This is a genomic window from Stenotrophomonas sp. STEN021, assembly GCF_056760175.1.
On the sequence record NZ_JBRREH010000025.1, the window covers coordinates 1 to 51,412 of the forward strand.

General features: G+C 60.6%; 46 protein-coding genes and 5 tRNA genes. 26 read left to right on the forward strand and 25 right to left on the reverse strand.

From position 1 onward, the window contains the following. The 4 genes from ACVOL0_RS07430 to ACVOL0_RS07445 form a co-directional block, all read left to right on the forward strand. Nucleotides 1–273, forward strand: a 273-nt coding sequence (locus ACVOL0_RS07430; protein ID WP_481548529.1) for a fimbrial biogenesis chaperone, incomplete at its 5' end; no start/stop codon positions are given. Beyond that, on the forward strand, nucleotides 257–2,848 hold the full coding sequence (locus ACVOL0_RS07435; protein ID WP_481548530.1) for a fimbria/pilus outer membrane usher protein: 2,592 nt from the start codon (nucleotides 257–259) through the stop codon (nucleotides 2,846–2,848). The genes ACVOL0_RS07430 and ACVOL0_RS07435, both read left to right, overlap by 17 nt. Beyond that, nucleotides 2,845–4,188 carry a fimbrial protein gene (locus ACVOL0_RS07440; protein ID WP_481548531.1) on the forward strand — a complete coding sequence of 448 codons (1,344 nt, stop codon included), beginning with the start codon at nucleotides 2,845–2,847 and terminating at the stop codon, nucleotides 4,186–4,188. Before ACVOL0_RS07435 ends, ACVOL0_RS07440 begins: the two co-directional genes overlap by 4 nt. After that, nucleotides 4,188–4,907 carry a fimbrial biogenesis chaperone gene (locus ACVOL0_RS07445; protein ID WP_481548532.1) on the forward strand — a complete coding sequence of 240 codons (720 nt, stop codon included), beginning with the start codon at nucleotides 4,188–4,190 and terminating at the stop codon, nucleotides 4,905–4,907. The genes ACVOL0_RS07440 and ACVOL0_RS07445 overlap by 1 nt, the downstream gene beginning before the upstream one ends. 530 nt (nucleotides 4,908–5,437) lie before the next feature. Here ACVOL0_RS07445 and ACVOL0_RS07450 read toward each other — a convergent pair. Further along, entirely contained in the window at nucleotides 5,438–5,605 is a 168-nt protein-coding gene (locus ACVOL0_RS07450; RefSeq protein WP_481548533.1) for a DUF3653 domain-containing protein, read from the reverse strand. A 538-nt stretch (nucleotides 5,606–6,143) separates the two neighbouring features. Between ACVOL0_RS07450 and ACVOL0_RS07455 the strand changes: the two genes are divergently transcribed. The 5 genes from ACVOL0_RS07455 (at nucleotide 6,144) to ACVOL0_RS07475 (ending at nucleotide 10,843) form a co-directional block, all read left to right on the forward strand. Next, on the forward strand, nucleotides 6,144–6,548 hold the full coding sequence (locus ACVOL0_RS07455; protein WP_481548534.1) for a hypothetical protein: 405 nt from the start codon (nucleotides 6,144–6,146) through the stop codon (nucleotides 6,546–6,548). Between the two features lie 187 nt (nucleotides 6,549–6,735). Next, nucleotides 6,736–7,560, forward strand: a complete 825-nt coding sequence (locus tag ACVOL0_RS07460) for an AraC family transcriptional regulator (RefSeq protein WP_481548535.1) — start codon at nucleotides 6,736–6,738, stop codon at nucleotides 7,558–7,560. A 17-nt stretch (nucleotides 7,561–7,577) separates the two neighbouring features. Then, nucleotides 7,578–8,660, forward strand: a complete 1,083-nt coding sequence (locus tag ACVOL0_RS07465) for an alpha/beta hydrolase family protein (RefSeq protein ID WP_481548536.1) — start codon at nucleotides 7,578–7,580, stop codon at nucleotides 8,658–8,660. Nucleotides 8,661–8,671: 11 nt separating this feature from the next. Then, on the forward strand, nucleotides 8,672–8,809 hold the full coding sequence (locus ACVOL0_RS07470; RefSeq protein WP_481548537.1) for a hypothetical protein: 138 nt from the start codon (nucleotides 8,672–8,674) through the stop codon (nucleotides 8,807–8,809). Nucleotides 8,810–9,148: 339 nt separating this feature from the next. Then, nucleotides 9,149–10,843: a hypothetical protein gene (locus tag ACVOL0_RS07475; RefSeq protein ID WP_481548538.1), complete on the forward strand. Its 1,695-nt coding sequence runs from the start codon at nucleotides 9,149–9,151 to the stop codon at nucleotides 10,841–10,843. Between the two features lie 100 nt (nucleotides 10,844–10,943). Here the strand turns inward: ACVOL0_RS07475 and ACVOL0_RS07480 are convergent, their stop codons facing one another. Both ACVOL0_RS07480 and ACVOL0_RS07485 read right to left on the reverse strand, forming a co-directional pair. Then, nucleotides 10,944–12,575, reverse strand: a complete 1,632-nt coding sequence (locus ACVOL0_RS07480; protein WP_481548539.1) for a serine hydrolase domain-containing protein — start codon at nucleotides 12,573–12,575, stop codon at nucleotides 10,944–10,946. Nucleotides 12,576–12,740: 165 nt separating this feature from the next. Continuing rightward, nucleotides 12,741–13,658 (reverse strand): LysR family transcriptional regulator, encoded by a 918-nt coding sequence (locus ACVOL0_RS07485; protein WP_481548540.1) that lies wholly within the window; start codon nucleotides 13,656–13,658, stop codon nucleotides 12,741–12,743. Between the two features lie 140 nt (nucleotides 13,659–13,798). Here ACVOL0_RS07485 and ACVOL0_RS07490 point away from each other — a divergent pair, with 140 nt between their 5' ends. Continuing rightward, on the forward strand, nucleotides 13,799–15,025 hold the full coding sequence (locus tag ACVOL0_RS07490; RefSeq protein WP_481548541.1) for an FAD-dependent monooxygenase: 1,227 nt from the start codon (nucleotides 13,799–13,801) through the stop codon (nucleotides 15,023–15,025). Between the two features lie 464 nt (nucleotides 15,026–15,489). Here ACVOL0_RS07490 and ACVOL0_RS07495 read toward each other — a convergent pair whose 3' ends face one another. Together ACVOL0_RS07495 and ACVOL0_RS07500 are read right to left on the reverse strand one after the other, a co-directional pair. Further along, nucleotides 15,490–16,374 (reverse strand): methylenetetrahydrofolate reductase, encoded by an 885-nt coding sequence (locus tag ACVOL0_RS07495; RefSeq protein ID WP_481548542.1) that lies wholly within the window; start codon nucleotides 16,372–16,374, stop codon nucleotides 15,490–15,492. A gap of 158 nt (nucleotides 16,375–16,532) precedes the next feature. Beyond that, nucleotides 16,533–17,456 (reverse strand): LysR family transcriptional regulator, encoded by a 924-nt coding sequence (locus tag ACVOL0_RS07500; RefSeq protein ID WP_481548543.1) that lies wholly within the window; start codon nucleotides 17,454–17,456, stop codon nucleotides 16,533–16,535. 125 nt (nucleotides 17,457–17,581) lie between these two features. Here ACVOL0_RS07500 and msuE point away from each other — a divergent pair, with 125 nt between their 5' ends. From msuE to ACVOL0_RS07515, 3 genes are read left to right on the forward strand one after another with little or no spacing between them, the layout of a single operon-like run. Continuing rightward, nucleotides 17,582–18,196 carry an FMN reductase gene (msuE, locus tag ACVOL0_RS07505; RefSeq protein ID WP_481548544.1) on the forward strand — a complete coding sequence of 205 codons (615 nt, stop codon included), beginning with the start codon at nucleotides 17,582–17,584 and terminating at the stop codon, nucleotides 18,194–18,196. A gap of 44 nt (nucleotides 18,197–18,240) precedes the next feature. Then, entirely contained in the window at nucleotides 18,241–19,224 is a 984-nt protein-coding gene (locus tag ACVOL0_RS07510) for a DUF1852 domain-containing protein (RefSeq protein WP_481548545.1), read from the forward strand. Between the two features lie 25 nt (nucleotides 19,225–19,249). Then, nucleotides 19,250–20,278 carry a methionine synthase gene (locus tag ACVOL0_RS07515; protein ID WP_481548546.1) on the forward strand — a complete coding sequence of 343 codons (1,029 nt, stop codon included), beginning with the start codon at nucleotides 19,250–19,252 and terminating at the stop codon, nucleotides 20,276–20,278. A gap of 124 nt (nucleotides 20,279–20,402) precedes the next feature. Here ACVOL0_RS07515 and ACVOL0_RS07520 read toward each other — a convergent pair whose 3' ends face one another. Next, nucleotides 20,403–20,963 (reverse strand): dihydrofolate reductase family protein, encoded by a 561-nt coding sequence (locus ACVOL0_RS07520; RefSeq protein WP_481548547.1) that lies wholly within the window; start codon nucleotides 20,961–20,963, stop codon nucleotides 20,403–20,405. Between the two features lie 471 nt (nucleotides 20,964–21,434). Between ACVOL0_RS07520 and ACVOL0_RS07525 the strand changes: the two genes are divergently transcribed. Then, complete coding sequence (locus tag ACVOL0_RS07525) at nucleotides 21,435–23,006, forward strand: SDR family NAD(P)-dependent oxidoreductase (RefSeq protein WP_481548548.1); 1,572 nt, start codon at nucleotides 21,435–21,437, stop codon at nucleotides 23,004–23,006. Between the two features lie 144 nt (nucleotides 23,007–23,150). On the opposite strand, the gene ACVOL0_RS07530 is transcribed toward ACVOL0_RS07525, so the two are convergent. Beyond that, nucleotides 23,151–23,891 carry a lysoplasmalogenase gene (locus ACVOL0_RS07530; protein ID WP_481548549.1) on the reverse strand — a complete coding sequence of 247 codons (741 nt, stop codon included), beginning with the start codon at nucleotides 23,889–23,891 and terminating at the stop codon, nucleotides 23,151–23,153. 290 nt (nucleotides 23,892–24,181) lie between these two features. Between ACVOL0_RS07530 and ACVOL0_RS07535 the strand changes: the two genes are divergently transcribed. From ACVOL0_RS07535 to ACVOL0_RS07545, 3 genes are all read left to right on the forward strand, one after another. After that, on the forward strand, nucleotides 24,182–25,351 hold the full coding sequence (locus tag ACVOL0_RS07535) for a M23 family metallopeptidase (protein ID WP_481548550.1): 1,170 nt from the start codon (nucleotides 24,182–24,184) through the stop codon (nucleotides 25,349–25,351). Between the two features lie 46 nt (nucleotides 25,352–25,397). Then, entirely contained in the window at nucleotides 25,398–26,006 is a 609-nt protein-coding gene (locus ACVOL0_RS07540) for a DNA-3-methyladenine glycosylase (RefSeq protein ID WP_481548551.1), read from the forward strand. Between the two features lie 433 nt (nucleotides 26,007–26,439). Next, on the forward strand, nucleotides 26,440–28,866 hold the full coding sequence (locus ACVOL0_RS07545; protein ID WP_481548552.1) for an aminotransferase class V-fold PLP-dependent enzyme: 2,427 nt from the start codon (nucleotides 26,440–26,442) through the stop codon (nucleotides 28,864–28,866). A gap of 90 nt (nucleotides 28,867–28,956) precedes the next feature. Here ACVOL0_RS07545 and ACVOL0_RS07550 read toward each other — a convergent pair whose 3' ends face one another. From ACVOL0_RS07550 to ACVOL0_RS07570, 5 genes are all read right to left on the reverse strand, one after another. Continuing rightward, nucleotides 28,957–30,012 carry an NAD(P)-dependent alcohol dehydrogenase gene (locus ACVOL0_RS07550; protein ID WP_481548553.1) on the reverse strand — a complete coding sequence of 352 codons (1,056 nt, stop codon included), beginning with the start codon at nucleotides 30,010–30,012 and terminating at the stop codon, nucleotides 28,957–28,959. 223 nt (nucleotides 30,013–30,235) lie between these two features. Beyond that, nucleotides 30,236–31,636 carry a zinc-binding dehydrogenase gene (locus ACVOL0_RS07555; RefSeq protein ID WP_481548554.1) on the reverse strand — a complete coding sequence of 467 codons (1,401 nt, stop codon included), beginning with the start codon at nucleotides 31,634–31,636 and terminating at the stop codon, nucleotides 30,236–30,238. 136 nt (nucleotides 31,637–31,772) lie between these two features. Beyond that, nucleotides 31,773–32,672: an AraC family transcriptional regulator gene (locus ACVOL0_RS07560; protein WP_481548555.1), complete on the reverse strand. Its 900-nt coding sequence runs from the start codon at nucleotides 32,670–32,672 to the stop codon at nucleotides 31,773–31,775. A 189-nt stretch (nucleotides 32,673–32,861) separates the two neighbouring features. Then, on the reverse strand, nucleotides 32,862–33,158 hold the full coding sequence (locus tag ACVOL0_RS07565; protein WP_481548556.1) for a hypothetical protein: 297 nt from the start codon (nucleotides 33,156–33,158) through the stop codon (nucleotides 32,862–32,864). A 361-nt stretch (nucleotides 33,159–33,519) separates the two neighbouring features. Next, on the reverse strand, nucleotides 33,520–33,714 hold the full coding sequence (locus ACVOL0_RS07570) for a hypothetical protein (protein WP_481548572.1): 195 nt from the start codon (nucleotides 33,712–33,714) through the stop codon (nucleotides 33,520–33,522). On the opposite strand from ACVOL0_RS07570, the gene ACVOL0_RS07575 reads away from it, so the two are divergent. Next, nucleotides 33,673–34,350: a response regulator gene (locus ACVOL0_RS07575; RefSeq protein ID WP_481548557.1), complete on the forward strand. Its 678-nt coding sequence runs from the start codon at nucleotides 33,673–33,675 to the stop codon at nucleotides 34,348–34,350. The two genes, ACVOL0_RS07570 and ACVOL0_RS07575, sit on opposite strands and share 42 nt — an antisense overlap. Nucleotides 34,351–34,609: 259 nt before the next feature. Continuing rightward, a complete protein-coding gene (locus ACVOL0_RS07580) occupies nucleotides 34,610–34,786 on the forward strand; it encodes a hypothetical protein (protein WP_481548558.1) in 177 nt (58 codons plus the stop codon). Between the two features lie 49 nt (nucleotides 34,787–34,835). On the opposite strand, the gene ACVOL0_RS07585 is transcribed toward ACVOL0_RS07580, so the two are convergent. The 3 genes from ACVOL0_RS07585 to ACVOL0_RS07595 all read right to left on the reverse strand — a co-directional run bounded on the left by ACVOL0_RS07585 (nucleotide 34,836) and on the right by ACVOL0_RS07595 (nucleotide 37,416). Next, complete coding sequence (locus tag ACVOL0_RS07585) at nucleotides 34,836–35,531, reverse strand: response regulator (RefSeq protein WP_481548559.1); 696 nt, start codon at nucleotides 35,529–35,531, stop codon at nucleotides 34,836–34,838. A gap of 255 nt (nucleotides 35,532–35,786) precedes the next feature. Further along, entirely contained in the window at nucleotides 35,787–35,948 is a 162-nt protein-coding gene (locus ACVOL0_RS07590; RefSeq protein WP_481548560.1) for a hypothetical protein, read from the reverse strand. A gap of 148 nt (nucleotides 35,949–36,096) precedes the next feature. Then, nucleotides 36,097–37,416, reverse strand: coding sequence for an EAL domain-containing response regulator (locus tag ACVOL0_RS07595; RefSeq protein WP_481548561.1), 1,320 nt, complete (start codon nucleotides 37,414–37,416; stop codon nucleotides 36,097–36,099). Nucleotides 37,417–37,518: 102 nt separating this feature from the next. On the opposite strand from ACVOL0_RS07595, the gene ACVOL0_RS07600 reads away from it, so the two are divergent. From ACVOL0_RS07600 to ACVOL0_RS07625, 6 genes are all read left to right on the forward strand, one after another. Next, entirely contained in the window at nucleotides 37,519–40,539 is a 3,021-nt protein-coding gene (locus ACVOL0_RS07600) for an ATP-binding protein (RefSeq protein WP_481548562.1), read from the forward strand. Between the two features lie 895 nt (nucleotides 40,540–41,434). Further along, a tRNA-Ala gene (locus ACVOL0_RS07605) sits at nucleotides 41,435–41,510 on the forward strand. A 51-nt stretch (nucleotides 41,511–41,561) separates the two neighbouring features. Next, nucleotides 41,562–41,637, forward strand: a tRNA-Glu gene (locus tag ACVOL0_RS07610). Nucleotides 41,638–41,771: 134 nt separating this feature from the next. Then, a tRNA-Ala gene (locus ACVOL0_RS07615) sits at nucleotides 41,772–41,847 on the forward strand. Nucleotides 41,848–41,898: 51 nt separating this feature from the next. Next, nucleotides 41,899–41,974: transfer RNA gene (locus ACVOL0_RS07620), tRNA-Glu, on the forward strand. Between the two features lie 178 nt (nucleotides 41,975–42,152). Continuing rightward, nucleotides 42,153–42,422 (forward strand): hypothetical protein, encoded by a 270-nt coding sequence (locus tag ACVOL0_RS07625; protein ID WP_481548563.1) that lies wholly within the window; start codon nucleotides 42,153–42,155, stop codon nucleotides 42,420–42,422. Nucleotides 42,423–42,722: 300 nt separating this feature from the next. Here the strand turns inward: ACVOL0_RS07625 and ACVOL0_RS07630 are convergent. Next, nucleotides 42,723–42,809 (reverse strand) — tRNA-Leu (locus ACVOL0_RS07630). Between the two features lie 122 nt (nucleotides 42,810–42,931). On the opposite strand from ACVOL0_RS07630, the gene ACVOL0_RS07635 reads away from it, so the two are divergent. After that, the gene (locus ACVOL0_RS07635) at nucleotides 42,932–43,300 is read left to right on the forward strand and encodes a response regulator (protein ID WP_481548564.1); all 369 of its coding nucleotides are present in this window, start codon (nucleotides 42,932–42,934) and stop codon (nucleotides 43,298–43,300) included. A gap of 149 nt (nucleotides 43,301–43,449) precedes the next feature. Here ACVOL0_RS07635 and ACVOL0_RS07640 read toward each other — a convergent pair whose 3' ends face one another. The 9 genes from ACVOL0_RS07640 to ACVOL0_RS07680 all read right to left on the reverse strand — a co-directional run bounded on the left by ACVOL0_RS07640 (nucleotide 43,450) and on the right by ACVOL0_RS07680 (nucleotide 51,279). Next, on the reverse strand, nucleotides 43,450–45,825 hold the full coding sequence (locus tag ACVOL0_RS07640) for a Tex family protein (protein WP_481548570.1): 2,376 nt from the start codon (nucleotides 45,823–45,825) through the stop codon (nucleotides 43,450–43,452). A 114-nt stretch (nucleotides 45,826–45,939) separates the two neighbouring features. Further along, entirely contained in the window at nucleotides 45,940–46,155 is a 216-nt protein-coding gene (locus ACVOL0_RS07645; protein WP_282266272.1) for a hypothetical protein, read from the reverse strand. A gap of 125 nt (nucleotides 46,156–46,280) precedes the next feature. Next, nucleotides 46,281–46,715, reverse strand: a complete 435-nt coding sequence (locus tag ACVOL0_RS07650) for a hypothetical protein (protein ID WP_481548571.1) — start codon at nucleotides 46,713–46,715, stop codon at nucleotides 46,281–46,283. 55 nt (nucleotides 46,716–46,770) lie between these two features. After that, the gene (locus ACVOL0_RS07655; RefSeq protein WP_481548565.1) at nucleotides 46,771–47,145 is read right to left on the reverse strand and encodes a YfeK family protein; all 375 of its coding nucleotides are present in this window, start codon (nucleotides 47,143–47,145) and stop codon (nucleotides 46,771–46,773) included. Next, nucleotides 47,142–48,209 (reverse strand): class III poly(R)-hydroxyalkanoic acid synthase subunit PhaC, encoded by a 1,068-nt coding sequence (locus tag ACVOL0_RS07660; RefSeq protein WP_481548566.1) that lies wholly within the window; start codon nucleotides 48,207–48,209, stop codon nucleotides 47,142–47,144. The genes ACVOL0_RS07655 and ACVOL0_RS07660 overlap by 4 nt, the downstream gene beginning before the upstream one ends. Continuing rightward, a complete protein-coding gene (gene phaE, locus ACVOL0_RS07665; protein WP_481548567.1) occupies nucleotides 48,206–49,363 on the reverse strand; it encodes a class III poly(R)-hydroxyalkanoic acid synthase subunit PhaE in 1,158 nt (385 codons plus the stop codon). Before phaE ends, ACVOL0_RS07660 begins: the two co-directional genes overlap by 4 nt. Before the next feature lie 54 nt (nucleotides 49,364–49,417). Further along, nucleotides 49,418–50,032, reverse strand: a complete 615-nt coding sequence (locus tag ACVOL0_RS07670; protein WP_296246528.1) for a CDP-alcohol phosphatidyltransferase family protein — start codon at nucleotides 50,030–50,032, stop codon at nucleotides 49,418–49,420. A 197-nt stretch (nucleotides 50,033–50,229) separates the two neighbouring features. Continuing rightward, a complete protein-coding gene (locus tag ACVOL0_RS07675; RefSeq protein ID WP_481548568.1) occupies nucleotides 50,230–50,718 on the reverse strand; it encodes an NUDIX hydrolase in 489 nt (162 codons plus the stop codon). A 54-nt stretch (nucleotides 50,719–50,772) separates the two neighbouring features. After that, the gene (locus ACVOL0_RS07680) at nucleotides 50,773–51,279 is read right to left on the reverse strand and encodes a DUF1249 domain-containing protein (RefSeq protein ID WP_481548569.1); all 507 of its coding nucleotides are present in this window, start codon (nucleotides 51,277–51,279) and stop codon (nucleotides 50,773–50,775) included. Nucleotides 51,280–51,412 lie beyond the last annotated feature (133 nt).

Sequence of the window (51,412 nt, forward strand, 5' to 3'; positions counted from 1 at the left end):
ATTCGTCTCTGGGAAATGCCGCGCCAGCGCAGTTCGCCGAGGCATTTCGGACAGCCCCAAATACGCCGATTTTTCTACCTTAGATCGGCTCAAGATTTGGGAGGCCGTCACTCGCAGTGGAAGCTCAATCCGGTAATGGTGCCCCCCATGGGTTCGGCCCAATGGCTGCCGCAGACGGCCTCCGCGCTGCCCGAAGGAGCTGCAGAAGTAAGCGCACACATGATCAACGACTATGGTGCCAGGGTTGCCATCCGCCATGCCGCGACCCGCTAGGGGCGCTCGCACCGCCCCCAGCGCGATAGCGCTTGGCAGCGCGTTGCTGGCGGTTGGCAACGTGGCCAGCGCCGATGATTCGCTGTACGAATTCGATGACCGTTTGCTGATGGGGTCAGCCCTGTCAACCGGCAACCTGCGCCGTTTCAATCGCGGCGACCAGGCCGATCCAGGGCTGTATCTGGTGGATGTCTACGTGAACGATGCCTACGTAGAACGCGCCCACCTGCAGTTCCATGCCGTGGCCGACAGCATACAGCCGTGCCTGGACGAAACCTTCCTGCGCGAAAAGCTGGGGGCGCGGCCAACCGAAAGCGTGGGTACTGAAGCGACGGTGTACCAGACTAGCGCAGCCCATTGCGTGGATCTTGCCCGGCGCCTGCCGGGCAGCACCGCGACGCTGGACGTCGGCCGCCTGCGCCTAGATCTTTCGGTACCGCAAGCGTTGTTGATCCGCACGCCCCGCGATCATGTCAGCCGCGATATGTGGGACACCGGCAAGACCATGGCGTTTGCCAACTATGACCTCAATGCCAGCCGCACGTCCGCGAACGGAATGGCATCCAGCTATGCCGCCATGGTGGTGAATGCGGGCGCCAACGTGGGCATGTGGCGGCTACGCCATCAGTCGAACCTGAGCTACGCAAGCCGCCCGGGCTGGCAACGCAGCGACTGGAACAGCATTCGTACCTATGCACAGCGCTCCTTACCCGGTATTGCCAGCGACATGACCCTTGGCAGCAGCTACACCAATGGCAATCTATTCGGAAACCTCAGCTACCGTGGTATCCGCATCGCCACCGACGAACGGATGGTTCCGGATTCGCAGCGCCGCTATGCACCCGTTGTACGCGGCAGCGCGCACAGCAGATCGCGGGTGGTGATCCGCCAGCATGGGCGCAAGCTCCACGAGGAGGTGATATCACCGGGCCCGTTTCTGATCGATGACATCAGTGGCGCGGCGTATGGGGGCGACCTGGACGTGGAGGTTATCGCCGACGATGGCGGCACCAGTCGTTTCAGCGTGCCGTTTTCGGCGGTGCCGCAATCCATACGCCCCGGGCATTCCAAGTACAGCGCCACACTGGGGCAGGCGGGCAGCAACGGCCAGAAGCGTTTGCCGTTTGCTGAATTCACTTACCAGCGTGGCCTCAACAACCGGCTGACGATCAATGCAGGCGCCCGCCTGGCCGAAGATTATGTAGGCGTGCTGGCAGGCGGCGTGGTGGCCACGCGGTACGGCGCGTTCGGGGGAACCTCGGTGTTCTCGCGCCTGCAGGAACAGGGGGCAGGCACCACAACCGGTTACCGCCTGGAACTGAACTACAGCAAGACGTTCCAGGCTACCGACACCACTGTGACAGTGGCCGGTTACCGCTATTCGTCCAGCGGCTTTCGTGATTTTTCCGATGCACCTGGACGGCCGTGGGACCAGGAAATGCTGGACGATGCGTTCAAGCCGCTGGTCCGCCAACGCAATCAGTTCAACGTTGTCATGAACCAGCGACTGGGCCGGTCCGGTGCGTTGTACCTGACCGGTTCGGCAGCGGACTACTTCCATGGTGCCAGGCGCGATGTGCAGTTCCAGTTCGGCTATTCCAATGCATGGCGGAAGCTGAGCTATAGCGTGTCCTTGTCGCAACAGCGCAACTGCGCGGTGCAGTACTGGAACACGGACATGGCATCCGAATGCGAGCAGGGCCGCTCGCTGGGACTTACCGTGTCGATGCCGCTGGGTGCGGCGCCCACGGCGCCTGTGCTCAGCACAATGGCAGCGCGGGATCGGGGAATTGGTGGCTCCAGCTTCCAGTCCGTGCTCAGCGGTACGCTGGGGGAACAACGCAGTACCAAGTACGCAGTGTCCGCTGGCCATGGCGGCAGCAGCAGTGGCGGCCAATGGAGTGGCAACCTGCAGACCCAGAGCGCTGTTGGCAGCCTGAGCGCAGGTGCCTCGGGCGGCGGCGGTGCGCGCCAGATCACCGCTGGCATGCGCGGCGCAGTGGTGTTGCACGGCAATGGTGTGACTGCGGGCCCGTATGTGGGCGACACCTTCGCCCTGGTGAAAGCCGACGGCGCGCATGGATCACGTGTCCGGGGCGGGCAGGGCGCGCGCATCAACCGCAACGGCTACGCGCTGGTGCCCTCGCTGTCGCCCTATCGGCTCAATCGCATCGGTCTGGACCCGCAGGAGATGGCCGCCGATGCAGAACTGCTCGAGACCGAACGCACGTTGGTGCCGTCAGCGGGAGCCGCATTGTGGGTGGCGTTCGAGACCATGAAAGGTACACCATTGATGCTGCGCGCCCGCCGCAGCAACGGCAGCGTGGTGCCGCTGGGGGCAAGTGTCAACAACGAAGCCGGCGCGACGATCGGCATGGTGGGGCAGGCAGGCTTGATCTACGCACGTTCCCCAAGAACGGCCGGGCAACTGTCCATACGCTGGGCTGACGCGGCAGATGGCAGCTGCACGGTGTCCTATGACATGGGAATGCAGCCTTACAACGACGTCGCGACGCCCACCATTGTCGAGGCCATCTGCCAGGACCTTCCCGCTTTCCAGGCGGAAACACCATGACATGTCATCTTCGCCTGCTATCGCTCGTTCTTCTGGCCGTTGCCCCCGCTGCGTGGGCAACCTGCTACAAGGTGGTCAGCGTTGGCACTGCCACTACCACCTCTCAGACAGCGATCCGGCCAGGGGAGGGCAGTGCTTCGTCCTGGGCCGGCGCTTGTGATACCTGCAATGGCTCGTTGGGACTGCCCAGCGTGATCAACGTCAGCGATCCGGCGTTCCAGCCCTATCCAACCCTGCTCGCCAGTGCAGTTGCGCCTGCCACGGTATATGGCGTCACCGGGGGCTACGACCCGGAGAGAGTGTTCTTCCGCTGTGCACCGGAAGACCCGGTGTACGAGATGTTCTCCACCAACGCGGACAACCTGTACAGCGGTTGGTACAACGGCGGCGATGCCGTCGGCAATTCGATCGGTCTGCAGGCCGCCTACCGGACAGCATGGCGGAACGTGCTGCCTCGCCTGACCCACATGGAGACCGGTCAGTATTTCACTGATGTATGGGCCGAACGCCTGCTGGAAGGACTGGACGTGGACTCCCGCGGCTACCGGCTGGTCAAAGCCAAGAATCTGAGCGCGGTGCGATCAGAGTTGTTCAGCGCGCCCCTGGAATCGACCTACTACTACGCGGCTACGCCGTCGCGGCTCTACAGCTACACGCAGCCTGCGGCCTACATCGCAATCAAGGGCCCAGGGCTGGTGTACCCCGAAGTAGGGAAATCGCACAACGCCAACTACGCGGGTTGGCACTACAACTGGCCCGGTGCGATCGGACTGTACAACAGGGTGACACTCAAGCGTTATCCCACCTGCGCCGTACTCAACGTGACACCTCAGGTCACATTCCCACGGCTTTCCATCAGCGAGCTCAATGCCGGTGGCAGCCATGAGGTCCCGTTCCAGGTGAGTTTCAAGTGCCAGAGTGGGTTCAGTAACAGCACCGCCAGCAATGGCACTGCGCTCGGTATCAAGGTGTCACCTGGTGCGGCCGCAGCGGCCAATGCATTGGGCCTGGCAAACGCGAGCGGGGGACTGTCCTACCTGGTATCTGATCGCTACAACGAGGCCGGCATGGCCAAGGGGGTAGGGATACGCCTGTTACGCGACGGACAAGTGATGAACCTGCTGGTGGATGAAAACTCTGCTGGCGGCGTCAACGCCCAAGCCCAGGGCTGGTACCCAGCGGTTGGGACTGCTACCCAGACCGGCGGCAGCATCGACGGCGTCACCGACTACCATGAAACCTTCACCGCGCGCATCGAAAAACTGTCTGAAGGCATCCGGCCGGAGGTGACGGCTGGCCGAGTGCAGGCAACCGCACAGATCATCATCAGGGTGCAGTGATGTCGTTCCTACGCCTGCTTGCCGTTTTACTGCTGCTTGCCTGTGGGCCCGCGCTTGCCGGGGTGACGGCCGAGCGGACGCGGGTGATCGTTCACCAGGGGCAGCGTGAGGTATCGCTGGTACTTGCCAATCAGAACGATTACCCAGTGATGGTGCAGGCCTGGGTAGATGATGGCTCACCCGATGCCGGGCCCGACGAAGCGGATGCACCGATCATCCCGCTACCGGCGATGTTCCAACTCGCTGCCGGACAACGTCAAAGCCTGCGTCTGCTCTATGTGGGACCCGCGCCCGGCAATGATCGGGAGTCACTCTATTGGTTGAACCTGCTTGAGATTCCACCTGACCGGCTGGCTGGCGAGGTAGCCGGCTCGACACGCCTCACGGTGACCATGCGAACGCAGATGAAAGTGTTCTATCGCCCGGCAGCCCTCAAATCCGGCATTGAAAAGGCAGCTGCACAACTCGCATTCCGACTGGAGCAGGGGCAGTTGTCTGCAACAAATACTTCGCCGTTCCACATCACGCTTGCAGGACTTGTCGTTTGTGGCGGAGTGGCGATGAAAGTGGAGGGTGATGGCTTGATCGCGCCACTGGCAACCACACAGATTGCGGCTTCAGTTCCCGCATGCATGCGTGATGAAACCCTGCTTCAGTTCAACTGGATCGACGACGAAGGCAATATCCAAATCGGGCGCGGCAGGCTCGTTGTGAGATAGCTATCTGACGGTATGGGCACTGTCGTAACTAAGCCGCTGGCACCAAGGTGATGAGCCAGGAGTTGGCATGCCTGAGTTGATTATGTGATGAGTCACTTAATTTACGTGGCGAGTTGGGAATATTCGGTGTTGAAGAGCGTTGTCATTGCGTGCCCCAGCGCGGCAACTCGAAGTCGAACGTTCCACTCGATGAGCCGCATGCTGGTAGCAACCGTTAGCACGGTCATGACACTTGCGCCCGACCAGAACGGAGAGTGGTTGATGGCTTGAATGTGTCAGGTGTCGTGCTGGTGGTCGTGTGGTGGTGGCTTTTCTCAACCAAGCGCGCCGATCGCCACGCTCGCGCTGCCGGTGATGGCGCGGGGGCAGATCGACCTAAGGGTGCCGCGCGCTCGCTGAGCGTTCTACGGCTAATACGTGTGCCATAACGGGTTGCTTGCCAAAATTTCGTGATGTATCACTAAATTAGGGACGGCAAGGAATGGATGTGCCGTTGGCGATGACGGATTCCCATCCGTTGGCTGTGCGCATTAGCAGCACGCCGCCTTCAGCAGCCGTCGGCATTCCTGCGCAAGTTGCGTAGTTAGCCTGATCCAAGCCAGATCCTTTGGCAAAAGCCTGCGGCCCTCGGGTGTCGCCAGCGCGTAGTTCTCAAACGAAAAACCGGCCCACGGGCCTGTCAACTTCCTGTTCTTCATTTTCGCTCCTGGTCAGACACGCAGCGGGGACGCTGTTGTGTGCAGGATTCGGCAAGGCCTATGCTACCCACGCTTTAACATAATATACATTATGCGAAATTACAAATCGCCGGATCAGCTGGATCTGGCTTTGGATCTCATCTCACCTACCATCCAGGCCGCCTAAGGACCCTGGAGAAATCGAGGCATGAGTGACAGCCTCGGCACGTCATTGGGAACCACGTCGAGCTCCACAGCCCTTGGGCTGGTTGGCGACTGGCTGGCCGTGACCTGGTGGCACCGTCCGGCGAACGAATCCCGGAGCGTCGGCTGCGTGGCCTGCTCTGGCGCGCCGACCTCTCTGATTTACGTGACGCGACACGTAAAGAGAACGTTGTCCGGAAAGCCCGTCAGCCGTCGATGGTCAAGGTCGTTGTCCTAGGCTTGGGCGAATGGCGGGAGCGCCACTTCGCAACCCGCGCAGGATAAGAGCGCATCCGTAAGGGCCTAGCTCCTACACCCCGGCTACAATCGCTACGGGCGCAACAAGGGGTAAATCATGGAACGAAAAGAGCCGACGTTCAGCAAGCCCGACATGGATGAAATTCGATTTCGTGAGCCAGCTAGGCAGCGGAAAAGTGATTCCGACAACGGCCTAGTTTGGAAAATCGCAATTGGGGTTTTCGTAGGCATGTCGATCTGCCTTGTCGCCACGTGCTCGTTAATTGGTATAGGTGCTGCCGCTGTCGCAGAACGAGAAGACCAAGCCCGCAAGATTGCGATAGATGAGTTCCTGCGCACAGCGAATGATCCGGACCCGTTTGGGTTCGAAGCTCGCGCAGCGGAAGCACGCCGGATAGAAATGGAACGACGAGCACTACGGCCCGGACAACGCTGCATGCAAGGAAAGCGATTGGAGCGCATCGAAGGCGGCTGGAAAGACGTCCCGAACGAACCCTGCTGATTCACAGCGTGCTTGTCGGCGGCGTGAAGCTTCCAATTGTCTTCCCGGGATTCTGCGGGAACACATCCGCACGCCGACCTCGATTCGCACTGCGCATCAACATCACGCACCAACAGCAAGATCCCGCAAACGCCTTACCCCGCGCTGCGCTACGCTCCCACCCAGTCACTGGTACGGAACAGGCGTCATGGGAGCGGCACGCAGGGCCTTGTGGTACATCGAAAGCCACTTTGCCGAGAACCCCTCGCTGGCCCAGATCGCCGCGGCGGTCGAACTCTCGCCCTTCCACCTCTCACGCCTGTTCCAGGTCAGTACCGGGATCTCGATGGCGCGCTACCTTCGTGTGCGTCGACTGACCGAGGCGGCACGAGCCCTGGCTGCTGGCAGCGAGCCCATCCTGGATGTCGCCCTTGCCGCAGGCTACGCCTCGCATGCTGCCTTTACCAACGCCTTCACCGAGCAGTTCAAGCTGCCCCCGGAACAGGTTCGCCGGAACGGTCTGCACGGCATCGCGCTGTTGGAGGCCATCAAGCTCGACGCCCCAGCCCTGCCCTGCGAGGTGGAACCGGTACTTCGCTGTCAGGGCCCGCTGCGTGTGGCGGGCATCCGCGCCCGCCGCACCGCCGCTACCGTGGCATCCATTCCTTCGCAATGGCAGCAGTTGGCGCTGACCCGGGAGCTGGGCAAGGACATCGCCTTCGGGGTCTGCTGCAACCGCGATGGCGAGGGTGCCTTCGACTACATCGCCGGTATGGAGATCGGTGCGAGCGCTGCCGTGCCTTCGGCGTGGCATGCCGTTTCCATTCCGGCCGGGGACTATCTGGTGGCGTGGCATGCGGGCCACATCTCGACCATCCGCTCCACCTGGTACTGGCTGTTGAACGACTACCTGCCCCGGTCAGGCCTGAGCCTCGCCGACGCACCCGACTTCGAACGCTATGACGCCCGCTTCGACGACCGCACCGGAAACGGCGGCGTTGAGATCTGGCTGCCGCTATCCGACCCGAGTTGATCCAAGGAGACCCATTCGTGCGAGTAGTGCCCCACACATTCCTCCTGCTGACCTGTCTGTTCGCGCCGCTGGCATGGGCGGCTGCCCCCTCGCCCGCTGTTGGTGAAACCCATGGCGTGGCGCACACGCCCAGCGCAGCAGTCCGCGATGCCGGGCACAGCGATCGCGTGCGGTACACCGTGTGGTATCCGGCGCAGCCTGGTGTACAACAGCAGTCGCTGACGATAGGGCCACCGGATGCGCCGCTGTTCGTGGCAGGATCTTCTGCCGTCGATGCCGCCGTTGCGCCGGGCCGCTGGCCCGTACTGCTGCTGTCACACGGCAACGGCGGCAGTGCCCGCATGATGGGCTGGTTCGGCACCGCCCTGGCGCACTCAGGATATGTAGTGGTCGCGGTGGATCATCCCGGCAATAACGGTGTGGACACGATGACCGAAGCCGGAAGCATTCTGGTGTGGAACCGAGCCGATGACCTCGCTGCGGCATTGGCTGCGGTGCAGGCAGACCCCGTGCTGGCTCCCCATGTGGATACGAGTCGGCTGGGGCTGGTGGGATATTCGGCCGGCGGCTTCACCGCACTGGTGGCTGCCGGCGCGCAGCCCGACATGTCCAGGTTGGCTGCCTTCTGCAAGGCATCGCCGAAGGATGGAGTATGCATGCCACAGGCAGAGAATCCGGAAATGACCCTTGAGCGGCGGATGGCATCGACCGCTACGCCGGAGCTGGCACCTTGGGTTGCCAGGTCGGCTGAGGATCGACGCATTCCCAACGTTCGCGCCGTGTTCCTGATGGCACCGGCGATCGTGCAGGCGTTCGAACCGCATGAACTCGCACAGTTGGAGGCTCCGTTGTCGGTGGTTGTGGGCGAGGCCGATGCGATTGCCTCGCCCGCCAGCAACAGCAAGGTCATCGCCGCAGCGAATGACAAAACGCGACTTCAGGTACTCCCCTTGGTAGGTCATTACGACTTCCTTGCGGATTGCACGGAACTGGGCCGTGAGCGGGTAGGAACGCTGTGCGAGGTGAAGGCCGACAAGCAGGCTACGCATCAGGCAGCGATCCAACAGGCCAGGTCGCTGTTTGATTCCGCGCTTCGGTAGCGGCACAGCTGATGTCCAATATCTCGCTGCAGCTTATTGGCCAGGCGCCGGGAGCAGCGTCTGCGATTCAGGCCAAGAACCAGACCTATCCGGTCGATGCCAACGGCGGCGGGTTTGTACCGCCCCGGGTACCACGAGCGCTGGTTTGACCGACTCGCCCGTGACCGTCGAGGACATTCGTGCTGCCAACGGCTACCTGATCGAGCAACTCCTTTGTAGCAGCTCCAGTTGCCAGCCCGATGCCTGCGGCGGTTAAATCGGGAACCGCACGCAGCTGCTATCCGACATAGTCCATGCGGTAATAGATGAGATCGGCGCTGCTAGTACTGGTATTCGCATCTGCCTGGCACTGCCGGCCAGCGATGCGTTCGCCCCTCCCCTATCTTTACGAAACGCGTAGACATATCTGGCGTGTGCTTGAAGCTGGATGCAACAAAGTGCGCATTGGTAGCATAGACCGCAGCGCTCCCGTGAAAGGATGTAAGCCCATGCCGCCTCTGCACTTTTCACTTCATCGAGTCACAGCGCTTGCACTTGTTGCATTGGTGACGTGCTCGCCATTCCTTTTGGGTGCGACAGAGTCAATTTCCGGCAGCGGCTATTTTGTTCATGGCCTCAGTACTTCCCAAGATGCCCCGTTGGTTTCTTTGGGCAGCGACGGTCGCCTGCGGTATGCCTTGTACTCCGAGCAAGGCAGCAAGAAGGCGAGCAATATCGTCCCAGACTTCTCCCGCGCGGGCTATCAAGGTGGCGGCGTTGCCCTTCCCGAAGCAAATGTATTGCCAGTACGTATCGTGCTCTCGCCCTCGTTGACCGGCGACGATCACGCGCGCATTCAACAGGCTATCGACATCGTTGGAGCGCAACGCCCGGATGACCGGGGCATACGCGGTGTAGTGCTTCTCCAGCGTGGGCACTACACCATATCCAACGGGCTGGTCATCCGTGCGGGTGGCGTCGTACTACGTGGGGAAGGCCGCGATGGCCACGGTACAGTCATCCACTCCGCCCAGACGGGTCGTTTGGGAAGGATCATTGAAGTCGGCAATCCGGAGCATTCCCGCCTACTGAATGCAGCTGGCCTGTCGCCAGTCCGTATCAGCGCGGAACGGGTGCCTGTGGGCGCGATGCACATCCCTCTGCAATCCACGGAAGGCCTGCAGGTTGGCGATGGCATCATCCTGCGCCGCACGCCCAATGCCGCCTGGCTGGGGACCAATGGCATAGATACTGCCCGCTATGGCTGGACACCAGAAGGCTTCGTGATGGACTACGAACGCCTGGTCACCGCAGTGGAAGGCAACACCGTCTCCTTGGACGCGCCGGTAGTCGATGCTGTGGAGAATCGATTCGGAGGTGGCGAGGTTTACCGCGTTGGCAAGCAGCGGATAAGCGAAGTTGGCATAGAGAACCTGCGACTGGAGGGCAACCCGGCTACTGGCACGGCCGTTGGTACACCCGACAACGGGCCTTACACGGCTATCCGCTTCAACGGTGTGCGTGATTCGTGGGTGCGCAACGTGACTATGCTGTATGTATCGCATGGCATCACCGCGCACAACGGCGCCCACTTCAACACCTTTCAAGATCTGAGCTATCTCGCCCCACGTTACGGCCAAACCGAGGGCATGCGTCGCTATGCGTACAATTACGAAGGCAACGCCTCGTTCAATCTGACCCAGCGTTGCTATGCCGAACAGGCCCGGCACAGCTTCGTAACCGGCGCAACGACACCTGGACCCAATGTTTTCCTGGACTGCTTGGCTGTGAATGGCAGCAACGACAGCGGTCCGCATCACCGCTGGGCCACAGGAACGTTGTATGACAACACCCGCGACAACCAGCTCAAGGTACAGAACCGACGTCAGAGCGGTTCCGGCCACGGTTGGGCTGGAGCCCAGCAGATGTTCTGGAATACCGGAAGTGCCCACTATGTAGTGCAGGCACCGCCGTATGCAATGAACTGGAGCGTAGGACAGATCGGCGAAGTGGCACCCGGCAAATTTCAACCAGAAGAACCGTCAGGTATTCTGCAGCACCGTCTGCAGGTAGTGAGCCCGCGAAGCCTGTACCTCGCGCAACTGAGCGATCGGCTTGGCGCTCAAGCAGTTGAGGCGGTCACCATACCAGCGCAGCGGCAAGGGCAAATATGGGAATTGCTGGCCACACAGCAAGGCGAATGAATAAGGCGTGGGTGTTTTGGTCACATGCTGCCTCGTCTCCCCCCGATAAAGCGCTCTGGCCTTCCCTGTCTGCCACCGCAATCTCCTTGTCGCCTGTGCGTTATTCCACCGGCAGGGCGAGATAGGAGTTGTTGCCGCGCTTCAACGAGAAACCTGTCGGCTTTTCAGCGCCAACCTGCTGGAATTCCACCGTCATGTCCTGTGCGGTCGTGAAAAAGCGGGTCTTCGACTCAGCGAACAGTTCCAAGGGCTGATTGGCAAGCAGTTCGCTCTTGAGATAAAGCCGGCCATCCTGGGCGATGACCTGCGCCGGCTTACCCACCAGGATGTAGGTGCCTGCAAGCACCGCGTTGGTTGCTGGGTCTGACGCCTGCGCGACCTTTTCAATGATCTGGAACTCCGGCCAGCCGTATTCGGCGGCCACGCTGACAAGAATTTCGTCGATCAGCCCCGCGCCGTTGTCGCTGTTTGTCATCACCACCACGCCTTGCCCGGTGTGGGTATAGCCATACAGTTGCGAACGGAACCCATCGGTTCCCCCGGAGTGCGCAAAGCTCGTACCGCCGTCCAGCGGTTCAACGTAAAACCCCAGGCCGTATTCACCCAGCCCACGGCTCAGCATCGTGGAGGTCATCGCTTTGGAAAGCACCTTGCCGGGTACCCCTGACTGCGCCTGCTGTATCTCGATCACCACCTTGGCCAGATCCGTCGGGGTGGCCCAAAGCGCGGCAGCCGCCGATTCCGGGTAGATATGCCCCCCCCCCGCGACAGCCTTGCCGGTGCTGTCATGGCCGTTAGCGGCCCTGGCCTGCCACATCGATGGCAATGTCATGGCAAACGTACTGTCCTTCATGCCCAACGGGCCGAAAACAAGTTCCTGCATCATCTCGGGATAGGACTTCCGACCCGCTTCCATCATCATCAACTGGACAACGCAGTAGCCGCCACCGGAGTACTTCCATTCGCTGCCAGGCGTGGCCTCCACGCGAATGGCCTCGGATCTGGCAGGTGCCGCGCCATCCAGTACCTGCAACAAGGACGGCACCGGCTCATCCAGTGCGTAGCCATGGAAACCGTGGACATTCATTCCGGCACTGTGATTGAGCAGGCCGCGCAACGTGACAGGGCTTTGCCGGGTGAAGTGGTTGTCCGGAATCTGCCAGCTACTCAGCTGATCGTTCGCCGGCGCATCCAGTGACAACTTGCCCTGCTCAACCAAGTGCAACGCCCCCAGGGCACTGACTGATTTACTGATTGAGCCGGCCTGAAACAGACTCGCGGGCGCGGCAGCGCGCTGGCTGGCCGTATCCAGCACGCCATAGGAACGAGCCCACTCGATATGCCCCTCGTTGATGAGGGCGATGCTGACCGCCGGAACGGCATGGAAGGCCATGCGCGAGGCAAGGGACATCTTTTGACCAGGCGCGCCTTTGACGACTACACGACTGGAAAGACCCTGCTCCACGCGGGCAATTCGGGACTGGATTGCAGGTGACAACTCCTGGGCAGGTGCCAAGGGCGCCGCCTGCATCAAGGCGATGGATAGAGCGAAGAGGCAGGTTTTGAGCAGGCCTGGCGACAGGCTTCCAAACGCATTTCGATTGATGCCGAGCATCACGTATGCCTTCTGCAGAGATTGACATGAGAGGACCCGAAAACCGTTCGCGTCCCCAAGCGACCGAGCACCAAGTGTAGCGGGCACAAGGCTGCTTCCGGCGGTGAGCGGACGCATGCGCAGCCTCCGACAACGCACGCCACTTGCCTCCCCCGCCACTATCCACTTCCTGCCCGACGCAAACAGTGGAGAAGTGATGCCGAACGAGCGCTTGCGCTCCGGAAGATTTCACTTTGAGTCAGGCGCAGCATTTCGATGCTGAACTGTCACAGGCAGTGTTGGTTACGTGGAAGAACTTGCCGATCCAGCCAAGCGTAGCTGTATCAATTCCAGCAGTGCGCGGACACGCGCACTCACCGAATGACGATGACTGTATGCGCCCAGCAGCCGCAGAGGGGCAGGTCTAAGATCCAGTGGCACTTCCTGCAAGCGACCCGCAGCAAGGTCCTGCTGGCAGGGATGGGCCGCCACGATCGCGAAACCGATGCCCTCACGGGCGCCAGCCACGGCCAGTTCCCCGCTGTTGACACGGTAGCGGCTGCGAACCGGCACCTTGACGATGTCGCCCGCAATGTCCTGAAACTGCCAGGGTTGGCCCTTCAACGCACTGAGAGTGGTGATGCAGGGCAGAGACTTCAGCTCGCGCACATGGCGAGGAATGCCTGTTTTGGCAAGCAACGAGGGCGCGGCAACCACGATGCTGGGCAGAACGGCGAGTTCGCGGGTGATGAACGCACTGTCTTCCTGATGACCCCGGTGGAAGACGATGGAAAGGTCGACATCCTCGCGAAGCACTTCCAGACCGGTCATCCGCGTATCGCATTCGAGCTCGACCCCTGGATGGAGGCTGCAGAACTCAGCGAGGATGGGGCCAAGCAACCTTGGTGCCTCGCCCGGCATGCACACCTTCAGAGGGCCACGTAGTTCGCGCTGTACCGCGCCCAGCTCGTCCTGTGTGGAGAGCAGCGTGTCCAGCAACGGTTTGGCGCGTTCGTAAAGTAGCCGGCCGGCTTCCGTCATGCGCAGATGGCGGGTGCTTCGCTCCAACAGGCGTGTGCCGAGTTTGCGCTCCAGTGCGGCAACGTGACGGCTGACGTTGGAGGAAGGCATGGCCAATAGACGCGACGCGCCAGCAAAGCTCTGCTCGTCAACAACCGCCACATAGACACGGACTGCATTCAGATCCAATGCATCGCGCATTTACTGTCCCGTTTGCGATATGAAAGTATCCAATTTTTGCACACTAGTTCTCCCCATTGGCTTAATCCAACATGCCCTTTTCAACAGATGTGCTGCGGTGGGATTTGCACCCGGCACCGTACGAACAGGAGAGCCTCTGCGTGGAAATTGGAATACTCGGCGGCGGTATTGCAGGCCTGAGCGTGGCACTGGCATTGCACCAGAAGGGATACAGCCCGCGGGTCTATGAGCGTCGTGCAGCACCGGCAACCATGGGTGCCGGCGTGACGCTCTGGCCCAATGCCAGTTTCGTGCTGGAGGAACTAGGCCTGCTGCAGGACATCAAGGCGATCAGCGGTCGTCCGCAGGCAATGCGCCGCCAGGATGCTGCTGGGAATTCATTGGGAGGCCTCGATATCGGCTTGCTCGACCGGACCATGGGATACCCAACCTACACGGTGCTGCGCAGGCATTTGCAGGAGGTGTTGCTGGAGCACGTGGCACGGGCAAGTATTCCGGTGGAATTTGGACACCAAGCCGTAGCCATTGAACTGGATGCGCATGGCAGGGCCATGGCGCAATTCGACAACGGTGCGAGCATCCGCCCGGATCTGCTCATTGGTGCCGACGGCCGCATGAGTTCGGTCGCGCGCAAGTTTGTCGCAGGTGACAACACCCCTGTCTATCAGGGCTTCGTGAATTGGATCGGCGTGGCGCAGGGGCAGGATGCGCTGGTGGACGATAGTGCGATTCGGGACTTCTGGGGCGCGGGTGTGCGTTTTGGTTGCGTGCCGATTCGCCATGAACTGGTGTATTGGGCTGCGGCGCAGGCTCGACCTGTGTCAGAGGCCATACCGAGCACAGACATGCGCAAGGAAGTCGAGGAGCTGTTTGCGGGATGGCCCGAGCCGGTCGCGCATATCATCCGAGCGACGCCAGCGAATGCGATCCGATTGATTGCGATACATGACTTGGAGCCGCTGCATACGTGGAGCCGGGCGAATGTGCTGCTGATCGGTGATGCCGCGCATGCGCCATTGCCTACGTCGGGGCAAGGTGCATGCCAGGCGCTGGAAGATGCCTGGCATCTCGCCAGGTGCATGGATAGCGCAAGCGGTGGCCTGGGCGACGTTTTCCAGGCATTTTCGGCAGTACGTGCCGCCAAGACCGCAAGACTGGCGGAACAAGGCAGGGTCTTCGCACATGGATTATTTGCCACCGATCCTGAGTCCTGTCGCATCCGCAACGAGCGCGCCAAGGCCTCCGATCCTGTGCGTGACGTGCAGGCCTTGGCTGCCGGGTGGGGACAGGGCCTGCCAATCTCTGGCTGCACAGATGACAGCCCTGTGCGAGAACTTGGCGTTGGCAGCCTATACCGTATTGATTGACGCGCGTGGGCAGGACTGCATGCAGCGATGCAGAAAAGCCTGTTTCCACGCATGCAGTCAGGGACGGTCTGAACACCCCAAGCGGCTGATCAACGTTGACACATATGCCGGGTTGAGCACTCCCATGCGTCATGCGTGCTTCAAGCCGCGCTTGCTCTTGAGCCTGCTGATTGGCACCGGCGCCCCATACAACGCGTCTTCAATGCACCATCTACTTCAGCATCGGAGAGGCCGAACTCGGCGGCCATCGCATGGTCGCCGGGCGCTCCAGGCTGGCCTTTCCGAAATCAGCATTGGTTAGCTTCACGATCTGGGAGGCAGCGGGTTGCTGCAGCGCGGCTGCCTGTTTCTGTCCCCGAACGGCACCGCATTGGACACAAGTGGTGCCATCGCCTTCACCCCGGAAGCACGGCGCAGTTACGTATTCCAGGCACTGGCTATGGATACCTGGCAGCCAAGCGACATCAATGCAGAACTCGATGCCCGTCCAAATGGCAGCGGGCACGGAATTCCTCCACCCATTCCACTGTCCGCGCGATGCCTCCAAATGGAAAAAAGTGCAGGCTTACCCTTCCATGTGCCTGCGTCAGGCCCTTGCCCAAGCGGTCGATAAACCGATCAGGTCCCGCTGCACCCAGCAGTTTGCCGATCGACATGCCGTAGTTGGACAACATTGAAGCGCTTGCACTTACCCCGCACATCGCTGCATAGCGCGCAAGCATGGCAACGCTCGCAGGACCTGGCACTCCCACCCGCACCGGATGCTCGATACCGCGCTGGCGGAGCTCGCCCAGCCATGTCAAAACGACATCGGCGTCAAAGCCGAACTGCGTGACGATCAGCGGCGCCATCCCACGGCGCTCGATGTCATCACATTTGCGCGCAAGTACCTCCCAGCGCGCAGCTTCGCTCATCACCGAATGACCCTCCGGATGCCCGCCAACACCCAACACCTTGATGCCCGCACGCTCGAACACGCCGGTTTCAATCAACGAAGCACTATCGGGAAAGGGCCCCCGGGCAGTACCCAGGTCACCAGCGATGACGAAGCAGCGCTCAACCCCTGCTTCGGCGACCATCTGCGCCAAGTGCGCTTCCAGCGCCGCATATGAGGCGATTCTGCGCGCGGGGAAATGCGGCACAGGCGTGAACCCGAGTCCGCGAACCGCAACAGCAGCAGCCAGCCGTGCGTCATTTTCGTCGGTCGCAAGATAGGGAATGAAGACATCTGAGCCGGGCGCGATCCGGGACGCAGCATCGCTCAATGCGTGAATGGCTTTTACAGCCACCTCGAGCGAGTAGCTTTGGCTGAGCAAGTTGGCGAGTTCGGTCATATCACGAGGAATCAAGGTTCTAGCGGTATCTGGCGGCCACGTGAGCATCCAGTCTGTCTGATCGGCCCAGCCGGAATCACTGCATGCGTGGGGTGAAGCACGAGATGCTTCTTCTGGACGCGCAGATCATCATCCACGCCCAACCCTTCAAGCCTGCGCTTTGCGGTCGCCGCTCATCGTTTCATCACCTTTCCGATGTCAGCGGCAGTCACGGTCGCGAAGTTTCTGGCCAGTTCAAAGAAGGCGCGCACGTAGTCGATGCTGGTGTCCGCTTCGCGTGCACCCAGAAAAATCTGCTTGGCGATACCACGCGCGCCAAGCCGCACCGGAACCACGTCCATCCGGCTTGCGTATTCTTCCACCAACCAGCGTGGCAACGCCGCCACGCCACGGCCGCTGGCCACCATCTGCACCATGATGTCGGTGGTTTCAATGGCCTTGTGCCTGCGCGGCGTGACACCTGCAGGGAGCAGAAACTGGCTGTAGATGTCCAGGCGCTCGATATCCACGGGGTAGCTGATCAAAACCTCCCGGGTCAGCTGTTGCGGCTTCACGTACGCTGCCGGGGCCAGGGGATGATCCTTTGCCACCACCAGCACCTGCTCGTAATCAAATACCGGCTCGAACTTCAGGCCTGGTTTGAACAAAGGATCGGGGGTGACCAGCAGATCGATCTCGTAACCGAACAATGCCCCTATGCCACCGAACTGGAACTTCTGCCGGACATCGACATCCACGTCCGGCCAAGCGTTCAGGTAGGGCGACACCACTTTAAGCAGCCACTGGTAACAGGGATGGCATTCCATGCCGATACGCAGGGCACCGCGCTCGCCCTGCGCGAACTGTCCCAGCCGCTCCTCCGCCAAGTCGAGCTGCGGCAGCACCCGGTTCGCTACCGCCAGCAAGTATTGGCCGGCCTGGGTGAGGCGCAGGCTTCTTCCCTCGCGCAACCAGATCTCCGTGCCCAACTGCTGCTCCAGCTTGCGGATGCTGTGGCTCAACGCCGACTGGGTCAGGTTCAACACGCCAGCGGCGGCCGTCAATGAACCTTGCTTTTCAACCTGCTGGACGATGCTCAGGTGGATGCGCTCAAGCATATGGATGAATATTTTTCATGGAATGGTGAATTAATACCATTTTACCTCATCGAACGCCGTGGCTAGGATCAACCGTCGGCACCACTCCATTCAGCTGACCAGATCCGGGCTTCAAGAAGGCAAACATGACACACACGCTTCCGCTACGCATTGTCGCCGTCTCCGGCGGACTGCAACGGCCCTCCAAGGCAGCAGCACTGGCCGAATACCTGTCGGACCTCATTGCGGCCGAAGTCGCCTGCGAACAGCACTTGGTGGAACTGGGCCAACTTGCCGCCCATTTTTCAGGCACGGTCAGGCGCTCGCAACTGCCCGAACTGGTGGAGACGGCACTGGCAACGGTTGAACAGGCCGACGTGCTGGTGGTCGCCACCCCGGTCTATCGCGGGTCCTACACGGGTCTGTTCAAGCACTTCTTTGACTTCATCGACCAGGACGCTTTGGTAGACACACCGGTGCTGTTGGCCGCCACCGGTGGCAGCGAGCGCCATGCCTTGATGATCGATCACCAGTTGCGGCCGCTTTTCAGCTTCTTCCAGGCACGCACATTGCCGCTGGGCGTCTACGCGACCGACCGCGACTTCGCAGGCCAAGGCCTGCACAACGTCGACCTGATCCAGCGCGCCAAGCTGGCGGTGGAACGCGCCTTGCCGCTTCTGGCGCTTGGCCGTGAGGCAGGCATCGGGATCGCCGGGAAAGTGGCTGCGGCCAGAAAGAACAACCACACCGAAGCAGCTTGACGCTGTGCCGGATTCCCCCGCACAACCCACGGTAACGGGCCGCAATGAAACAGAACTTTGAATTCAGTATCAAACGCATTCGCTTCGATGAAAACTATCAGCCATCGGACAACACGCGGTTGACCACCAACTTTGCCAACCTGGCCAGGGGCCCCAGTCGCCAGGAGAACCTGCGCAACACATTGAAGATGGTGGACAACCGCTTCAACAACCTGGCTGACTGGGACAACCCGACGGGTGATCGCTACACAGTCGAGCTGGAGATCATCTCCGTGGAGATGGACATGGGTGCTGCAGACGCGGCCGCTGTCTTCCCGCTGATCGAGATACTGAAGACCATCATCATCGACGGCAGGACCGGCGCGCGCATTGAAGGCATTGCCGGCAACAACTTCTCCTCCTATGTGCGGGATTACGATTTCAGCGTGTTGCTGCCTGCTTACAACGTCAACCGCTCGGTATTCGGCACGCCGGAAAACTTCGGCGAACTGCACGGCAAGCTGTTCAAGCATTTCGTGGCTTCCGATACCTACAAGGCACACTTCAGCAAGCTGCCGGTGATCTGCATCAGCGCATCGAGCAGCAAGGTCTACCAGCGCACCGCCAACCAGCACCCGGTGCTGGGCGTGGAGTACCTGCAGGACGAGCTCTCCTCGACCGACCACTATTTCGCCAGAATGGGCATGCGGGTGCGCTATTTCATGCCGCCCAATGCAGTTGCACCGTTGGCGTTCTACTTCTTCGGCGACCTGCTGGGCGACTACACCGACCTGGAACTGATCGGCACCATCAGCACGATGGAGACCTTCCAGAAGATCTATCGGCCCGAGATCTACAACGCCAACTCGGCCGCCGGCTGTGTCTATCAACCCAGCCTGAAGCACCAGGACTATTCCCTGACCAAGATCGTCTATGACCGCGAGGAGCGTAGCCAATTGGCTGTCAAGCAAGGCAGGTTCACGGAAGAGCATTTCATCCGGCCCTACCGCCAGACGCTCGAACAGTGGGCCGCCAACTGCGCGCTTTGATCACCACCTGGAACTAGATTCAATCATGAGAAAACTGTTGCCCACTTCAACCGCCGGTAGCTTGCCCAAGCCGTCCTGGCTGGCCCAGCCCGAGAAACTCTGGTCGCCCTGGAAGCTGCAGGATGAGGAGCTGGCTGAAGGCAAGCAGGATGCCCTGCGTCTTTCGCTGCACGAACAGTTGCAGGCCGGTATCGACATCGTCAGTGACGGTGAGCAGACCCGCCAACACTTCGTCACCACCTTCATCGAACACCTCGACGGCGTTGACTTCGAGAAACGTGAGACGGTGCGCATCCGCAACCGCTACGACGCCAGCGTGCCAACCGTCGTTGGCGCGGTCAGCCGGCAGAAGCCGGTCTTCGTCGAGGATGCCAGATTCCTGCGCCAGCAGACCAAGCAGCCGATCAAATGGGCCTTGCCCGGCCCGATGACGATGATCGATACGCTCTTCGATGATCACTACAGGAGCCGCGAGAAGCTTGCCTGGGAATTCGCCAGGATTCTCAACCAGGAAGCCAAGGAACTGGAGGCCGCAGGGGTCGATATCATCCAGTTCGACGAACCTGCCTTCAACGTATTCTTCGATGAAGTGAATGATTGGGGTGTCGCTGCCCTTGAGCGGGCCATCGAGGGGCTCAAGTGCGAGACCGCCGTGCACATTTGCTACGGCTACGGCATCAAGGCCAATACCGATTGGAAGAAGACGCTGGGCTCGGAGTGGCGCCAGTACGAAGAGTCCTTCCCGAAGCTGCAGCAATCCAATATCGACATCATCTCGCTGGAATGCCAGAACTCGCATGTACCCATCGATCTGATCGAACTGGTACGCGGCAAGAAAGTAATGGTAGGTGCCATCGACGTGGCCAGCGACATCATCGAAACCCCCGAGGATGTCGCCAATACACTGCGCAAGGCACTCAAGTTCGTGGATGCGGACAAGCTCTATCCATCCACCAACTGCGGCATGGCTCCGTTGCCTCGGCAGGTAGCCAGAGGCAAGTTGCATGCACTCAGTGCAGGTGCTGAGATCGTTCGTCGCGAGCTGGTCGCCTGATTCCTGTAGCCAGGGCAAGCGACGCGTACCCGGGACAGGATGCGACAGATACCCGAGGCGGGCGTTGAGGCCCGCCGAGGTGCCCACCGAACGGTAATAACCTTGTCCTCCGAATCAGTCCGTATCAACCACCCGCACGCCGGTACCGCATGGCAACTGCGCCGTTGCGCAGCGGCGTCGATGACATCAGCTCCAGCCGTCGCGCGTTGGTCAATCCGCGCTGGTAAAGGGTCGGGCCGTGCCCGGCGATTCTGGGGTGGACGAGGAACTGGTACTCATCGATCAGATCCAGTCGGTCCAGCTCGGTTGCGAGCATGCCGCTACCAAGGAGCACGCCGGCGGGTGTCGCATTCTTGAGTTTCTGCACGCCTTGGCGCAAATCGCCGGTGAGGTGATGGCTGTTGGTCCACGGGAACCCGGTTCGCAGCGACGACACCACATACTTCGGCTTCACTTCCAGCTTGGTCGCCCAGTCGCGCATCGTCGGCGTGACCTGTTCGTCACCACGGGCCACCGCTGGCCAGTAGGCCTCCATCATCTCGTAGGTGACGCGGCCCCAAAGCATCGCCCCGGCCTCGTCCATGAGGGCACTGAAGAAGGCGTGGGTTTCGTCGTCGGCAATCCCCTCTTGATGGTCGATACAGCCGTCGAGGGTAACGTTCAGGCTGAAGGTAAGAAGTCCCATGCGAGCTCACTCAGAGTTGGGCGTTCCACTGGATTGTCGCTTGTCGACGAATGCACCGCAGCACCGGCCCGACATCAGCCACGCGCACCTGCCAGCACGGCGTCTTGCGAAACGCCAACCAAGCCCCTGCCCTTGCCCTGCCGGTCAAAGCGGCGAAAGTGCGTCCACCTGCTGGTAACGGCAGCAGTGCCCTGCACTCAGCAAACAGGTGGGGACGATAGCTGCTGCTTGCTCGACCAGTGAGGCATGCCCCCTCGGGGCCGCCCAAACCCCACCTTCAAGCGGCCAAACAGCCCCAGGTGCCGCCTGTCCTGCACTTGCTTCAGCTCCGGATTGGCGCCAACCCCCTGATATCTGGGACAATTGCCAGCGGCCAGACGTTTCCGGTCCGCTACAGCATGGACCCGCATCGAGGCGGTCATCGCTCTGCTGTCCATTCACGGCTTGCCGCCGCTCTTCCCGGATTGTCATTTGAACACCACCGACCCTGCTGTTGCCCCTGCCCTACCCTTGGCCGATCGCCTGCGCGAAGCGCTGGATCTACTGGAGGCGATTGAAGCCGACCGCGGCATGCTCGAAGCGCTGCCCGAAGCCGACCGTGTGCGCCTGCACCAGGTGGTGGCCAAGGTCTTCCACCCCGAGCCAAAGGCGCGGCGGCAGATGCTCAAGAAGCAGGCCCGCGAGCGCCACCAGGAGAAGGTGCGCAAGTCCGAGGCGCTGCTTGAACAGACCGGTATCCGCGCCCTGCGTCGCAAGCCGGTGTTCAGCACACCCAACTACTTTCCGCCGCATGCCGCCGGCCTGCACGATGCCAGCAATGGAGAAGGCGCTGCCGCCGCCGAGGAGCCCGTGCATTCGCCGGAACTGCGTCATTGCTATGTCTGCAAGCAGAAATTCACCCAGTTGCATCACTTCTACGACCAGATGTGCCCCGCCTGCGCCGATCTGAACTACATCAAGCGCACCGAGACCGCCGACCTGCGTGGACGCGTAGCGCTGCTGACCGGTGGTCGGGTCAAGATCGGCTACCAGGCCGGCTTGAAGCTGCTGCGCGCTGGTGCCGAGCTGATCGTGACCACCCGCTTCCCGCGTGACTCGGCGGCCCGCTATGCCGAAGAGCCCGATTTCGCCGTGTGGGGCCACCGCCTGCAGGTGTACGGGCTGGATCTGCGCCATACGCCCAGCGTGGAAGCCTTCTGCAGTGAGCTTCTCGCCACCCGCACGCGCCTGGACTTCATCATCAACAACGCCTGCCAGACCGTTCGCCGCCCGCCGCAGTTCTACGCGCACATGATGGCCGGCGAAACCGCTGCGGTGCAGAGCCTGCCGGAAACCATCCGCAAGCTGATCGGCAATTACGAAGGCCTGCGCAGTGCCGACCTGCTGCCAGTGGCGGCAGCCGCGCTGCCGTCGCCACACGCAGTTGGCAAGGACGGGCTTACCCGCGCGGCCGAACTCTCACAGGTACCGCTGCTGGCTGATGAACTGCTTGGCCAGCGCCATCTGTTCCCCGATGGCCGCCTGGATCAGGATCTGCAGCAGGTGGATCTGCGCGACAGCAATTCCTGGCGTCTGCGCATGGCCGAAGTGCCCTCGGTGGAGCTGCTGGAAACCCAGCTGGTCAATGCCATCGCGCCGTTCATCATCAATGCGCGCCTGAAGCCGTTGATGCTGGCCACGCCCGAGCGCGACAAACACATCGTCAACGTGTCGGCGATGGAAGGCCAGTTCTACCGCAACTTCAAGACCACCCGCCATCCGCATACCAACATGGCCAAGGCCGCGTTGAACATGATGACGCGCACGTCGGCGGCCGATTACCAGAACGACGGCATTCACATGAACAGCGTGGATACCGGCTGGGTCACCGACGAAGATCCGGCCGGCCTGGCCGCCCGCAAGGTGCAGGAAGAACGCTTCCACCCGCCGCTGGACATCATTGACGGCGCCGCACGCATCGTCGACCCGATCATCCACGGCTTCAACAGCGGCGAACACGTCTGGGGCCAGTTCCTGAAGGACTATGCGCCTACCGATTGGTGACACAGCAAAGGCCGGTTGAATCGGTGATTCACCGGCCTCGCCTGGCGCACGGTCAGCCATGGGATTGCTGCCTGCACCTGGCCGATTGCCAGGTCGCTGGTACCCCACCATGTTCGGCTCAGCTCATCAAATAAATCCAGCGGTCTACGCCACGCCCCTGGTTGCCGAGTGCTGTAGCAACAGCACAGTTCCGCCACCTGGAACGACATGATCCTGCGCCGCGCATCGGCCGACGCCTGCATGCACCACACCAACCGACAAGGCGAGAAGGATCTGCGCCGCGTAGTAGAGTGGCAAGCCCCAAAGCCGATTGATCGCACCCCGTGCCACGAAACGGTCACGGGCGACAGCTACGTCCGAGATCGCAAATACCATCGCCCCTACCGCCAGCAGCCACACCCCGGTTGCAGCACTCGCAGCAATCGCCATTGCACACATGGCAACAATGGCTGCCACATACGCGGTAACGGCGACACGATAGAAGGCTTTCAAATGCCCCCAAAGCCATGCGAGAACTGCCGCGCCAATACCGCCGACCAGGACAAGCGCTGCCAACAAGACCAGGCCGTCGATAGGCAGAACTGCAAACGCAAAACAGAAAGCCACATGGGCAAGCAGGAAGCTGGCGAGACCGAACAGAAAAATGCTGCTTTTCTGCGACAGCAGAAGGACGTCGCCCAGCCAGCTGAGTGCCAGTGCAGACAGCATGGATCGGCCAAACACGGATGCGGTCGCGTCGAATTGGAGCGCCAGCGTCACGAACGCGGTGCTGGCAATGACCTTCAGCAGGGCTTTGCCGATTTTCCAACCGCGATAGTCGCATAGCAGCAGCGCGCTGCAAGCGACAAGACAGACACCGATTGTGAAGCCTGTTTCAGTCGCCATGGCAGTACGCACTCCCCAGCGCAAGAGCTATGCCGAACCACGACGCTGGATCGACTTGAATAAGAACCCGGCTGCAATCGTGCCGCCAATCGCTTCAGCAACAGCCAGCACATGATGCCTGCAAAGCTTGCCCAAGCCTATGCCCTGCAAGCAATGACACTGACTGTGCCCAGGCCCTGTTACCAATTGTGACGAGGCGCTTTCGCGATACTCTGCCACGGCCCGGCCACCGCCTGCACCACGGCGCCATCGAACACCATCATCGCGACGCATACCAAGAGGATCTGCAGATGAGGCTCCGCAACTTCACCAGGCTGGGACTACTGCTGCTATCCGTTTTCGCGCCCTCCCTTCCGGCAAACAACCCGGCTGCGCCGGTAGAGGCCAGGGTCCCTTTCGCCCCCACGGTATTCATGGGCAGCGACGGCCTGGCCCACCTCGCCTACGAGCTTCACATCACCAACTTTTATGCAGATACAGGCCCATTGGCCCCCCTGCAGCTGCAGGTCGGATCGGACACCTCGGACGTACCCTTGCTGGTCCTGGACAGCACGCAACTGCGCGAGCAGGCCCGGCCCACGCCCACAGAGGCCGAAGCGCTTACGATTCCTGCGGGGAAGCGGCTGGTCATCCTCATCTGGATCACCTTGCCAGCAGGCGCGGTAGCGCCGCATCGGCTCACACACCAGATCGACTTCGAAACCGACAAGCACACAACTGTTACGCTCGATGGCGCAACAACAGCCGTCAGCGACCTGAAGCCGATACCGCTTGCAGCCCCTTTGCGTGGCGGACGCTGGCTAGCACATGAGGGCCCCGGCTCAGTTCGGTCCCACCATTGGGGCAGTCTGGTAGCCGTCAACGGTGCGCTCACGATTCCTCAACGTTACGCATTGGATCTGGTTGGCATCGATCAGTCCGGCAAAGCATTCCACGAAGGTGCAACCACGCTGCAGACAACGCGCCGCGAAAATTGGGTTGGCTATGGCTGGGACGTGGTCGCAGTCGCCGATGGCATAGTGCGAAGCACACGCAACGATGCACCTGAGCACCCTCCCCTCAGCCCGCAGCCCGAACCTGCTGCTTTGACCGCCGATGGCCTGTTTGGCAACTACGTCGTGCTCGAACTCGCACCAGGCGTGTTTGCCAGCTACGCCCACCTGAAGCCTGGCAGCCTCAAGGTACAACCGGGGCAGCGCGTCCACCGCGGCCAGCTGCTGGCGCAGCTTGGTCAATCCGGAAATTCCTCAGCCCCACACCTTCACTTCCAGCTGTCCAACGCCGCAACATTTGAAGGTTCCGAAGGCATCCCCTACCTCTTTGATGCTTTCGAGGTACTGGGGCCAGAGGCTGAAGCCCAGCTGTTTGGACAGGGTGGCCCTTGGCAACACCCACCACCGTCACCGCACCAGCGGCAGTTGCCACTGAATGATATCGCGATCCGATTTCCGGACCCATGAGCATTCGTCGCCAGCGGCTATCCAGCACCACGGTCGAGGTCGCCGTATGAAGCCCTTGCTTCAAAGCACCATTGTCCTGCCGCGTGAGTTCTATCGCCGCCATCCCACCGTGGTAGCACCGGATCTGCTCAACAAGATACTGGTCCGTGACGATGGCCGCTGTGTACGTATCGTTGAAGTAGAAGCCTATGCCGGTAGCGAAGACCCTGCCGCGCATTCCTTCCGCGGCAAGACAGCGCGCAATGCCACGATGTTCGGCCCCGCAGGTCATCTCTATGTCTATTTCACCTATGGCATGCATTGGGGCAGCAACGCAGTGTGTGGTGACGTCGAGCAAGGCATGGGGGTGCTGCTCAGGGCTGCGCAACCCATGCATGGCCTGGATCTGATGTATGCACTCAGGCCCGCTGCAAAGCGCTCAAGCGACCTGGCCAATGGTCCGGGCAAGCTTTCCCAGGCAATGGGAATCAACCGTGCGCACGACGGCGCTGACCTGGTCAATGGTGATCGTGGCATCCGCATCGTGTCCGACGGCATGCTTCCCCCTGCAAGTCCCGGCCAAGGTCCCCGCATTGGCATATCTAAAGCGGTGGATCTGCCATGGAGATGGTGGGTCGCGAACAATCCCTGTGTTTCCGGAAGAAAACCGAAGTAGCGCACTGATTTCGGGAAGTGCCAACCACAACCGCGCCCTTATGGATAATTGAAACAGCGCTTCGCATTGAACACCCCTACACTTCTTCACATCGGACGCAGCCGCTGAAAGTAGCGGCAACACTTCGACCTCGTCACCTCAGTACGAGGCATCTCTGTTTGCTTCTGCTTCTACCTTCGCCGGGGAACGAAACGATTGCCGACTTGTCCTTCACGCGCGCGGGGAGCCGTCTGGCAAGCAGACCACTCGGCCCTGCGAAGTCCGAAGCTGCTCCAACCTTCCGGAAAATGAGCCATCCATCATGGAATTTACGGTTCCCGCGCCAGCGTAAGCCTGTTTGACGTCTGTACGGAGAACCCGGATTGACCGGTCAGACTTCTCAGGTTAAGAGGCAGCGATCCAACCAAGCAGCAACTGTCCCCGGGAGCCAGCAATGCATGATGCAGCGCAGCACCACTGTAAGACGGTATCTGATCAAAAATGGTCGCTCAGTAGCTTCATGGAGTTCTACGAGCGCGTATTGGGCCCCCGGCTGTTCAAGCCCTATGGCCAATTACTGGTGCAGGAAATACGCCAGGAAATCGATCCAGCCGCGCCGCCGACGCACATCCTTGAAGTTGCCTGTGGCACGGGCCTTATCACCAGTCATCTGTATGGCGATCTGGCCAAGCAACTGGGTATACAGCTTGTCGCCACCGATCTGTCCAAAATCGCCGTGGATGTAGCCAAGCGCGTGCTCAGTGAGGAGTTGCAGCGCGAGGTCACCTTTCAGCATGATGTTGACATGGCGGATCTTCCGTTCGAGGACGACAGTTTCGACATCATCGTCTGCGGCTTCGGGCTGATGTTTCCCCCCGATAAAGCCCGTGTCGCCCGTGAGTTCAAACGCGTGCTGCGTCCCGGCGGGAAAATCTACGGCACGATGTTTCACTACAACGAGCTATTCGATCTGGCCCGGCGATTATCACACAAACATTTCGGCACCCCTTCCGCCATCATGGATGCGGCACTCAGTTTGACCGACCCCGCGCCCATTACCCAGGCGTTTGCCATGGAAGGTCTTGATCGTGGCATCAGCGAGGTCACAACCTCGCACCCCCACGCGTTTTTCCTCGACGATGCGAGCACCCGTGAATTCATCTTCAATGCCTGCATCCTGCTGGAGGAATTCAACCAGTGCGATACCGCAATCCGCGAACAATACCTGGACAGCATGCTTGGCGAATTCAACGTGCAAGTACCAGACCGAAACTATCAAGTGAAGGCGTGGCTGCTGCGCGGGCGGTTTGATCAAGCCGACGAAGAGCCAACAGAACCCACGCGGGTTCCGGACTTCTCCGAATTGACCGATTTCCGGCAACTCACCGCCGAGGTTGCCAGTATCGAAATGGACGCACCTACTCCGTTACAGCATTCGCAGTTGTGGACGTATCACGCCGTCAAAGCGGCCTTCCTCGCGGAGAATCCGGCCTATCCCGACGCAGCCGTTGAGGCCTTGCGCAGAACCGAGTTTTCCCGGCTGGACGCACAGCAAACAACCTACCTCGATCATGTAGGTGGCACCTTGCCACCGGAAACACTGCTTGAAAGGGACTTCCAGGTACTCAAGGCCACCATCCTGGGTAATCCACACAGCGGCGGGCAGGCTTCCAGGGAGGCCCACGAGCAAGCGCGGACGGAGATTTTTCGTTTCTTCAACTGCTCGCCAGCGGACTACGAAATCATCTTCACCGCCAATGCCAGTAGTGCAATCCGCCTTGTGGCCGAGTCGTTCCCGTTCGAGGTTGGTTCCGAAGTGTTGTTGAGCAAGGACAACCACACCTCGGTCCATGGCCTACGCGAGTACGCCAGGTCCAAAGGTGCCTCGGTCAAGTACGTGCCCTTGGACAATGCCTTGCAGATCAACGATGGCCTGATGCAACGCGCACTGGCCCAGCTGGTACCGGGGCATCCGCACCTGCTCGCCTACCCCGCGCAATCCAACGCGACCGGCATACGCCATGACTTGAAGTGGATCCGGCTGGCGCAGGAACGTGGTGCAATGGTGTTGTGTGATGCCGCTGCATTCGTACCGCAGGCAGCTCTGGATTGCACGGCGCATCAGCCGGACTTCATCCCCGTTTCTTTCTACAAGATGTTTGGCTACCCGACCGGCGCAGGCTGCCTCATCGCAAAGCGCTCCTCGCTTGCCAAGTTGGCTCCGCTTTCTTTCGCTGGAGGATCGGTGTGCTACTACTCCGGCCCCTGGTCGCCCACGGACCGGCTGCTATACCGTGACGATGGACAACGATTCGAGGTGGGCACTCCCAACTACGCTTCGTTCCCATCCATCGCATACGGGCTGCAGTTCATCAACCAACTCGGGCTGGATCAACTCAGCCTGCGTTCGACAACCCTGGCCCGGTGGCTGGAGGTGCGCCTGCGCGAGCTGCGCCATGACATCAAGAGCCAGACTCCCTTATGCCGCACCTACGGGCCTGCGCAGCAGCACAAGGGGGCAACGATCATGTTGAATTTCTTTGATTGCTACAACGCGATTCTTCCACATGCATTGATCAGGCGAGCGGCTGATGCATTCGGCATCAATGTGCGCAACGGCTGCTTCTGCAACCTGGGCGCCGTGCAGCAAGCCACTTACACCACCGCAGGTGCCGAGCATTGCGAGCTGGACAAAACCGGGAAAGTTCTCGACTGCCGAACGTTCGACGACAAGATACTTGGCAAGGGCGACTGTGGCGCAGTGCGGGTCTCTTTCGGGCTTGGCTCCAACTTCGCCGATGCCTATCGGTTCTATCTTTTCGCCAGATGCCTGCTCAATCTTGAACACGCGCGGCTGGAGGAAGCGGTAAACGTCATGTAATCCATCCCCCAGTGCGGCCGCTCTGATACAGCCGCAAACCTGCATGCGCTGGCCCCTGCAGGCCAGCGCGTGCCACTTGGTAGGGGGAGGTCAGCCTTCGCTGGACAAACTGGCGTTGTCAATCACAAAGCGGTACTTGATGTCACCTTTGAGCATGCGCTCGTAGGCGTGGTTGATCTCCTCGGCAGCGATCAGCTCGATGTCCGCAACGATCTGGTGCTTGGCACAGAAATCCAGCATCTCCTGGGTTTCCGGGATGCCCCCGATCAAGGAGCCGGCCAGGGTGCGGCGCTTCATGATCAGGTTGAACACATTGGGGGACGGATGCGGCGTCGCTGGTGCACCCACCAGTACCATCGCGCCATCACGCTTGAGCAAAGCAAGGAAGGCGTCGAGGTCATGCGGTGCGGCCACGGTATTGACGATCAAATCGAACTGATTGGATTTGGCAGCCATCGCGGTGGCATCACGCGACACCACTACTTCATCCGCGCCCAATGCCAATGCCGCCTCACGCTTGGACTCGGAAGTGGTGAAGGCAATGACATGTGCTCCCATCGCATGGGCAATCTTGATACCCATATGGCCCAGACCGCCAATACCGACCACGCCTACCGTCTTGCCTGGGCCGGCATTCCAATGCCGCAGCGGCGAATAAGTGGTGATACCAGCACACAGCAGTGGCGCTACGGCAGCCAACTGTGCTTCCGGATGGCTGATGCGCAATACATAGCGTTCATGAACCACGATCTCCTGTGAGTACCCACCCAGCGTCCAGCCGGGCGCGTCCGCAGTCGCACCGTTATAGGTGCCGATCATGCCGTCACAGTAGTTCTCCAGGCCGGCTTCGCAGTCGTCGCACTGCTTGCAGCTGTCCACGATGCAGCCCACGCCAACCAGGTCGCCGGGCTTGAAGCCGCTGACATGTGCGCCAACTGCGGCAACCCTGCCGACAATCTCATGGCCGGGAACACAGGGAAACTGCGTGCCAGCCCATTCGGAACGAACCTGGTGCAGATCGGAGTGGCAGATGCCGCAATATGCGATGTCGATCTGCACATCGTGCACGCCGGGTGAGCGACGGTTGATATCCATCGATTCCAGCGGCTTGTCGGCGGCATGGGCGCCATAGGCTTTGACAGACATGGGAACTCCGGCGGTGGTTGGGGAAGCCGCCATTGTCCTCCGGTATGACTCGACTTGTAAGGCAATCAGCCCTTCCGGCCTCGTTCGGCTGAATCCGTCGATTGGGGACACCAATGACTGGTTGGCTTATTGCTGTAAACGGCGTGTGAAGGCAACTTCACACGCGCAGCAACACTTCCAGGTACACCTCAGCCCACACCCAGCCTTGCCCATCTGCCCCCCATCAGCTGTCGAAATCAGTGACGACAACGCGAGCAATCGCGCCATCCTTCAATGACTCGAAACCTTCGTTGATCTGCGAGAGCGCGATTGTCTTCGATACCAACCCCTGGAGGTTGAAACGCCCAGCCAGCGCCATCTCCGCATAGAAGGGAATGTCACGCTTCAGGTTTGACGAGCCCATATAGACCGTCTCAATCCGGTTCTGGTTGAGCTGAAGACTGAGGGCATCAAGATCGATGGTCGTCGCTCCCGCGCCAATACCCACCAGATACAAGCCCCCGCCCTTGGCCAGCATCTGCAGGCCCTGCTCGATCACCATGCGGATGCCGACGAAGTCGAATACATGGTCCGCCCCGGTTGGGATCAGTGCTTTTACTGCTTGCACCGGGTCGACCTGGCTGGAATTGATCACATCGGTCGCACCAAAGCTTCTGGCCCGGTCAAGCTTTCCATCCGCCACGTCAATTGCAATGATCCGCGACGCACCCGCAAGTACCGCGCCGCCAATGCCGCTCAGTCCAACGCCGCCGGCACCGATCACGATCACAGTCTGCCCATGCTGCACATTGGCTGTATTGAGCACGGCCCCTGCCCCGGTGAGCACACCGCAGCCCAGTAGCGCAGCCTGCTCGAAGGGCAGTGTTTCCGGCACGCGCACTATCTGGTTTTCATGGGCCAGAACCTGCGCGGCAAACCCGCCCAGTCCATATCCTTGATTGATCACACTCCCGTCCTTGGCACGCAAGCGCGCCGGTTCTGCTTCGCCGCGCAATGTCGCTTCCGGGTGCAGGCATCCATGGGTATGCCCGGAAAGGCATTGCACGCACTTGCCACAGAACTGGATCAGGCTGGCAACGACATGGTCGCCGATAGCGAACTCGGTCACCGCGTCACCAATACCCACTACAAGCCCGGCGACCTCATGCCCAAGCACCACTGGCGCCGCGTAGCCAATGCCAGCATTGGCTACTGTCAGATCGCTGTGACATAGCCCCGATGCCCTGACCTCGATAAGCACTTCTCGGCCGATAGGCTGGTCCAGCTCGATGTCGTGCACGTCGAAACCACCACCCACTGAACTGACGACGGATGCCTTCATTGACCTGCGCTCCAGTTGGAATTGCTTTATGTAGTGAACAAGGCAACGGCGATGCTCGCGATCAGGATCACGCCAGCGGCCGCGGCTTCCGGTGACGGCCAGGATCGATTTGCCACCACCAGGTGGCACCCTGCTTACTCCAACTTGTAAATGCCGGGTCAGGTCGATGCCTCGGTGCAGTATCCGGCGCATACGAGCTATTTGATGGACCACAAGCCTTGGCCAAGCCATCAATTGCGCAGCGCCAGCATCGCTGCGGGGCCAACGGACACCGCCGGCCGCCCCACCAATGCGCCACTGCATGACCAACACCAGATCAGCACATCAAGCGGAAGCTTAGGAGCCCAAGGCATGGAACCGGTAGCCTGATATCAGCAGATTCTTGCCTGTTCCTCGCACCAACCTGGACCGCGACGCCCTGTCCAAGGGATGCAGCTCTTCACTCCAACGGGCCAGTCCGCAGAATGCTTTCACGAAACTCCCGCGCGTCGCGTGATGGGGGCACTCCAAACAGTTTCTTGTACTCACGACTGAACTGGGATGGGCTTTCATAGCCCACCGAAAAGGCGATACCCGCTGTGTTTTGCTGCTGCGCCGCCAGACGTCGTCGCGCTTCGTGCAGGCGCAGACGCTTCTGGTATTGCAAGGGGCTCATGCCCGTTACGGCCTTGAAGTGCCGGTGCAGTGAGGAAAGGCTCATGCCCACGCTCCTTGCCAACACCTCCACCCGCAGCGGCCGCGCGTACTCGTGCCGTAGATGCTTGATCGCGCTGCTGATCCGCGACAGGCGGCTGTCGGACAACGCCAACTGCCTGAGCATCCCCGCTTGCTCGCCGAGCAACAGTCGGTACATTACCTCGCGCTCGAAAAGGGGCGCGAGCATTGCTATGTCACCCGGCCGCGCAAGCAAACGCACCAAGCGAGTGAGGGGATCGAGCAACGTACATCCAAGTGTCCCTACCGCCATGCCAACCGATGGCGAGAGGTCACGCAACTGTTCGCCCATATCCAGCAGCACAGTTGCCAGGATTGCCGAATCCAGGCTCAAGGCGACCCCCAGGAATGGCTGGACGGGGCTGGCTTGGCAGATTTCGCCGACGATCGGCAGGTCAACCGAGCTCACTGCATAGCTCGATGCCGGCAGCTCGATGATCTCCCCGCCCAAGGTCATACGTAAGCGGCCCTGGGCTACCACCAGCAGCCAAGCGCCATAGACAGATTCCGAGGCGGCACTGACCTGCTCCGAACGCATCAGTGACATGCGCGGAACGGCAGTAGGCGTAAAGCCGGCATCGCCATGCCGGGCAATTGCTTCCTGCAGTTCGATCAACGAGGCCATCCGCCGAGCCTAGCCAACACGCAATGAAATGGAATGACCGAAACCCACATTCGCCCGCGGCAGGAAACATCACCGTGGTCATCTGTTTGATTCAACACCAACACAACCGAGCGAACACGACTTGCCAGCGAATGCTGGCAAATGAATCCAGGCGCGTATCTTCCCGCTGCTCCCCAGGCCCGGCCGTGCTTACTTCAACGCCGATTTCCCCTTGCTGTGATGCCGACGCACCAGCTCTTCAAGGTAGATGTCCAATGCGGCCCTGGCGTCCTCGGAGGTGTCCTTGTGCTTCATGGCCCAATTCAGGCGGTCCATCAATACTGGATCACGGCACTCATCCAGACTGCTTTCATCCCACTGCCGGGCCTTGCGATAGCGTTTGGCGCGCTCAGCCTGCGATAGGGGCGTCGCATACAGCCGCGGGCGTCCACGGCGTTTTTCTGGCGTGGGCGCAGTTTCAGTCACCGCTATTTGATCGTCCACCATGGTCCTTCCCAACAAAATTGCAGCCCATATTAAAGTGATACATCACTTATTGCCCGAACATTCGTCACTGGCCGCGCACACTCAGCGATAACCGGTGAATGCTCAGGTAGCGTGCGGTCATTTCCGCTCTTGAATCCGTCGTTTCTGACTCGCCAGACCTCCGTCAGAGCTTCCCCACACGCCGCAGCACAGGCAGAGCGGTGGCACCCGATACCCCGCCAGACCAAAGCGCAAGGATCGCTACGCCTAAAGATGACAATGCGACGTGAGCGGACTGATTGCAGCAGTAAACGGCAGTCCCCATCGCTGGCAGATCAGACATGTCCTATGCAACCGTCGCGCTGAATAGGACTCGCAGTGCTTACTTTGCCATCACCGCGCCAATAAAGTAGCCACAGGCGTAGAGCAAATCACAACATCCTTGCTCCTTCACGCCATTCGCCAGCCATCTGCGGCGTAGCCAGCCTGCTGTAAAGAAGTTTCTTTCCCCTTCAACAATTGAAGCCGATCCGCCATGAAGCCACTCAGCCTCCGCGTTGTACTTGCGGATGATCACTCAGCCGTGCGAGCCGGCCTTCAGTACGCGCTCACAGCCGCCGGCACAATCACCGTTACGGGCTCCGCGCGTGACTCGACCGAGCTCATGGATGTACTTGCGCGCTGCCCCTGCGACGTCCTCATTTCCGACTACTCCATGCCCGGCGGACGCTATGGTGACGGTATTGCATTGTTCAAACTGGTAAAGAAGCGCTATCCGTCGATCAAGATCGTAGTACTCACCATGCTGGAGAACGCCGGCATCGTGCATTCGCTATTGACCTTGGGCATTTCCTGCATCCTGAGCAAGTCCGATTCGCTCAATCACCTGATGCCCGCTGTCCACGGTGCATTCGCCAACGGCCGCTACCTTTCACCGACCATCACCGAAGCCGCCGGCAGCGTCACTTCTGGCAGCTCCGCTATACAGACGCTGACGACCCGCGAGCTTGAGGTCATCCGCTTCTTTGTCTCAGGCTTGACGGTCAATGAGATTGCCGAGCGCTTGAGTCGCAGCAAGAAAACCATCAGTACCCAGAAAGGTGCCGCAATGCTGAAGCTTGGCTTGAAGCGTGATGTCGACCTGTTGAGGTATGGCATTGAATCCGGCCTGGCGGACGCCGATGGCAGCCCTTCCATCGCCCGCGCGTCATAGCCAACGCAGTTGGCATTTCGCAGGATTTTCTTCGCGGCTCGATACCGACAACAACTGCAACTCTATCGCCGTTGCCCGCCTGAGCGGCATTTCCGAAATCCCAGGGTCAGCCAAAAAGCAAGATGTCTTGGCCTTATTGGGACAGGTCCTATGGCTGCACCAGACCGCTTGACACAACATGGGCAAATTCCCTGTGCAGCGCCAATGTGGCGCTCACGTGCGCACTTTGCTTTCAAACTGCGGCTGAGAACATACAAAGATGGACAAAAAAACCGCAGACGTCAGACGGCTGCTGATCAGTTTCGCCCGACTATCCACTCTCCAGAAGAATCAGTTCCTGGAGACACTCAACTTGTTCATGTACGCCTCGCCACAACGCAGGCGAAAAATCATGCTGCACTGGGAGTCTGGCAAGGCCGGGCTGGATGTCGAATGACACGGCCAGGCCCACAGCGAAACCGCACAGCGGCTCGCTGTCGAATGCTTCAGCCTTCACCTGCCTCGGTCGTGGCGGAGTTGCCACCTGAGGAGGTAACCAGCCCGTTCTCCATTGCATAACGCAGCAGGTCAACGTCTTTTTCGATGGACAATTTCTCCATCGCGCTGGCCTTCTGCGTGCTTATGGTTTTCTTGCTGCGATGCAGACGCTCGGCAATTTCATTGACCGTCAAGCCCGAAGCATAGAGCCGCACCACTTCCGACTCGCGGATGCTCAGTACGCCCGCAGGGTTGCGGCTACGCCTGTTGAGCTCGATTCCCTGCACCACCTTTTCGATGGTTGGTGAGTAGTACTTCCCGCCACTCTGCGCTGCATGGACTGCAGGTACCAGATGGGTCAAGGCATCCGACTTGCTGACGATGCAGGTCACCCCTTGTGCCAGCAACGTGTGCAATACAGCTGGATTATCAAGCATGGTGAGCACTACCAGCTTTACCTGCGGGTAGCGCCTGGCGATCATTCCGAAAAGCGTAATTCCGTCGCCAAAATCACCAGCCGGCATTGCATAGTCAGACACCACGACATCGCAGGCCACGCCACCGAGCAGCGCCATCAGTTCAGTGGAATCGGCCGCCGTCCCGACAAGCTCAAGAGTCCGGACTGATGACAACTCATACTTCACCCCAGCGATCATGCCCGGGTGATCATCAGCCAAGACCACTCTGATCTTGAAACCGCTCATGGCAAGGCTCTCCGTGAAGTGCGCCGGCAGCTGGCCAATCCAGGCTGAGGAGGTATCTCCTACCCTGCGAGGCACTTCAGGACAGAATCTATGTCACATCGCGTCCAAAGACAAAGACTTCTGAACAGAAAGGATGCGATTTGCTGCATTGCGGTTTGCCTGCCTACAGGTAAGTAACTGCCCTGTTGGCCAAACGTACCGGACCCTGAGCCGACCACGTCATTGCCGCATTTCCGCCAAGGCTATACCACGGCTTCAGATGCTGTACTTTCCGGATGCCATGGAAAGCTGAAAACTGGCGCGCAGACGCAGCTCCATGGCCCGCTTCAGCCGACATTGCCAGCAGCCGGCGCGCATGCTGTTTCGGCGCCCCACCACGGCGACCAGTGCCGCATGGCGCCGCCCGAAGCGCTCCATACGAATTCCCTCAGCCACGCGGCCAAGGGGTATGCATCGTGGCTACCGTCTCCGGCGGCGGCGACAGTCACTGCAGGGGAGTTCAACGACGAGGTAGCAGTGGCTTTGTCGCTGCGCTGGGCCCAGGGGTTTCCAGCGCCACTTCCGGTCAGTCCTGCTCGGCCATGTACCGAACATAGTCAGCCTTGGACATCGCTCGGCCGTGCAGGTAACCCTGGGTTGTATGACAGCCAAGGCTGCGCACCATATCCAGATCCATATAGGTTTCCACCCCCTCGACGACGACGGTGGCAACCATCTGTCGCGCCATGGCAATGGTGCTGGCAAGCAGGCAGCGTGCATGAGCATGGTCGCGCGCCTCCACCAGCATGCTGCGATTTATCTTCAGTTCGTTGAAAGGCACCTGCATGAGGCGGTCCAACGAGGAGTCGCCGCTGCCGAAGTCATCAATTGCGCAGTTGAACCCGCGCAGCCGCAGCTGGGTTACCGCGCCGGCCAATGCGGGATTGCATCGTTCGCCGCCATCCTCGGTAATCTCGATAACCACCCGGCTGGGATCGACACCCGCGTGGTAGGCATGGTCGGCAACGGATTGCGCCCAATGCACACCGGTCGCTACACGCGCCGGGACGTTCACGGCCATCAGCAGGCTTGAGCCGGCCCCCTCATGGGCTATGCAATCGAACGCGCAGGACAGCATATAGCTGGTGAGCGACTCCAGCAGCCCCTCACGTTCGATAGCCGGCAGGAAATCAGCCGGTGCCAGCACCGAGCCATCCGCTCTGTGCCAACGCGCCAATACCTCGGCACCGCGTAACACGCCGGTGACGGCGCAATGCTGCGGTTGGAAATACGCCTGTATCTGCTGCTCGAGCAACGCACTGCGCAGCTCATCGCAGGAGAAGTCCTGCGCACGAGGCGTACCGCACGACAATGCCTGATGGTTGATGCCCGACTGCTCTATCGATGCTGCAATGATCTGCCTGATCTGCTCTGCCTTCAGCGGCTTGCGCAGCGCAGCAACCACGGCCAGGCCCCGGTGAGCGGCATAGGCCGAGGCGGCGTTCAAGATCCGGCTCGGCTGGCTGCTCACGATGGCCAACCGAGCGGTGCGGCAATGCTCGGCCAGCAGATCGATCACCTGCAGGCCGGTAAGGTCGACGATGTCCAGATCGAGCACCACCAGATCCCAGGCGCGATCGCGCAGCGCAGCCACGGCGCGGGCTCCGTCCAGGGCTGAAGTGACTTCAGACACCCCTGATTGACGCAACACTTTGACCATCGGAAGATGCTGCAGTTCATTGGCATCTACCACCAGCGCATTCTGGATCATCCGGGCTTCCGGTCGTGGTGATACAAATTGGGCAAGAGCGTTCATGGGTGGTGCCTCCACGCCAGGAGCGGCGGTATCAGGGAAGGGGCTGTTTTTGATGAGGTTATTGTTCCAGCGCACCCGTCCGGTCGACATCGGCCCAGTCCGAATATTCACCCTGAAACCATCAGACAACGCCTCGGATTCAGGCTTTTCTCCACATCAATGGGCAGCAGCCAAACGCGAGTGGAATCTCAAATGGCGTCCGATACAGGCACTGCGAAGGAACCTGGCAGCTCCCATGCGCCTGCCAGAGACAATGCGCTGAAACTGCTGAGCCGACACCAGCGGGGCTTGCTCTATGTCGGCGGCATCGTCACGACGCTGATCCTGGGCGCGGTGACCGCGGTGGTCATCCACTCGCAGATCCGGGATTTCATTGCCGAAAGACACGCCGACTACACCAGCCGCCGTGTGGCACTGCAATCCTTCTTCGCAGTACGCGAAGGTGCAATGCGCGTGACCACCGCGCAGGAAGAGTACGCATGGGAATCCCGGCGGGAGCCTGATGCCGAGCTTGTGCGCCGGTTCGCCGACGGCCGTGGCCGGATGACACTGCAGCGCTCGGCCAACTCACCACATGTGCTGGTTCTTGCCGACACGGACCGTGGACAGCCGCTGGAGAGCTTCGCTCCCTACCTGAAGCTGGCTGATGAAGTCAGCCATCAGGCCGGCACCTTCGCCCGCGCATTGACAGCATCGATCTATTTTTCCAACCCTGACCGCACCTTCCTGGGCGCGGGACCTCTGCCTGACCGCAACCTGCTTGCCACCTACTCCAAAGAATCCACCGCCGCCCTCATCCATCGACTGTGTCCCGATCAATCGCCACCACCGGGTACCAATGACCAGCGGCCAACAACCGCAGGACCGCAGTGGCTACCTGTTGCGAATGATCCGCTCACCGGGCGTGCATCTTTGCTGTTGCGTCAGCAGGCCTTTGCCGACGCACAGCCATTTGCAGTGTTCATCGCGTCCTACCCCATCGAGGTGGTCGCAGATTCCCTCAGCTCAACACAGGCCGATGAGTTCTGGGCGATCACCAATGGCCAAGGCGACTTGTTCCTGGGCGCCCAGCAGCCCGACGCCCGCCAGGTTGCCAAGTTACCGCTCCACCATTGGGCAACCGCAGCAGCCACGGACAAGCGCGATCAGCTCATGCGTATGGATGGGCGTTTTGTCGCCACGAACCCCATCTCCACTGCCAACACCGGCTGGCAGCTGATCCATACCTTCTCATGGCGAACCGTTCTCTCCGCTTTGTGGCCCACACTGCTGTTTTACGCAGCCGCCATGCTGCTCGCGATAGGCTTCGTGTGGGCGGTACTACTTGTGATTGAACGCAAGGTCTTTCGCCCCGGCTACGTGCGTTCCGAACGCATCGTCGAAAGCGAAAACCTCAACAGGACAATGGTCGAAACCGCGCCTTTCGGCCAAGCGCTTCTGTTGTTGTCGACCGGAGAGGTGTTGCTGAAGAACGCCGTCATGGCCACCTACGCTGCAGCCACACCCGATGCAGCACTGCCTTTGCATCTTGGCTTTCTCAACGCATTCCATGCACATGACCCGGCCACCATCGCTTCGCCGGGCGTCGAGCTGAGCCTGCAGACACGCGACGGCAACCAATGCGCCGTGCTGCTGAGTGTCGTCCCCACCAAATACCAGGGAAAGGATGTGTTGTTGTGCAACTTCACCGACATCACCCTCCGCAAGAAAGTTGAGCAGGAGCTGGAGAACGCCCGCGCTGCATCCCAGGCAGCGAACGAAGCCAAGTCGTCTTTCCTGGCCATCATGAGCCACGAGATCCGTACGCCACTGAATGCCATCATGGGCAATCTTGAGCTGCTGGCGCGTACTAGCTTGAGTACAGAACAAAGCAGTCGCCTACACGCTGTTACCTCATCTTCTTCTGCGCTGTTGAACATCATCAATGACATTCTGGACTTCTCCAAGGTCGAGTCCGGGCAGATGACGATAGAGTCGATACCATTCGACCTTGGCGAAGTCGCACAACAATGCTTCGAAATGTTCACTCCCATGGCCGATGCCAAAGGACTCGGGATCGACCTCATCATCGATGACAGCCTGCATCAACGTTATCTGGGTGACCCAAACCGCATCCGCCAGATCATCTTCAATCTGATCAGCAACGCAATCAAGTTCACCGAGTCTGGCGACGTACTGCTCGAAGTCTACCTTCAGGACGACAAAATCGCCGACTCGGCGATCGTACTTGGCGTGAGCGACACCGGCATCGGCATGACTGCTGCCCAGCAGGCGTCGTTGTTCACCACGTTCTCCCAGGGCGACGCCACCATAGCGCGCCGTTACGGCGGCACCGGGCTTGGGCTCGCACTTTGCAAGCGGTTGGCGGAGCTGATGCAAGGCAGCATCAGGGTAAAAAGCGCTCCTGGCAGTGGCAGCACCTTTATTGTCACTCTGCCATTGCCTGCGGCAAGCCCTGCCATGGCCCATGAGCACTCGCCGCCAAGCACCGCTACTACGAAAGAGCACATTCCCCTGCATGTTCTGGTGGTCGACGACCATCCTGCCAATCGAAAGCTGCTGCAATTGCAGCTGGAGGCGTTGGGCTGCAGCGCTACTACATTTGAAGACTGCGACGCGGCGATGGCCACCTTCAGCAGCCAATGCTACGACGTGATCCTGACCGATCTGAACATGCCGGGCATGGATGGTTTCACATTCTCGAACTGCCTACGCAAGCGTGGGGTAACCACTCCCATCATTGCGGTTACAGCGCACGCCTCAGACCGCGACAGGTTGCGTAGCAGGGAGGCCGGCATCGATACCATCCTGATAAAACCCGTTCTCCTGGACGCATTGCGCGCGACGCTAGGATCGCTTGACGAGCGCTCGCTTCCCCAGCATGACGTGCACGAGCAATGGAATATGGCCACCGGAACGCTCCCTCCGGAAGTTCATCTCCCCCTGGCGACATCACTGGAGGACTCCATGCTTGCCATCAAGCAGGCGCTTCAGACCAAGATGGCGAACAGCGCCGACCAACAGGCGGATATCATTGGACGTCACCTGCATTCGCTTCGTGGCGCGTTCGCCTTTATCCACGAAAGCGCCATCGCACAAAGCGCGGCGGCAATGGAGACACTTCTGGAGCAACGAGCGCTGGGCGAACTGGAGGAGGCGTTGGTTGCCTTTCATGCCGCGGCCCGGGCAGCACTTGCACGCAGGCACCAATAGGCGCTTTTCAAACCGCGGTGAAGCATAGGCATTCGACCGGAAGTTCCTGCAGATGAGGTTGATGCACGCACTTTCATCGACTGGCACTTTGAGTGAGCTTCGGTCGTCGGTATTCCCGCAGCGCAACCGATTGTGAAGCACCTCCACAGCGCCACTGTCTTCCAGCAAACCAGAGCTCCCATAGCACTGCCTCACCACGCACATGCCGACTGGATGGCTGAAGCAGACCCGCAAGCCGGCCTCACTCCTGCCAAACTCCACACGCAAGGCTACTTACAAGCTTGCTGAACCTTGTTGTCCCACAAGCTGGACAGTGCGAAATCCCTTCTAAGCCCAGCCTTGGCATAAGCCCGATCCCGCCCTTGGCGCGCCTTCTGGCAAGCACTCACCTTCGGAACAGCGCCATCACGCCCGCGATGGCGCCTTCGGCCTTGCGCGCGGGGCTGTGCATCTTGTTGCAGCTTTCGGCGTATGTCCTCCAGATGCTTGACCGTCTGCACATCCATCGGATCTGGCGCGACTGTCCAGCGCTTCAGCTCAACCCCCTCGCACGGCAGCGACTGATAGGAATGGCCTCTTGCGTCGCCACATTTGTAGGCTGTCGCGCCCTCGCCCCCAGACAAAAGGCAGCCCAGCACGACATATGAAAGAAGCGGCACGTCAACACCCCCAAACCAAGCAGATCCGGGTCCACGTTGACAGTTGCACCGGCCCCAGGCTGCCGGTGCTCAACCCGGCCTGGGGTCGGCCTTGCCCTCTGCAGGACCGAAAGACAGGTCGCAAGCTCTTTCAGCCCAATCTCACTGGACGAAGAAATTTCTTCACAAATCGCTTGCGGGAAATGTGAAGCCCCGCTATTATTTCTTTCTCGGCAACGACGTAACAACGTTTCACCGGGGCCATAGCTCAGCTGGGAGAGCGCCTGCATGGCATGCAGGAGGTCAGCGGTTCGATCCCGCTTGGCTCCACCAAATCCAAACATTAGGCCGTTTGGATTGTCGACAATTTGATGAGTATAACGCGTCCCCATCGTCTAGAGGCCTAGGACATCACCCTTTCACGGTGGCGACCGGGGTTCGAATCCCCGTGGGGACGCCATTCATCAGGTACAAACGGACCCAGCCGTATCGGGTCTTTTTTTATCGAAGCAATCTTCCCAAGAGATTGCACGGAAGAAGAAAAAGCTTCCAATTTGATAAAAAACCGTTATTATAACGGGCTGGCAACAACGTGGGGCCATAGCTCAGCTGGGAGAGCGCCTGCATGGCATGCAGGAGGTCAGCGGTTCGATCCCGCTTGGCTCCACCAATTCAGGCCTTAGGCCGCCTGAATCTACAACTTGAGATTTGAAGAATACGCGTCCCCATCGTCTAGAGGCCTAGGACATCACCCTTTCACGGTGGCGACCGGGGTTCGAATCCCCGTGGGGACGCCATTTCTAAAAAGCTCCGAGCAATCGGGGCTTTTTTCTTGCCCTGTATTTACGGCAATGCCGCCCCGCCCTTGCTGGCGCAAAAGCAATCAACCGCCCATCAAGCCATGATCGACAGGCAACCACGCCGGTCGGCATACTGAGATGCTGGACGCGACCAGCAAGCGGCAAGGATAGTTCAATGAACATGAAAGCACTTGCCATTCTGCTTGCCGGAGCACTACTGACCTTCGCCGGGACCACACTGCACGCCAACCATCTCTTTGCCGAACGCTCGCAAGTGCCCGACGTGGCCAAGGGCGAGACCATCGAGTTCAAGGTAAAGGGGTCCGACCGCACGGTGTACATCACCCGCAACGATCAAGTTCAACACTGGTCGATTCTTGGCGCTGGGATTCTAATGTTCCTTCTGGGCGCAAAAGGCGGCGCCCTGAAGCGGAACCGCGCATAGCCCTGAGATTGGCAGCGTCAACGCAGGCAACACCGCCTTTTTGCGCGAGCGGCGCAAGCTGCGAAACCCACGCTTCAGCAGATAAGTGGCATCAAGTCCGCTGCCCCTGGACTGCAAGCTTAGCCACCTTCTCTGTTTCCGCATCGCAGCTGAAGTTTGAAGTACTGCGGGACAACTCCTGCCGAACATGGCTCGGCACTACATACCAGGGCTCTGCGGGAGAGTAATGCGATTCGCAAACCTGCAGTGCCTGACAAACTCCAGGCAAAGAAAAAGGCACCCAAGGGTGCCTGTTTTCTCTGGTGCCGAAGGGGGGACTCGAACCCCCACGCTTTTAAGGGCGGCGGATTTTGAATCCGCTGCGTCTACCGATTCCGCCACTTCGGCTGGCAGGAGCGGAATTATAGCGAAGCTTTGTGCACTTGGGCAGACCTTGGCTGAAAATATTTGTGTAATGCCTGTTTCGGCGACTGGCTATACTTCGACCGGTCCAGATACAGGGGAAAACGATGGGCTCGCTCGAAGGTACGAGGGTGCTGGTCGTGGAGAACGACGAGTTGAATGCCATGCTGCTGCAGATGCAGCTGGAGATGGAAGGCATGCTGGTGGGCGGCGTAGCTGCCACGGTGAGTGCTGCCCTGCAGATGATCGATGAACTGCAGCCCCAGCTCGTATTCCTGGACTATTGGCTGGCGTGCAATGAGAACAGCAGCCCGGTTGCTGAGCGCCTGAGGCAGCGCGGTATCCCGTTTCTGGTAGCCACCGGGATGGAAATCGACCAACTGCCTACAGTGTTCGATGCCGGCGTGAAGCTGTCCAAGCCCTATACCGGCAACGATCTCAGCCAGGCGCTGCAACGCGCACTTGCGCCGGCGTGAGCCTGCACTCTGCATTGCAGCTTTGTAGGAACGGCGTAAGCCGCGAAGCAGATGGATCGTCGGGCACTCCGCCGCCTGGAATTTCAGCATTACCAGCTTCGCGGCTGACACCGCTCCTACGAGATTGATGCGGTCCTGCGGCAGCTGGCTCAGCTGCCGCGCTTTGCCCTTGCGAATGCATCAGCCAGTGCGTTGTTGGCCGGAGCAGCCGACATTGCCGGTCGGCCGCCCGCATTGCCAGCATTGCGCTGACCGCGCTGATCCCGGTCGCGCCCACTGCCAGCAGCACGTCCCTGCCCTGCACCACGTTCGTCACGCTCGGGCTTTTTGGCGGGCGCCGGCGCATCTTCCAGCCGCCGGGTCAGTGCGATGCGCTTGCGCGGCACCTCGACCTCCAGGACTTTGACCTTGACGATGTCGCCGGCCTTGACCACATCGCGCGGGTCTTTGACGAAGGTGTCGGACAAGGCCGAGATATGGATCAGTCCGTCCTGGTGCACACCGATATCGACAAACGCACCGAACGCGGCAACGTTGCTGACCACGCCTTCAAGGATCATGCCCTCGCGCAGGTCCTTGATGTCCTCGATGCCTTCGGCGAAACGCGCTGCCTTGAATTCGGGACGCGGATCGCGGCCTGGCTTTTCCATCTCCTTGAGGATGTCGCGTACGGTCGGCACACCGAACTTGTCATCGGTGAATTGCTCGGCCTTCAGGCTGCGCAGGTAGCTGCCGTCGCCCAGCAGCGCCTTGATCGGCTTTGCAGCAGCAGCAACGATGCGCTGGACCACCGGGTATGCTTCCGGGTGAACCGCCGAGGCATCAAGCGGCTCGTCGCCATCGGCAATGCGCAGGAAACCGGCGCATTGTTCAAAGGTCTTGTCGCCAAGGCGCGGCACTTTCAGCAGGTCCTTGCGGCGCTTGAACGGACCGTTCTCATCGCGGTGACGGACAATGTTCTCGGCCACCGTCGATGACAAGCCTGATACACGCGTCAACAGTGCGGCCGAGGCGGTGTTGACGAACACGCCGACGGCATTGACGCAGTCCTCGACACGCGCATCCAGCGCCTTGGCCAAACGAAACTGATCCACGTCGTGCTGGTACTGGCCAACACCAATCGCCTTGGGCTCGATCTTGACAAGTTCGGCCAGTGGATCCTGCAGCCGACGTGCAATCGATACCGCGCCACGCAGCGAGACATCCAGTTCGGGGAATTCCTTGGCGGCAAACTCGGAGGCCGAATACACCGAGGCACCGGCCTCGCTAACCACCACCTTCTGCAGTTTGGGATTGGCACATGCGGCGATCGCCTCGCCTGCCAGCTTGTCGGTTTCACGACTGGCCGTACCGTTGCCGATCGCGATCAACTCGACGTTGTGCTTGATGCACAGCTGCTTGATCGTCTGCAGCGACTGCTCCCACTGCCGGCGTGGCTCATGCGGGTACACCGTATCGGTGGCCAGCAGCTTGCCGGTGGCATCGACGACGGCGATCTTGCAACCGGTGCGGATGCCCGGATCCAGTCCGAGCACAGCCTTCGGGCCTGCCGGCGCTGCCAGCATCAAGTCTTTCAAGTTGTCGCCGAACACCGCAATCGCCTCAGCCTCGGCTTTTTCGCGGGCCTGGTTGAACAGGTCCAGCAGCAGGTGCATGTGCAGCTTGGCGCGCCAGGTCAGCCGACAGGCATCCAACAACCAGCGGTCGGCCGGGCGCTCCTTGTTTGCGATGCCTGCGTTGAGCGCTACCCGACCTTCCGCATACTGGTGGCCGGCTTCGGCGTCGCTGCCCGGGTCCAGTTCGAGGAAGATGAACGCTTCGCGCCGCGCGCGGAACAAGGCCAGCAGGCGGTGCGAAGGAATCTTCGCCAATGCCTCGGCATGATCGAAATAGTCACGGTATTTGGCGCCTTCGGCCTCCTTGCCGTCGGCAACGCGGGCGCGGATGATGCCATTGCCAGCCAGCCAGTTGCGCAGCTCGCCAACCAGTGCCGCGTCTTCGCCCCAGCGCTCCATCAGGATGGCGCGCGCACCTTCCAGTGCGGCCTTGCTATCGGCGACGCCCTTTTCGGCATCGACGAAACCTGCGGCATAGGTCTGCGGGTCCAACATGGGATCGCCGAGCAGGCCATCGGCCAGCGGTTCCAGCCCCGCCTCGCGGGCAATCTGCGCGCGAGTACGGCGCTTCTGCTTATAGGGCAGATACAGATCTTCCAGACGCGACTTGGTATCGGCGCCCATGATCTGCTCACGCAGTACATCGGTCAGCTTGCCTTGTTCGTCGATACTGGACAGCACGGCGCGGCGGCGATCTTCGAGTTCGCGCAGGTAGGTCAAACGACTTTCGAGATTACGCAGCTGGGTATCATCCAGGCCGCCAGTCACTTCCTTGCGGTAGCGGGCGATGAACGGAACGCTGGCGCCCTCATCCAACAGCGCGATGGCCGCCTTGGTCTGAGTGGCTTGTGCGCCGATCTCGTCGGCGATTGTCTGCGCGATCTGCTGCGCGAGCTTGATGTCTTGCATTGCCGGTGCGGTAGCCACGGTGACGGAAGCTGCCATTCTGGCAATGCGCGCGCCCGGGGGAAAGCCGTTGACAGCACGCGCCGGACCTGCCGCCCGGCGCGCGCGCCTGAATACTCAGGCCAGATGCTGATACAGCCGTTGGCTGGCGACGTCGTCACGCAGGTCTTCCAGCACCATGACCCGCATCGAGCCCCTGCCGGAGACGTTCATCGTCCGTTCTACGTAAATTTCCGGGCCATGCTCGGTATCTGCGCGGGTTTTGCTGAAGCCGTACGGCAACACACCCTTATCGCCATCCTTGCTGCCACCGATATAAAGAACAATTGCCATGGTGGGTCGTGCTCCTGTTGGATCTGTAACAGGTGCAACGATACGTGGGGTGACGTTACAGAGATGTACATAAAAGGTTGTCGTTTGATGTCAGCGCTCAGCGCGCCGGCTTCAATGACTGCATTTCAGGTACGGCCGGGCCACCAACCACGACCATGCATGGCGTAGTAATCCGCCGCACGCTCGAACGGATTACGGACGCTCACACCGCCGCACAACAGGTAGACCGGCAGGAACAGCGGGCCAAGCACCAGGTACTGGAAAACATGCGCGCGCTCATGATCGCCCAAGCGCACGCGCGGATGTTCGCAACGACCCGCGCGATGTTCATAAGTCTGGCACAAACTATCCAGGTTATCGCCGGTGTGCAGGATCACCATGCCGAAGGTGATCGCCCCACCCGGCCCCCACGGCCAGCGCCGGAATACCAGCGCGTTTTCCCTGCGGCTCCAGTACAGGCGTGCGCCAGCGAGGCTGCCGAGCGCACCCACGATCAGGCCAATCAAGGTATTGGGCGAGGTCCAGACCCCGCCCAGAATACGCAACCACATCGGCGCCATTTCGAGCCGCATGAGACTCAGGCCTGCACTATTGATCTGGCGGCCAGCACGGACATCAGCGTGCCGGCGTACGCAGACGGCGCAGCTGCTGCAGGAACCACGCGGAGGCATCCTGCTCCGGCACACCGCTACAGGACACCTTGTAGGGCTTGCCGCTCATGCTGCTGCGGCTGGCGGCACGCTCGATGAACTGCTCACTGCTGTCGACCATGTCGCGCTTGAGCAGGTAGTCGTATTTGCGCTGCAGATGGCCCCGGGCCGCAGCTGCGTCATACCAGCTGCCATTGCGCTGAAAGCGGCAGCCGGAGCTTTCCAACGCCTGCATCAAGCCGCTGATCTCGCGCTGGGTTGCCGCACTTGGGGCCGCACTTGCCGGCAAAGCGATCAGAGCCAAAATTGCGGCGAGCAGAAAATTGCAGATCAGCTTCATGCGCGTTTACTCAACCAGTCGTTGATGGCACCGGGCACTTCACGCTGCGCGCGCCCGGAAACATAGATACCGATGTGGCCACCGCGGAAACCGAGCTCGGTGTAATCCGCGCTGCCGACTTGGCCCTGCATGGCCTTGGATGCAGCCGGCGGTACGAGGTGGTCCTGCTCGGCGTAGATGTTGAGGATAGGCATCTGTACCTGGGCCAGATCGACCGTTTCCTCGCCGATGCGGATGCTGCCACTCATCAGGCCATTGGCCTGATAGAACTGCTTGACGAACTGCCGGAAGGTTTCACCTGCCAGATCCGGGGAATCAAAGATCCACTTCTCCATGCGCAGGAAGTCTTCCAGGGCCTGCTTGTCGTCGAGGATGTCCATCAAGCCCACGTATTTCTGCACGTTCAAGCGGAACGGCTTGAGCATGAGGTAGCTGGCATTCATCAGGTCGGCCGGGATATTGCCCAGGGTATCGACGAACAGGTCCACATCGACGTGCCGCGCCCAATGCGAGAGCATGTTGTCCGCAGTATGGAAGTCGACCGGCGTCACCATGCTGATCAGGTTCTGCACCTTGTGTGGGCGCAGCGCGCTGTAACACAAAGCGAACACGCCGCCCTGGCAGATACCGAGCAGGTTGACCGGCGCGCCATCGCGCTGTGCACGCAGGTGATCCACCGCACCGTCGATGTAGCGCAGCAGATAGTCTTCCAGGGTGAGGAAGCGTTCGGAGCGATCCGGGTAGCCCCAGTCCAGCACATACACGTCCTGACCCAGCGCCAGCAGCTTCTGCACCAGCGAGCGGCCGTCCTGCAGATCAACCATATAGGGCCGGTTGACCAGCGCATAGACGATCAACAACGGCGGTTTGCTGGCATCGGCCTGATCGCTGACGAAGCGGTACAACTTGACCTTGCCGTCACTCCACACTTCCTGGCGCTCGGTGACGCCATAGTCCACGTCTTCGACACCGGGCAACAGCTTCAGGCCATCGACCAGCTTGCGTTGCCACTGCAGGGTTTCCTGCAGCAGGTCATCGTTGCCAAAACCCAGTGGGCCCTTCATTTGCCACTCCTGCGACGGGCCGGTGCGGACTTCGGTTTGCTGGCAACCACTGCCTTCTTGGCTGCCGGCTTCCTGGCGGCTGGCTTGTTCGCCGTGGTCTTCTTCGGCGCAGCCTTCTGCACGGTTTTTTTCACAGCCTTCCTGGTGATTTTCTTCGACGCTTTCGTCGCCGCCCGTTGTGGCGCCGGCTTCGCTGGCTTGGCAGCTTTTTTTCCTGCCGATGGCTTTGCCGATTCATCCGCCGGCGCGGACTGCGCTGGCACGCTGGCCTGCTGGGCGACCGCCATCAAGCGCCGCACCTGCCGTTCCAACTCGGCGATGCGCCGATGCGCCGCGTCCATCTCCGTGCGGGTAGGCACGCCCATCGCGTCGCAGGCACGTTCCAGTTCACTCTGCGACGCTGCGCGCAGACGCATCTGGGCATTGGCCAGCTCACCATAGATGCGCTGGAAATCTTCGGAAAGCGCCACCTTGGCATATGCTTCTTCGGCGGCATCGATCCACAGATCGAACATCGCCCGCGCACTGGTCAGCTGGCTACCGGGCACCTCATGCTCGGCCAGCTTGGCCTCGAAACGTTTGAAGGCATCATCCAGGACGCTGCGGATCGTATCCACATAGGCTTCGGCGCGCGCCTGGTAGTCCTGCTGGATCTTGAGCAAGGCCTGCCAGCGCGCCTGATGCTCACGGGCTGGACCGAATGCCGGTGCATTCAACCAATCGCCGCCGCCAAAGCCACTTTGTGCGGCCTTGGCGAACTCGCGCAGCCAGGGTTGATCGTTCAGAGCATTGCCGCCGCGTGCAGCGCCCAGCATCCACTGCAGCAGATCCTCGCCCTGCCCCGCCTGCACGGCCTCGCGCCAGGCACCGGCAACTTCCGCTGCCGAGGTGTCACGGCCGGCAAAACGTGCGGCCACCTGCTGCATCATGCCCAGCCAGTCGCCGGCCTGATGCTGGAAACGGGCACCCAGCGCCTGCACTTCCGGGGGCGTATCGGTACTGACCAGGCGGGTCCATTGGGCGATGCTTTCAGCCCATGGGAAATCGCCGCCCGCAGCTGGGCCCTGGCCCTGCATGGCCTGTGACCATGCCTCCCAGGCAGCGCGCATGCTGGCCTCGAAATCCGCGTTGTCGTTGTTGCCTGCCGCCGCCATTGCCTTACTCCCGGGATGCCCGGTGATGATAGCAATGCGACCGCCCGACCGGCGTCAGGGCTTGGGAATCCGCAGCGTCTTGCTGATCATCAGCGAGCCGGAGAGTGCAAACAGCAGCACCAGCGGATGCAGCTGCCACGGGCCCAGCTGCCAGCTGCCACCCCACAGCGCCGGGCCGATCGCATTGAAATGGGCCGCCAAGGCCAACACGATGACCAGCGCCAGACTGGTCGGAATCGGCGTGCCTTCGAAGTACGGCACCTTGTCGGACTCACCGGCGATCTCCTCGGCGGTGACGTTGTAACGGGCCAGGCGGCTGACGCCGCAGCAGACGAAGTAACTCAGGATCAGCCAGTCCCAGCCACCCTGCATACCGCAGGCATAGGCCAAGGCGGCCGGTGCTACGCCAAAGGAGATAATGTCGGCCAGCGAATCCAGCTCGCGCCCCAGCGTGGACGAGGACTGGCGCCAGCGCGCAACCCGGCCATCCAGCGCATCGAAGATAAACGCCAGCGGGATCAAGGCCATGCCGAACATCAGGAAACCGCGCTCACCGTCCTGCAGAAAGCGCATCGCCGCGAACACCGCACCGGTGCCGCAGAACGCGTTGCCGAGAGTGAACCAATCCGCAAGCTGGAACTCACGGAGCATCGAGAAATGGCGTTTCATGGGAGCTCACGGTACATGGACAGCAACAGGGTACCGCGAGCACCTGAACAGTGGACAGTACCCGCGCCTGGCCAGCTTCCCCGGCGTGCGACACGCCAGCGCTGGACCCGGGCACGTTCGCGTCCGGATCACGCCATCGGCCTCGAAGCCAGTGCTGCTCGCCGGAGCGGGCTACATGACACCACTCCAACAAACCATTACAAGCGCGTGTAACTCCAGGACTGCATGCGCCCGTCGCGGTAAGACATTACGCCATGGAACGGGCGCGGGTCCGCGTCGAACACCAATGGCAGGAAGTGGCGGTCGCCCTCCCACAGCGGCAGCGATTCCAGCTGGTCCACTGCAACCCATTCCAGCGTGCCCTCCCGGTTAACCTCCATCGGCGTGCCGGTGTAATCGTCGATGACGAAGATGAAAGCGAACCAGTCCTCGCCATTCTTGCCAAAGCCCGGCCAGCTGATGCTGCCGCGCAGGCGCGTCGTACCGCACTCGATGCCGGCCTCCTCGCGGATCTCGCGATGCATGCAAGCGAGGATGTCTTCGTCGGCCTCCATCTTGCCGCCCAGCCCGTTGTACTTGCCCAGGTGCATGTCACCGGGCCGGGTGTTGCGGTGGATCATCAAGGCCTTGCTGCCATCGGCAGACAGCACATAGCCGAGCGTGGCCATAATCGGGGTGTACGGCATAGCGACAACCGGAACCAAGGGGGCGTGCAGTATGACCGATGAACAGCTCGCGCCTCAGCCCGGCAGTACATCCATGCGTCGCAGTGGCACCACGGTCTCGTCAGCCCGCCGCAGCGTAGCCACGCCGTGGCCGCGTTCGGCCAGATATTCCAGCCATTTCCCAAGGAAAGTGTTCATGCGCATGCGGTGGCTGATCAGCGCTTCCGGCGGCGGGTACATGCCCATCACGTCCTGCCAGCGCCGGCCCACGTAGCAATGCGTGGTTTCGGCCTGGCGCGCATCGCGGTACAGCCGCACGAACGCCGAAGGGTCGGGCTCGCCGGTGACCGGATCGCACAGGTCATAGGTCATCCGCAGTTCCACCGTGTAGCGGTGGCATTCGATCACGTCCAGACGTAGATCCAGGCCGTCGCCAATGCAGGAGAGGTGACTGCCTACATGCAGCCGGTCCGGTGCGAACAGCCGCATCAAGTGATCGTGGTTTTCCGCATACAAGCCCATCAACCAGCCGAGACGGCTGAGTCTGGGGATGCGATCAATGCGGGAAAGTGCGCCTGCCATGAAGCCGATCCTACACGCCGCGGCGTGCAAGTGGCATCACCGGTAGTGCCGAGCCATGCTCGGCAAAGGCTTTACCCAGGAACCCACCTGTTGTGCCTAGCCATGCTCGGCAGGGGCGTTACCGATAGAGCCC

Excerpts from the sequence above, each read along its gene's own strand:
- ACVOL0_RS07435 (WP_481548530.1), top strand. The coding sequence starts at position 257 with ATGCCGCGACCCGCTAGGGGCGCTCGCACCGCCCCCAGCGCGATAGCG.
- ACVOL0_RS07440 (WP_481548531.1), top strand. The coding sequence starts at position 2,845 with ATGACATGTCATCTTCGCCTGCTATCGCTCGTTCTTCTGGCCGTTGCC.
- ACVOL0_RS07445 (WP_481548532.1), top strand. The coding sequence starts at position 4,188 with ATGTCGTTCCTACGCCTGCTTGCCGTTTTACTGCTGCTTGCCTGTGGG.
- ACVOL0_RS07450 (WP_481548533.1), bottom strand. The coding sequence starts at position 5,605 with ATGAAGAACAGGAAGTTGACAGGCCCGTGGGCCGGTTTTTCGTTTGAG.
- ACVOL0_RS07455 (WP_481548534.1), top strand. The coding sequence starts at position 6,144 with ATGGAACGAAAAGAGCCGACGTTCAGCAAGCCCGACATGGATGAAATT.
- ACVOL0_RS07460 (WP_481548535.1), top strand. The coding sequence starts at position 6,736 with ATGGGAGCGGCACGCAGGGCCTTGTGGTACATCGAAAGCCACTTTGCC.
- ACVOL0_RS07470 (WP_481548537.1), top strand. The coding sequence starts at position 8,672 with ATGTCCAATATCTCGCTGCAGCTTATTGGCCAGGCGCCGGGAGCAGCG.
- ACVOL0_RS07475 (WP_481548538.1), top strand. The coding sequence starts at position 9,149 with ATGCCGCCTCTGCACTTTTCACTTCATCGAGTCACAGCGCTTGCACTT.
- ACVOL0_RS07480 (WP_481548539.1), bottom strand. The coding sequence starts at position 12,575 with ATGCGTCCGCTCACCGCCGGAAGCAGCCTTGTGCCCGCTACACTTGGT.
- ACVOL0_RS07485 (WP_481548540.1), bottom strand. The coding sequence starts at position 13,658 with ATGCGCGATGCATTGGATCTGAATGCAGTCCGTGTCTATGTGGCGGTT.
- ACVOL0_RS07500 (WP_481548543.1), bottom strand. The coding sequence starts at position 17,456 with ATGCTTGAGCGCATCCACCTGAGCATCGTCCAGCAGGTTGAAAAGCAA.
- msuE (WP_481548544.1), top strand. The coding sequence starts at position 17,582 with ATGACACACACGCTTCCGCTACGCATTGTCGCCGTCTCCGGCGGACTG.
- ACVOL0_RS07510 (WP_481548545.1), top strand. The coding sequence starts at position 18,241 with ATGAAACAGAACTTTGAATTCAGTATCAAACGCATTCGCTTCGATGAA.
- ACVOL0_RS07515 (WP_481548546.1), top strand. The coding sequence starts at position 19,250 with ATGAGAAAACTGTTGCCCACTTCAACCGCCGGTAGCTTGCCCAAGCCG.
- ACVOL0_RS07520 (WP_481548547.1), bottom strand. The coding sequence starts at position 20,963 with ATGGGACTTCTTACCTTCAGCCTGAACGTTACCCTCGACGGCTGTATC.
- ACVOL0_RS07530 (WP_481548549.1), bottom strand. The coding sequence starts at position 23,891 with ATGGCGACTGAAACAGGCTTCACAATCGGTGTCTGTCTTGTCGCTTGC.
- ACVOL0_RS07535 (WP_481548550.1), top strand. The coding sequence starts at position 24,182 with ATGAGGCTCCGCAACTTCACCAGGCTGGGACTACTGCTGCTATCCGTT.
- ACVOL0_RS07540 (WP_481548551.1), top strand. The coding sequence starts at position 25,398 with ATGAAGCCCTTGCTTCAAAGCACCATTGTCCTGCCGCGTGAGTTCTAT.
- ACVOL0_RS07545 (WP_481548552.1), top strand. The coding sequence starts at position 26,440 with ATGCATGATGCAGCGCAGCACCACTGTAAGACGGTATCTGATCAAAAA.
- ACVOL0_RS07550 (WP_481548553.1), bottom strand. The coding sequence starts at position 30,012 with ATGTCTGTCAAAGCCTATGGCGCCCATGCCGCCGACAAGCCGCTGGAA.
- ACVOL0_RS07555 (WP_481548554.1), bottom strand. The coding sequence starts at position 31,636 with ATGCAGTGGCGCATTGGTGGGGCGGCCGGCGGTGTCCGTTGGCCCCGC.
- ACVOL0_RS07560 (WP_481548555.1), bottom strand. The coding sequence starts at position 32,672 with ATGGCCTCGTTGATCGAACTGCAGGAAGCAATTGCCCGGCATGGCGAT.
- ACVOL0_RS07565 (WP_481548556.1), bottom strand. The coding sequence starts at position 33,158 with ATGGTGGACGATCAAATAGCGGTGACTGAAACTGCGCCCACGCCAGAA.
- ACVOL0_RS07575 (WP_481548557.1), top strand. The coding sequence starts at position 33,673 with ATGAAGCCACTCAGCCTCCGCGTTGTACTTGCGGATGATCACTCAGCC.
- ACVOL0_RS07580 (WP_481548558.1), top strand. The coding sequence starts at position 34,610 with ATGGACAAAAAAACCGCAGACGTCAGACGGCTGCTGATCAGTTTCGCC.
- ACVOL0_RS07585 (WP_481548559.1), bottom strand. The coding sequence starts at position 35,531 with ATGAGCGGTTTCAAGATCAGAGTGGTCTTGGCTGATGATCACCCGGGC.
- ACVOL0_RS07590 (WP_481548560.1), bottom strand. The coding sequence starts at position 35,948 with ATGGAGCGCTTCGGGCGGCGCCATGCGGCACTGGTCGCCGTGGTGGGG.
- ACVOL0_RS07595 (WP_481548561.1), bottom strand. The coding sequence starts at position 37,416 with ATGTCGACCGGACGGGTGCGCTGGAACAATAACCTCATCAAAAACAGC.
- ACVOL0_RS07600 (WP_481548562.1), top strand. The coding sequence starts at position 37,519 with ATGGCGTCCGATACAGGCACTGCGAAGGAACCTGGCAGCTCCCATGCG.
- ACVOL0_RS07625 (WP_481548563.1), top strand. The coding sequence starts at position 42,153 with ATGAACATGAAAGCACTTGCCATTCTGCTTGCCGGAGCACTACTGACC.
- ACVOL0_RS07635 (WP_481548564.1), top strand. The coding sequence starts at position 42,932 with ATGGGCTCGCTCGAAGGTACGAGGGTGCTGGTCGTGGAGAACGACGAG.
- ACVOL0_RS07640 (WP_481548570.1), bottom strand. The coding sequence starts at position 45,825 with ATGCAAGACATCAAGCTCGCGCAGCAGATCGCGCAGACAATCGCCGAC.
- ACVOL0_RS07645 (WP_282266272.1), bottom strand. The coding sequence starts at position 46,155 with ATGGCAATTGTTCTTTATATCGGTGGCAGCAAGGATGGCGATAAGGGT.
- ACVOL0_RS07650 (WP_481548571.1), bottom strand. The coding sequence starts at position 46,715 with ATGGCGCCGATGTGGTTGCGTATTCTGGGCGGGGTCTGGACCTCGCCC.
- ACVOL0_RS07655 (WP_481548565.1), bottom strand. The coding sequence starts at position 47,145 with ATGAAGCTGATCTGCAATTTTCTGCTCGCCGCAATTTTGGCTCTGATC.
- ACVOL0_RS07660 (WP_481548566.1), bottom strand. The coding sequence starts at position 48,209 with ATGAAGGGCCCACTGGGTTTTGGCAACGATGACCTGCTGCAGGAAACC.
- phaE (WP_481548567.1), bottom strand. The coding sequence starts at position 49,363 with ATGGCGGCGGCAGGCAACAACGACAACGCGGATTTCGAGGCCAGCATG.
- ACVOL0_RS07670 (WP_296246528.1), bottom strand. The coding sequence starts at position 50,032 with ATGAAACGCCATTTCTCGATGCTCCGTGAGTTCCAGCTTGCGGATTGG.
- ACVOL0_RS07675 (WP_481548568.1), bottom strand. The coding sequence starts at position 50,718 with ATGCCGTACACCCCGATTATGGCCACGCTCGGCTATGTGCTGTCTGCC.
- ACVOL0_RS07680 (WP_481548569.1), bottom strand. The coding sequence starts at position 51,279 with ATGGCAGGCGCACTTTCCCGCATTGATCGCATCCCCAGACTCAGCCGT.